The organism is Parabacteroides acidifaciens (genome assembly GCF_003363715.1).
Taxonomy (GTDB): Bacteria; Bacteroidota; Bacteroidia; order Bacteroidales; family Tannerellaceae; genus Parabacteroides; species Parabacteroides acidifaciens.
This window is the reverse complement of the sequence record NZ_QREV01000015.1, coordinates 6,071-63,741: the sequence shown is the minus strand read 5'-3', so window position 1 is coordinate 63,741 and position 57,671 is coordinate 6,071. Positions and strand designations below refer to the sequence as shown.

Genomic DNA, 57,671 nt, shown 5'->3' with positions numbered 1-57,671 from the left:
TATATGTTTATGGCACAGCGTCCGGCAGTGAAGAACGATCAGCTTGCCGGAAGCGGTCCGATGGTCTATATCGCACACGAGATGACGCCGTTCTCAGGTAAGGATGTGACGGTTTATTCGAACTGTGACGAGGTGCGGCTTACGTTCAATAAAGATGGAAAGACCTATACTTATAAGAAAGACAAAAACCGTCAGGGAATGCCGTCTCCGGTCATAACTTTCCCCGATGTCTATGATTTTATGGTAGACAAAGCTCTTTCCAGAGCAAGAAAGCAGGACGATGTATATCTGCTTGCCGAAGGACTGATAGACGGAAAAGTCGTTGCTACGCATAAGGTCGTTCCTGCCCGTCGTCCGGAAAAAATCCTGTTATGGGTAGATAACGAAGGGACAGAGCTGAAAGCCGATGGCTCCGACTTCGTTACGGTAGTGGCTGCTGTTGCGGATAAGCAGGGAAACATCAAGCGTTTGAACAATTATAATATCCGTTTCTCTATAGAAGGGGAAGGGCGTATCTTAGGTGGTCCGGATGTTTTGGCTAATCCCGCTCCTGTCAAATGGGGAACGGCCCCTATTCTGGTTCAGTCTACCTTGAAGCCAGGTAAGATACGGATCACTGCCAGTGTCTTGTTTGAAGGTTCGCAGATGCCGGTAAGCGGTGAACTGGTGCTTGAATCGAAACCGGCCGCATTCCCGCTGGTCTATAACACCGAAGACGCATCCCGTACCTCAATGAGCAGTGTTTCCGCCGGACAATCGGCCACATCGAAAACCGATGCCGAACGAGAAGTGGAACGCCTGCGCAAGGAATTGAATACCTTAAAGTTGAAAGAGGTGGAACGGCAACAGTCGGATTTTGGAGAATAAGAAATAATGACGTAAATATGAATATCCGACAGCTCGGTTATATTCGTGAAACATAGCACGCAGAGGACGCATCCTTTTTTATTCTGTCATCTGTGTGCTGTGTATTGAAAAATGTTACCTTTGTGAAAATTGATATTTGTATGAGGTATCTTTTGATTATATGGATGATGGCATTTTTGTGTGGCTGTGCCGGTAAGAGCACGGATAACGAAGTCTTGCAAATTGACCTCAATGCGGAACATTCATCCATTCGATTAAATTTAAAGGATATTGCAGATGTTACATATATAAAACTTGCAAGCAATACCGATTTATTAGTTAGATCAAGAGCTTTGGTTTGCAATGAAAATTATATACTGACCAAAGGGGGTGAAACTGGTGAGATTCTGATGTTTGATAGGGAAGGACAGCCGGTCCGTAAGTTTTCTCATTATGGGAATGGCCCTCACGAATATAATTATATCACCAATTTGCGTATGGATGAAAAGAGAGGGGAGATTTATGTCCATGATGTTTTTTCCCGGAAGATCGTTGTTTATGATCTGAATGGCGAATATATCAGGGAATTTGCTTCTGGGGATGCGCGTTTCATTTACAATTTTAATGATGATGCTTTTCTCGTTTACAATACGGAAACGAATCGGGTAAACTCTGATCTGAAACCTTATTTCTCGATTCTGGCTAAGAATGACGGGGAAATCCTGAAGAAAATAGAAGTTCCTTTTTCTTCTGGTAAGAAATATGATTTGACGGTGACTAAAGAAGGTGATGGCGGTCGTTTTTCATATACAGCCATGCATCTTCCTGTTGTAAGAAATTCGGAAGGTTATATTTTGAACGAACTTTCGTCGGATACCATCTATCAGTATTCATACGATGGGGTTTTGACTCCGGTTATATTGAGAACACCTGCAATTAGCTCCATGAGTGCCCCTGTTTTTTTACAGTATGGAATTGAAACAAGTAAATATGTGTTCTTGACTCGGATTTCTGTAGATGAAAGCAATGAACGGGATATGTTTCCTGAAACCAACTGGGTTTACAACAAAGAAAATGGAGATATAAATGAGTATGAGATAAGGAATGATGATTATCCGGATGCAAAAATAGTTTTGAGCTCTCATCTTGTGAATTGTGATATGCAATCCGGTTATGGCATATCCCGGTTTAATGCCGATGAATTATTAGAGGCTTATCAGGAAGGGAAATTGTATGGAGAATTAAAAGATTTGGCATCCTCTTTAAAAGACGAAGATAATGATGTCCTGATATTGTATAAATTCAAATAACGGCGTAATGAAACAAGGATTATTTGCATTAGGGCTGTCAATCGCCCTGTCGCTAATGGCAGGTTGCCAGCCACAGAAAAACGGGTGGAAGTTGGTATGGGAGGAGAACTTCGACCAGACGGAGCATTTTGATGAGGCTTCGTGGAGTAAGATTCCACGCGGGACATCGGATTGGAATAACTATATGTCCGATTTCGATTCTTGTTATGGGATGCGCGACGGTAACCTGGTCTTACGCGGATTAGTTAATTACAGTTTGCCGGCGGATACGGCTCCTTTTATCACTGGTGGTGTTTATTCAAGAGGAAAAGTCGGCTTTTCCGACGGGCGCCTGGATATCCGTGCAAAGCTCTACGGGGCAACCGGAGCCTGGCCGGCGTTCTGGCTGCTGCCGGAAAACGAAGGCTGGCCGGAAGGCGGGGAGATCGATATCATGGAGCGTTTGAATAATGATACCATCGCTTATCAGACCGTTCATTCTGCCTATACGCATATATTGGGTATAAAGGATAATCCGAAGCAGGGTGGGATTGGGCCGATAAACCGTGACGATTATAATGTCTACAGTGTAGAGATGTATCGCGACAGTCTTGTTTTCTTTATCAACGACACCCGGACTTTTGCTTATCCCCGTATCGAGACAGACAAAGAAGGGCAGTTCCCGTTTACCGATAAGAAGTTCTATCTGCTGCTTGATATGCAGTTGGGTGGGAGCTGGGTTGGCGCAGTCGAACCTGCTGATCTGCCTGTCGAGATGGAGATCGATTGGGTGCGTTTCTACCAGAAAGAGAAGTAGATATAAGTATTTATCAGATATTAAAAAAGCTTTTCGTTTCTTACGGGAGGCTTTTTTATGTGCTGCAATTGATCGTTTACCTGATAAACATAGTATCTTTGACGCTTGTTATTAAGTTAAATAGATACAGTTATGTTAGATATACAGTCTATCCGGAAGGATTTCCCTATCCTGGATCATAAGATATACGATAAGCCGCTTATTTATTTCGACAATGGCGCGACGACTCAGAAGCCCCGCTGTGTGGTGGAGAAGATAGAGAGCGGCTACTATAATGTGAATGCCAATATCCATCGCGGTGTCCATTTCCTGAGCCAGGCGGCTACGGAAGCACATGAAGATGCACGTCGGACTGTGCAGCAGTTCCTGAATGCCCGTTCTTCCAACGAGATCATCTTTACGCGTGGGACGACAGAGGCGATCAATCTGATTGCTTCCAGTTTTACCGACGAATGTATGTCGGCAGGCGACGAGGTGATCGTTTCCGTGATGGAGCACCATTCCAATATCGTCCCCTGGCAGATACAGGCGGCCCGCAAAGGTATCGCGCTAAAAGTGATTCCGATGAATGAGAAAGGCGAACTCTGTATGGATACATTCCGCAGCCTGTTTTCGGAAAGGACGAAGTTGGTTTCCGTTACGCATGTTTCCAATGTGCTCGGTACGGTCAATCCGGTAAAGGAGATTATAGAAGAAGCGCACAACCACGATGTACCGGTGCTGATCGACGGTGCACAGGCCGTTCCCCATCTGAAGGTGGACGTGCAGAACCTGGATGCCGAGTTCTATGTCTTTTCCGGGCATAAGATATATGGTCCGACCGGTATCGGTGTCCTATATGGTAAGGAAGAATGGCTGGACAAATTGCCGCCGTATCAGGGAGGAGGAGAGATGATTGCTTCTGTCTCTTTCGAGAAGACGACTTTCAACGAACTGCCTTTCAAGTTTGAAGCCGGAACGCCGGACTATATCGGTAGCACGGCGTTGGCAGAAGCCTTGCGTTATGTAGGTCGTTTGGGAATGGATAATATAGCAGCGTATGAAGATGAACTGCTCCGTTACGCAACCGAAAAATTGAATGCAATTGATGGTATGCGTATCTTCGGACAGGCAGCCCATAAAGGGGCGGTTCTCTCTTTCCTGGTCGGCAATATCCATCATTATGATATGGGCATGTTGTTGGACCGTCTGGGCATTGCAGTCCGTACGGGACACCATTGTGCCCAGCCGCTGATGCAGGATTTAGGGATCGAGGGGACTGTTCGCGCCTCTTTCTCGTTCTATAATACAAAAGAAGAGATTGACGTTTTTGCCGCCGGTATCGAACGGGTACGGAAAATGTTTTAATAGAGGGAATCGTTTTTATGGTGTTGTATTATCTGAAGAAATATCCGGTCTCGCTCACGATCGTTGCAGTTGTGATCTATCTCTCTTTCTTTAAGCCGCCTTCGTTAGAGGTTAGTAAGGTTGTGGGGATAGACAAAATCGCACATATCTGTATGTATGCAGGCTTGTCCGGTGTATTGTGGCTCGAGTTCCTGCGCAATCACCGTAAATACGACGATGTGTTGTGGCATGCCTGGATTGGGGCGGTCTTATGTCCGATCCTGATGAGCGGTGCGATCGAACTCTTGCAGGAATACTGCACTACATACCGTGGGGGCGACTGGTTCGACTTCCTTGCCAATATCTGCGGTGTTACGCTCGCCACACTGTTTTCCTACTTCGTCCTTCGTCCCTGGATGATGAAAAGAAAGATCGGGACTCGTTAGCTTATATCATAAAAGTATGTTACATTTGTATTGTATCTAAACATGGAGGTTTTATGACTGTATTAGAATTACAAAAACGGAAAAGTTGGGCGTTGGAAGTGTTGCAGACTTGCAATAGCGAGGAGGCCGTTTCCTATATGGAAGCCCTTGCCTGTAAACTGATCAGAATGGAAAAGCAGGAACTGAAACGTCCGAATTGTTTTACTTTGGAAGAGGTGAAGGAGATGTTGAAGGAAACTAACCGGGATAAAGAAAATGGCATTTTTGTCTCAGAACAGGAAATGCGTGATTTCTTTCAATCTTTTCGCTAATGGAGATTCGGTCGAGTAGGCTTTTTAAGCAACAAGTAGCAGATTTGCTTTATTACTTGAAAGCAACTTATGGAAGACGTGTAACTCTTCGTGTCAGAGATGAGATTGAAAATAAGATCTTTCTTTTGAAATCATTCCCGGATATGGGTACTGTTGAATTACTTTTGGAAAAAGAGCCCCTGAACTATCGTTATCTTGTGATTAAGCATAATAAGATTATTTATACTGTTGAAGATAATTATATTTTTATCCATCTCCTATGGGATTGTAGACAAGATCCTCAACATTTAATAGATTTGATAAAAGCAGTTGATTAACTATGTTACTACCCTACTTAGAAGCAAATCGTATAGAAGCCGGATGTGATGAGGCCGGTCGTGGATGTCTGGCGGGTTCGGTGTTTGCAGCAGCAGTGATCCTTCCTCCTGATTTTCATAATGAAGAGCTGAATGACAGCAAGCAGTTGAGTGAGAAGAAACGTTATGCACTCCGTCCTGTTATTGAGCAGGAGGCGATTGCTTGGGCTGTCGGTATTGTTACCCCCGAAGAGATTGACAAGATCAATATACTGAAAGCCTCTTTTCTGGCTATGCACCGGGCGATCGAACAACTGAAGGTCAAGCCTGAACACCTGCTGATCGATGGAAACCGCTTCACGCCCTATCCCGAGATCCAGCATACGACAGTTGTGAAAGGCGACGGCAAATACCTGAGTATCGCAGCCGCCTCTATCCTGGCAAAAACCTATCGTGACGATTATATGGACAGCCTCGACCTGGAATATCCCGCTTACCACTGGAAAGAGAATAAAGGCTATCCGACGAAAGCCCATCGCGAAGCCATTCGGGAATGCGGGATTACTCCGTATCACCGCAAGACATTCACCTTACTGCCGGAACAACTTACACTGCAATTCTGAACCGGAACAGTAATTTAATTCTTCCGGAGCAAACCCTTCAATCGTTTGTTTATTCCGCATAAGCATTGAATTGTATGTTATAAAGAGTATGAGAGGTTTGGGCTCACCCGATAATCATTGGGGATAACCACAAGGATGAGGCAAATTATACAATAACCCTCTTTTTGGGCGTTTTTCTATTTCGTCCGAAAAGTTGATCGATTTTAGATTGACTCTTTTCACGGTTTTAATCTTCTTTACTGACAACAGATGGAGTGAGGTGCGCAAGTTATCTGAAAAAGCGTACAATTTGATTACCAAAAACAGAAAATATCAGCAAAGTGATAAAGCTTAACTCCTGGAGAATCGAATATTTGAAAATAAAACGGACGGCGTTCCAAATATCTCAAGGAAATTTAGGGCCTTTTTTGCCCTAAAGATGGTCCTCTTTCCAATTACGACCGTCCTAATCGTCATTACGACCGTCCTAATCTTCGCGAGGTGCCGAGTGCACTACACATTAGCACGGTCGTAATGGCAAAGAGGACGGTCATAATGACTAAAAACACTCAAAAAAGGAGAAAAAGTCCCTTTTTGAGATCAAAAAAGCGGATTAACATTTGTTTTATTTCGGATGTCTTTCGAACCGGAAAAATACGTTTTTTACAATAAGCCCCCTCTGCCGCAGGCTCTCTTTTGCCAAATAATGAATTTATTTATCCCCAATGATTATCGGGTGAGCCCTTGTTTGTCTCCGCCGCATCCCGCCATAGCGAACAATAGCATGATTAAAATTGGATTTACGTTTTTCATATCTCATGGATTTAAGAAGTTTATTTTTGCTTATACTTGATCAACATGATTACAGGATTGTCATCCTCTTTCATTGTAGAAGCAATTTCTTTCAGTCGACCTTTCAACCACCCTTTCTGATAATCATTAACCAATTTTGAAGCATCTAAGGATTGGCAAGAGGGGATTTCCCTATTTAATGGTTTTGACTTAAAAGATACTTCTTCATTCTTTGTATAATCTTTGTTATATACTTGATATTGAAAACAGGTATTCTCGTACTTGTCGTACATTACATCCTGATAACCACTTCCCTTTATGAATATTGCCAAAAAGCAATAACGCTCAGTTAACATAAGTGGGAAAAGAAAACCTTCCGGATTCATGGATTGAATAGACGGTGTCCGTACTATGAACGGTTTCATTGTAGATAAAGATGAATATTTGTATAATGTATCTGCTGATGCTTCCAACAATACATAATCGTCAAGATAAGGGACTATAGGATAAAAAGTATTGGGCTGGAATACATAAGTCATGCCACTTTCATCCGTAAATCGTGTTACAACTGATTTTTTCTCTTTAAATGGAATCTGAATTTCTTTTGTAATATAGCCTTCTTGCTTGGATATTAACATAAATGACTGTCCTGTATAAAGATCGGCAGTCGTGTTTTCATTAAAAGAATCATGCACGATCAGATGTTCTTGGTCAAAATCATATACATTATAAAATATCTTATTTTTGTCGGTTGCCAACCTACGTTTGAAATTCCCCTCCAAATCATATATCAAAATAGTATGTGAATATGAATCACAAACAAACAATTCATTGCGATTCTCATCCAAAGTAATGCTCGATATACTATTGTATTCTTCTCCACCTTGTCCTCTACGATTAATGATTCTCAAAGCTTTCCCGTTTCGATCATAAATAAAAATATCTCCATCGTTTTTCTTGTTTGTAATAATCAACAAATTATTACTTACTGCTCGTACAATACCTTGGCAGACAAATTCATCCGTTGTTTCCAACGGAATATATTCCACATCCATAAAGTCCTGTAGAACCAGTTCTTTCTTCGGATAGTTTGCTGTGACATCCACCGTGATGAGATCCTCTGTCGGTGGTTTACTGTCTCCGCATCCTGCCAGTGCGAACAGGGTGGCGATTAGGAGGCTGTTTATTTTTTTCATAACATTGTAGATTTAAGACGTTGAATAATAAATTACTATTTTTACGCAAATCTACTTTAATTAAGTAGAAGCATGGCGTTTCTCTGGTTAAACGTTGTTAATGGACGAAAGATTGGGAGCGCGGGATTACTCTTGTTTATACTTGACCAACATGATTACGGCATTTGCTTCCTCATCCAATCCGGCGGCAATTTCTTTCAACCGGCCTTTCAGTTGGCCTTTATCGTTGGCCTCGATCAGATCTGCCGCTTCTAAAGATTGGCAGGTTGCGATCTCTTGATTGACAATGCCATTGAAGTTTAGTCCCAATGATACTTGCTGCTTGTTCGAATAATCAGCATTGCATAAAGTATATTGGAACAGGGCGTTTTCCTGTTTATCATATACCAAGTCGGTACTCGGGAATCCTTTAAACGTTTTGAAGTCCACTTCTTTCTTCATGGTTCGCATGAAATAATAGCGGTCGGTAATGACGGTGGGGAAGAGAAAGACTTTCGTTTCCATCGCGTGTATGGAAGGAGTCCGTGCGATCAAGGGCTTTATGTTGCCATCCGGAAAATAGCGGTAGATGGTATCGGACGATGTGTTTACAAGTGACCAATCCGTATGGTTGGGGAATGTTAGATGGAATTCAGGTGCGATAACGAATTCATCCTTTGTCACGACCGGCGTTTCCATTTCTTTAGACGGAATCTGGATTTCACGGGCGATGCTACCGTCTTGCTTGGAAATGAGGATATGGCATGCCTGCTCGCTTTCTTTCGGTGTCCAATATTTCTTATAACTGATCAAATGGTCCTTGTCATAATTGAACAGATCGTCATAATGGCTGGTGTCTGCATATTTGAAACTTCTCTTAAAGTTCCCGGACAGGTCGTACACCAATATTTTCTTTGTTCCATAGTCTGCGACAAACATTTCCCCTTTATCTTCATCCAGGGCGATGTAGGTGGCGAATGAATACTCTTCGCCGCCTTGCCCCATACGGTTGATCTTTTTCAAACCTTTACCGGTCTTTCTGTCAAAAACAAAAATATTCCCGTCATTTTGGTTCGTTACCAATAAGATATCCTTACCGATCGCTTTCACAACCCCTTTAGTTACAAATTCATCCGTTGTTTCCAAAGGAACATATTCCACATCCATAATATCCTGTAGAACCAGTTCTTTTTCCGGATAATTAGCTGTAACGTCAACAGTAATTAGGTCGTCCGCCGCTTGCTTGCCACCGCTGCATCCCGCCATTGCGAACAGGGTGGCTATTAAAAGAATGTTTGCTTTCTTCATCACTTTATTTTTAGTTTATATTTTCTGTTCCGTATGTTATTTCTTTTGCTTTACCAACATAATCACCGGATTGTCTTCTTCATCCAACCTTGAGGCGATTTCTTTCAATTTGCCATCTTTCAGTTGGCCTTTCTTGTAAATCTCGACAAGCTGGGATGCATTTAAGCTGGCGACGTTTTCGACGTCGCGATTAATTGGTTTCGCTGTCATGGCTACAGGTCTTTTTTCTGCATAGTCACCATTGCATACGGTAACTTGATAGATGGCTTTTTCTTCCTTGTCGTACATCAGTACATCCGCAAAGAATCCGTTACCCTTTTCGAAGTTAAATACATTTTTAACGGCTTCCATAAAGTCATAGCGGTCGGTATAAATACCCATATAAAGAAAAACTTCAGGTGTCATGGCCTGTGCAGAAGGCGTTCTTACAATAAAGGGACTTAATGTTCCATCCGGTGCATAGTTATACAAAGTATCGGCTGATGTTTCAATAAGTGTACATTTGCCGTGGCTCAGGCGTATTTGGTAAGAATAATTTGCTACAAATCCATCCCCATTAGTCACAATCGGTGTGTTGATCGTTTTAAAAGGAATAAAGATTTCCCGGGTGATACTTCCATCCTGTTTTGATATAATGACATGGTACGATTTGCTTCTATCTTTTCCTTTATTATGATAATCCGACATATCGTAGCCAATCAAATTAGATTTGTCATAATCAAAAACAGATAACACTTCCCGATCAAGATTCAAACACCGTTTGAATTGTCCGTAAAGATCGTACACTAAGATTTTATTCCCCATCGATATTACGAATATTTCACTATTACTTTCATCGAGAATCATCCCATTAATCCTTGTATATTCTTCCACCCCTTGTCCTTGCCGGTTTATCTTCCTTACTCCTTTACCGGTTTTTCTGTCAAAAATAAAGATATCCCCGTCATTATTTCTGTTTTTCACCAATAAGTATTCTTTTCCTACATCCTGTACTGCCCCTTGTGTAAGAAACTCGTCATTGGTTTCCAGCGGAATATATTCCACATCCATAAAATCTTGAAGAATCAGTTCTTTTTTAGGATAGCTTTTCGAAACGTCAATGGTAATCAGGCTGTCTGCCGATTGCTTGCCATCACTGCATCCCGCTAATGTGAGCAGGAGGGCGATTAAAAGGATGCTTGTTTTCTTCATGGTATTATCAAATTGAATAGATTACGATGTTTTCGCAAATCTATCCAAATAAATAAGATACGAATACTTTGCAGCGGTTAAATATCATTAATGTACGGAAAGATTCCGAGTGTCAGCCGTTGGAAGTCAATTGTCTTATAGTTGGACCTCAATTTTAAGCTTACCGCCTAATCCACGCTCAACTATATCATAGAGTGTTTTGAGGGTAATATTACCGCCATCGTTCTCGACTTTTGAAATAAAAGAACGCTTTTTCTCTACACGTTCAGCAAGTTCAGCTTGTGTCATTGCTTGTTTTTCACGTGCGGCCCTGATCTTTACACCAATGCGAAGAGATTCCAAATCCCTTTCAAGTTGATTGCGTTCCGGAGTTCCCACTTCGCCATAATAACGATCCTTTATCTGATCTAATGATGTTGTATTCATATTTTATTCTCCTTCTCTTTTTCGTTATAATATTCATTCTTTAAGCGTACAGCTTTGTTAATTTCGTCAGCTGGTGTCTTTTGTGTTTTCTTTTGAAAGCCACTTAAAAGAACGACCAATTTGTTGCCATCAAAAAAGCAAAAGATACGGAATATATTATTTCCTAACTGTACTCGAATTTCAAACAAGCCGTCAGTACCTTCAATATACTTTAAGTAAGTGATAGGGATACGGTCTATCTGCTCAATAATATCTAATACTTTAATGATTTTAGTTCTGACCTTAGGAGATTGTTCTCTAAAGAAATCATCAAAGTAAGATTTGTATGTAATGACTTCTCTTGCTTTTTTCATTGAGCAAAGGTAATTTATAAATGACATTTAAGCAAATGAAATGAGTATTATTTAGAGCAAAACCCTTCACCCGCTCCTGCCACATATAAATTAATGTTTATGCAGGAAAAGGTGAAGGGTTGAACAGTTGGGATATCTAAATAATGTTTTTGTTTATGCCTGTTCCTTTGTCCGGAAAGCCAAAGCGTACATGCGCATTTGTTTGACCATGGCTACCAAGCCGTTCGAGCGGGTGGGGCTGAGGTGTTCTTTGAGGCCGATCTTTTCAATGAAATAGAGGTCTGCATCCAGTATTTCCTGCGGAGTATGGTCGGAAATAATGTTGATTAACAGGGAGACGATCCCTTTTACGATCACCGCATCACTCTCGCCTTTGAACAGGATTTTGCCGTCAACGTAATCTGCCTGCAACCAAACGCGGCTCTGGCAACCTTCTATCAGGTTGCTTTCGGTTTTGTACTTTTCCTCCAAAGGGGGAAGCGAGTTACCAAGGTCTATCAGTAACGCATACTTGTCCATCCAGTCGTCGAAGTCTGAAAACTCTTCGATTACCTGGTCCTGAAGTTCATTGATTGTCATCTTACTATCTAACTTTTAATTTTCAACTTTCACCTGTTATACACTACTTCGAGCACTGTCTGGCCGACAGCTTTCAGTACGTTTTTGTCTATATTGCCCATGTTGTCGTTCTGCGTATGCCAATGGTCGCGGAAACCTTTATCCGACTGCGGGTCATAATTGATAATGTCTAAACAAGGGATGCCGGTTTCTTCGATTACCGCTTCATGGTCGTCGGTTACGCCGCCACCGCTTGCATTGATAAAGTATTTGCCGTAACCGAGATTACGAGCCGCTTCCCATACTTCGTCCACATAGCGGGCGGCATAGCGCATGGAGATATATTCTTTATAGAACACTGCGTCTTTGGCCCCGACCATGTCGAGCAGAATGCCGAATTCGGCTTTGTAGTTCGGCTTATGCGGGTTCTTGCCCCAGAAGCGGCTGCCGAGGCACCAAGTATCACTGGTATCGTTGTATTTTTCTTTTGCAAATTCGGGCGTTCCGTAGTCTTCCGCATCGAAAAAGATGATGTCCACGCCAATGTTTGGTGCTTTCATACTGAATTGGCGGGCAATTTCCAGCAGGACGCCTACACCGCTCGCCCCGTCGTCTGCTCCGTCGAGCGGCTTACGGTGGTTGGCCGGATCGGGATCATGATCTGAATAAGGACGTGTGTCCCAATGGGCGAAAAGGATCATGCGCTTGTCGCTGTCCGGGTTATAGGCGCCGATAATGTTACGCGCCTCCAACGGAGTCCCGTCGTAGGCGGTGAGTGTCATTTCCTGTTCGTAGACCTGTGCGCCGAAACGTTTCAGTTCGGATACTAAATAGTCTCCGCAAGCCTTGTGTGCCGGCGTGTTAGGAACCCGGTGGCCGAATGAGACCTGTTTATCCACATACGAATAAGCACTGTCGGCATCAAAAGAAGGTGCCGATGCCGCCGTCGTTTTCTTTACTTCCGTCGCGGGTTCCGTCGTCTCACCGGAACCTTTCTGACCGCATGCAAACAGGGCCATCGTGCATAATAATAAAATTAGTTTAGTCATATCTTGTCGTTTATATCTTATTGTTAGAGGCGGATTGCGCTTTGTTCATGATACGCAACAGGTTGCCTCCCCATATTTTGGCAATATCGTTTTCCGTATAGCCTTCTTTGATCAGGCGGACAGTGATGTTTATCAACTCGTTGCTGGCGCGGCATCCGATCAGTTCGCCGTCTCCGTCGAAGTCTGAACCGATGCCTACATGGTGGATTCCGATCAGGTCGACAATGTGGGTGATGTGGCGGATAGCATCGCTCAGGGATGCCTTTTCGGCGTCTTCATTGATAAATCCTTTGTAGAGGCATACTTGTACCACGCCGCCTTGTGCCGCTAATGCTTTCAACTGTTCGTCCGTCAGGTTGCGGGGATGGTTGCAGAGTGCACGGGCGGAAGAATGGGAGGCGATAATCGGGTAGGCACTGGTTTCCAACGCATCGTAGAACGTGCTTTCTGCGGCATGCGAAATATCGACCAGTATGCCGAGTTCATTCATTTTGCGGATCACATCTTTCCCGAAAGGACTCAGTCCGTTCCATTCCGCTTCGCCCCGTGCCGAGTCGCAGATATCATTGTTCCCGTTGTGGCAAAGGGTTATGTAAGAAACGCCCATGTCGCGGAAGCGGGTGATGTTTTCGAGGTCTTTGCCGATGGCGTATCCGTTTTCCAGGCCCAGCATGATTGCTTTCTTGCCGGCTGCTTTCAGAACGTGTACTTCCTGAGGCGTATAGGCGATACACATACGGGGACGGTTTATATCCATCTGCCGGTGTATTTCCTGCAGGCGGTTTATCGCGTAGTCGGTTGCTTTCTGCAACGATGCGGTGTCTCTCGGCCCTTGCGGGATGTAAGCGACCATGATGGCTGCATCTATCAATCCCTCTTCCATAAGGGGAAGATTTACTTTGCCGCCTTCTTTATGGCCGATGTTGAACTCGCCCGGGAAAATCATCGGGGTGTCGGTATGCGAATCGAGCGTCACGTTCCGGTGATGGATGCGTTTGGCTTCTTTGAACAGGCGGGACGATTCGACGTGATGCCTGAATAGTTTCAACATCTGTTCGTCATCGTTAGCCGCCATTGCTTCGGGATGCCATTGTACGCTGAATATCTCCTTTTCAGGATGTTCCATTGCCTCGTTGATGCCGTCGGGAGCTGTTGCCGTCGCGATAAATTCGGACGCAGGCTCTTTGATGGCCTGATGGTGGAAAGAGTTGACCAAGAGTTCCGGCGCTCCGTCCAATATAGTGCTGAGCTTGGAAGTGCTGTCGCTAAGCGTGACGGAATGGGATGCCTGCTCACGGGGAAGCGTCTGGCTGTGCTTCAGCAGTTTTAGCTCGTGTTGGGAGTGGATATCCTGATAGACGTCGCCGCCGAATGCTACGTTCAGTATCTGGTGGCCGCGACATATTCCCATAACGGGCAGTTGGTGGTTCGTAGCCAGACGGAGTAGAATCAGGTCGTATTCGTCCCGGTAGCTGTCCACATCCTGCAGAGCCGGGATCGGTTCTTCCTGCATGTAAAGCGGGTTGATGTCGCCGCCACCGCTCATGACCAATCCGTCCAGTCCGTTAATGATAGCCGTCAATGCTTCGATATCCGTGATTACGGGAACTAAAACCGGAGCGCCTCCGGCTTTCAAGACTGCCTGTACATACGTTTCGGCTATACATGAAAGTCCGTCTTTCCGGTTAGCGGATATTCCTATGCGGGGAGGTTGAAGACGTTCTTTTTTCGGTATATAATTATCAACTTCCCTGTAGAGGGCCTCTAAATTCGGACGGCGGACTTTCATAGAATTATGAGTTATGAATTATGAATTATGAAGAAATAGTCGGATGGGCATGCAATTTTAGTTTCATGCCCATCCAACTGAAATTGCATGCCCATGGGATTCTTTACGCATCAATATTCGCATACGTAGCATTCTCTTCGATAAACTCGCGGCGTGGACCAACATCTTCACCCATCAGCATGGAGAATATCTGGTCTGCTTCGGCTGCGCTGTCGATTGTGATCTGCTTCAGCGTACGGTTTTCCGGGTTCATGGTCGTGTCCCACAACTGGTGGTCGTTCATTTCTCCCAAACCTTTGTAGCGCTGTGTATGAATCTGGTTCTCATTACCTCCGCCATATTTGTCGATAAATACCTGGCGTTGCTGGTCTGTCCAGCAATACTCTTCGATCTTACCTTTCTTACACAAGTAGAGGGGAGGAGTAGCCAGATAAACATATCCGTTTTCGATCAACGCACGCATGCGGCGGAAGAAGAAGGTCAGGATCAGAGTGGCAATGTGGCTTCCGTCCACATCGGCATCGGTCATGATGATCACCTTGTGGTAGCGCAGTTTGCTCAGGTTCAGTTCCTTTGGGTCGTCTTCGGTTCCGATGGTCACACCCATTGCGCGGAAGATGTTCTGGATTTCTTCGCTTTCGAAGATCTTGTGGTCCATTGCTTTTTCCACATTCAGGATCTTACCGCGAAGCGGCAGGATTGCCTGGAAGTTACGGTCGCGTCCCTGCTTGGCTGTACCGCCTGCAGAGTCCCCTTCGACGAGGAACAACTCGCAAAGGGCGGCGTCTTTGGACGAACAGTCTGCCAACTTGCCGGGAAGACCGCCGCCTGTCATCGGTGACTTGCGCTGTACCAGTTCGCGTGCCTTACGGGCAGCCTGGCGTGCCTGGGCAGCCAGGATTACCTTGTCGACAATAACCTTGGCTTCTTTCGGATGTTCTTCCAGGTAATAGCCTAATGCTTCGCCGATAGCCTGGTCTACCGCGCCGGTCACTTCGTTGTTCCCTAATTTCGTCTTGGTCTGCCCTTCAAACTGGGGTTCCGCTACCTTGATCGAGATAACGGCTGTCAGACCTTCGCGGAAGTCGTCACCGGAGATTTCAACCTTTGCCTTTTCCAGCAGTTTGGAGTCGTCCGCATACTTTTTCAGTGTACGGGTCAAACCGCGGCGGAAACCGGACAGGTGCGTACCTCCTTCTATGGTGTTGATATCGTTTACATACGAGAATACGCTTTCGTTAAACGAGGTGTTATACGTCATGGCCACTTCTACCGGAATACCCTGTTTTTCCGTTGTGATGTGGATCACGTCCGGGATCAGCTGTTCTTTGGAACGGTCTACGTAACGGACAAATTCTTTCAAACCTTCATCGGAATGGAATGTGTCGGATTTATAGCTGCCGTCCTCTTTCGTGACGCGTTTGTCTGTCAGGGTAAGCGTGATACCTGCATTCAGGAAGGCGAGCTCACGTAGGCGGGTGGCCAGAATCTCATATTTATATTCTGTTACGGTAAAGATGCTTCCGTCCGGCTTAAACATGATCTTTGTTCCTGTCGTGTCGGTTTCGCCGATAACTTCGACGGGATGGAGCGGCTTGCCGCAAGCAAATTCCTGCATGTGGATTTTTCCGTCGCGGCGGACTTCTGCTCTCAGGTAAGTGGAAAGTGCGTTTACACAGGATACACCTACGCCATGCAAACCTCCGGATACCTTGTAAGAGCCTTTGTCAAACTTACCTCCTGCATGGAGAACGGTCAATACAACTTCAAGCGCAGAGACGCCTTCTTTCTCATGAATATCTACCGGGATACCACGGCCGTCGTCTGTTACCGAGATGGAATTGTCTTCGTTTATCACTACTTCTATTCGGGAACAGTATCCGGCTAATGCTTCATCAATAGAGTTGTCAACAACTTCGTATACCAAATGGTGCAGGCCTCTTTCGCTGGTATCGCCAATATACATGGACGGTCTTTTACGCACTGCCTCTAACCCTTCAAGCACCTGAATACTGTCCGCAGAGTACTCTGTAGAAGTATTCTTAATTTCTTCACTCATGAGTCTTTATCGTTTAAAATCTGTAATTATCTGTCTGTCTAAAAAAGCTAACAAATATAGTGAAAATAATTGACTTAGAAGGTATGGATAGTGTGAAAATAGTCAAATGTGGAGATATAACAAAAAAAGAGACAAAGTTCAACTTTGTCTCTTTCTAAAAGGTAGCCCGTGGGGGAATCGAACCCCCCTTTCAAGAATGAAAATCTTGCGTCCTAACCGATAGACGAACGGGCCGGCGGTTTAAAAAAGCCGGGCTGATTAATTAGTCCGGCTTTATACTATATAAAGTATAATACCTTTATTATGCCAGTCCGTTAACGTGTTTTGCCAATTTGGATTTCAAGTTGCCGGCCTTATTCTTGTGAATAATGTGTTTTTTAGCAAGCTTGTCCAACATAGAGCACACCTTCGGATACAGAGCCTGAGCTTCGTTCTTGTCTTCAGTAGCACGCAAAACCTTCATTGCATTTCTTGCAGTCTTTGCATAATATCTGTTATGCAGACGCTTTGCGTTGGTCTGTCTGATTCTCTTAATAGATGACTTGTGATTTGCCATTGTTAGCTATTCTCTTTATTTATTCTTTAATCCTGTTTATTGTAGCCCGTGGGGGAATCGAACCCCCCTTTCAAGAATGAAAATCTTGCGTCCTAACCGATAGACGAACGGGCCATCCTGTCAAAGTTCTCACTTTCAGCTCTCTGGGATTGTTGATTTCCCGATTGCGAGTGCAAAGATAGATGTTCTCTTTAAACTGGCAAAATATTTGAAGGGAAAATATATAGAATCTTTCGCATTTAACATCTATTTCGAACTCATGTCCTGCAGGTGAATTTCCAATGCGTTGACTGAAATGTTTATTTCCCAGATACATACGCATAGTGAGGCGGCCAATAGCAAGAGTCCGACTCCGAATATCCAAGCTGCGATGATTTGCCAGGAGATGTAGATGAAAAACATCGATATCACGCAAAAGAGCAGGCTGAGCAGTCCTAATATTTGCATGGAACGCGTCAGATACAACCGTTTCCGGAGGTTGGCAATCTGTGCGACATTTTTCGGATCGTGTGTCTGCTGGTGCTTTTCTTTTAACGTACGCACGAGGCTCGCATACGAAATGAACCGGTTTGTATAAGCCAGAAGGATAAGCGAGACTGCCGAGAAGAGCAACGACGGAGTGGTAAGCGTAAGTTCCTGCATATTATATGTACTTTATAATTTAGTAGTTTGTTATGTAATAAAACAAAGCGGAAAAGGAAAATGTTGTAACTTTGCTATCCAAATAACGGTGATATGTTGTGTAAAACGCGTGGGATTGTCCTGCATTCCATTCCATATAACGATAAGTACTCTATTATATATATGTACACGGAGGCTTTCGGACGTGCTTCCTATCTGGTTGCCCGCAGCCGGGGAAAGAAGTCGTCTGTCTCGAAAGCGCTCTTTATGCCTCTTTCGGTTGTGGAAATGGAAGTCGAGCATCTGAATAAGCGTGATTTGCACCGCATTCGTGAAACGAAACTTTGCTATCCGCTTACGGAGTTGTTTTGTAATCCGGTCAAGAATGTACTTGCGCTTTTCCTGTCCGAAGTCCTTTTCCGGGTGGTGAAGGAGACAGAACCGGATTCGCGGCTTTTTGAATATCTGTATGAGTCGATACAACTGTTGGAGCTGTCGGATAAAGGGGTGGCGAATTTCCATCTGGTGTTCTTGCTGCGGCTTTTATATTATATGGGGATCTATCCGAATGCGGATTCGTATGTGGCAGGTTCCTGTTTTGATATGCTGAACGGTGTGTTTGTCGAGCATATTCCGATGCACCGCCATTATCTGAACCGGGAGGAAAGCGTGGTCTTTGCCCGGTTGCTGAAGATTAGTTTTGAAAATATGTCCTTATATTCTTTTTCCCGTCAGGACCGCGTGAACGTCATCAGCCGTATTCTTGAATATTATCGTTTGCACCTGCCGGATTTCCCCGAAATAAAGTCCCTATCGGTCATGCAAAGTCTGTTTGATTAACAGATTGCTCCTCCAAATACTTGCCAGTTTGCGGAAAAGGTTATACTTTTGCCCGCACTTACAACAAAAAGGGCTCTGTAGTTCAACGGATAGAATAGAAGTTTCCTAAACTTTAGATCCGAGTTCGATTCTCGGCGGAGCTACAAAAAAGGCAATCATTTTCTGATTGCCTTTTTTGTTACCAGTAGAATGGTTCGAATGTAACCCGATCTCCATTGAGGAGGCATTTTAAATATCTGTCGCTAATTCGGACATCCTCGTAATAATCAGTCCCATTTGCATACTCTACATAGAAAGAATCAAAAAAGTTGTCTTCCCAATCCCAGTAAAAACTTGTTTTCAGTTCGTCGGTCATACCATTGGGATAATAGATAATTGTAAAATCCTTTCCTGTATGGTCATCATAGAAATCAAGCCGTTGCTCGCATTCGTATCCATCATTATTTGTATAAAAATCAACCCAAGTATTATTGCATAAAGCATCGGTTGCCCAACCGTAGTCATCGTAATACGGATCATCCTCACAACTGTTGAATAAACAGAATACTGACAGCAATAACAAAAAACCGAGTATATTTTTCTTAATCATAGTCCCATACATTTATATTCAAGAGACAAAGATATGAATAAAAACTATATGCTACTCATTCCGGCAACTCCTCTTCTTTTTCCTCTCCCCATTCCCCATTATTGAAAATGCTGATCTGGAAGGTGTCGTCGGATTCTGAACGGCTGTAGAGGCGGCCTTTGTAGCGGATGATTTTGTTTTGTTCCGGTAGGATATTGTCGATTTGCCGCTCACGGATCAGTTCATCGCTTTGGGCGATGGCGGAGAGGTGGACGGATATTTTGTTGTCGGTCGCTGGAATGAAGGTGTAGAAAGAATGTGTTTTATTTACTATCCCAATATCTTCGCTCTTGAATATATATGAAAGGGTTTGTTTTTTCAATGTCTTGATCCCCAGGCCGGTTGTGATGTCCAGCTGATTGGCTACCCCGTCGATCTCCATATCGAATTGTTTGAGCTCGTCGGAAACCGAGTCGGTAGCCATAAATTCGATGCGGCTGACAATGCGTTCCAGAGTAATGTCTTCATTGATTTCATCGGTAGCTCCTATTTTTAGGGGCAGTGCTCCATAGAATGTATCGGAAACGTTATCGAAAGAGAAAATGGAATTGGATAATGTTGCCGTTTTTGAGTTATGTGCCAGGAAATAAAATGTATAATCCCCTTGCGGCAGGCTGTCGTAGACAATACCGAAGTCGATATCTTTGTCTGAGGCATCGCAAACGAATTGTTTGTTTTTGACATAAACGGGCGCATCCGCTTCTTCCGTCTTTTGATATACAGCATATTCAATAGTAGTACATAACTCCTTCAATTCTTTATCTCCCTCTGCTTTTGACACCGATGGTTCCGGTATTGTATTATCGGGCATACTGCGGGTGGCGGGAAAAGACACGACTTCTTTTTCCATTTGAATACTGAATTGGACGGGATAAATTTCTTTTTCCGGATTAACGACTTCCTCGAGTGAGGGATTGTTACTACAGCCTGTCAGGTAAAGCACACAGGCAAGTGCATATAACACTTCTCTTTTCATAGCTAAGCTTTTTGTTGTTTCTAACGGAAGCAAAGGAAACATAAAACTTTAGAAATAAAAAATATTTGCAGATAAATTTAAAAAGAAATTTTATATTTGTCGAATAGACACAATGTAGTAACCTTAAAAATAAAGAGAAACATGGCACGTCCTGTAACATTATGTACGCTGCAGTGGGGAGATCTCCCGCTGGAAGTTGTTTGTGAAAAAGCAAAATCATTTGGTTTTGATGGTGTAGAGTTGGGTTTGCCTTCCCATTTGGATGTTCGGAGGACAGATCCCGAGTATTATCAGGGTATCAAGGCTATGCTTGATAAACATGGTTTGAAACTGTTTTGTATCTCTAACCATCTGATCGGCCAGGCTATTTGCGATAATATAGACCAGCGCCATAAATCGATATTGCCCGATTGTATTTGGGGAGACGGTGATCCCGAAGGTATTCGCCAGCGTGCAGCCGAATATATGATCCAGGCTGCCCGTGCCGCTAAAATGTTAGGTTTGAATATCGTAGCCGGTTTTACCGGCAGTTCGATCTGGCAATGGCTTTATTCTTTTCCGCCTGTTTCCGATGAAATGATAAATGAAGGATATGCTGATTTTGCACGGCGTTTCATACCGGTTCTGGATGCGTTCCAGGAGTTGGGAGTTCGTTTTGCTCTTGAGGTCCATCCTTCCGAGATTGCATTTGATACCTATTCTGCCCGGAAAGCGCTTGAGGTAGTCAATTACCATCCGGCTTTCGGTTTCAATTATGACCCGAGCCATCTGGGATACCAGAGTGTTGATTATGTTGATTTCATCAACCAGTTTTCCGACCGTATTTTCCACGTTCACATGAAAGATGTGTATTGGAGCGATACGCCTAAGCAGATCGGTGTTTTCGGTGGTCATTCGACGTTTGGCGATGCTCGCCGCTTTTGGAATTTCCGCAGTCTGGGACGTGGCAAAATCCAGTTCGAGGAGATTATCCGTGCCTTGAACGATATCGGCTACCAGGGACCGCTTTCAGTCGAGTGGGAAGACAGCCGCATGGATCGTGAGCATGGCGCTCGCGAATCCTGTGCTTTTGTGAAGCAGGTCGATTTCGAACCGTCGGCCCATGCTTTTGATGCCTGTTTTGAGAAATAAGAAGTGGTGTTCAGAAAAGAAAATAAATGCGATTCTTGCCGATACCGGTAAGAATCGCTGTCTTTAAAGCGGTTTTTGGCGTAAAACTTGCCGATAGCATAGTGTATCGTGGCTTACTGCGCAAGATAACTATAAAGCAATTTTGGATTACTTTCAAGTCCGGTATGCATAGCTTTTGTTAATTGTTAAATGATACAATAACCCCCTTTTCCGGTCATTTTTCTATTTCGTCCGAAAAGTTGATCCATTTTTGATTGACTTTTTTCACCGTTTCACCTCTCTTTTTTGACAACAGGCGGAGTGAGATGCCGGGGGCATTACAAAAAGCGTGCAGTTTGTTTGCTGAAAGGCGCAAATACTGACAAAGTGATAAACCTTAACTCCCGGAGAATCGCTTGTAGCAAAATAAAACGGACCGCGCTTCAAATATCCAAAGGAAATTTTGGTGGTTTTTTGCCCTGAAAACGGTCCTCTTTTCAATTACGACCGTCCAAATCTCAATTACGACCGTCTAAATCTTTGCGGGCTGCCGAGTGCACTACCTATTGGGACGGTCATAATGGCGAAGAGGACGGTCGCAATGGCAAAGAACTCCCGAAAAAGAGGAAAAAGTCCCTTTTTGAGGCTGAAAAACATGATTAACATTTGTTTGCTTTCGGGGGCGTTTTGGGGCTTTGAAAAGAAATTTTGTACAATAAGGTCATTGGAAAATTAAAGAATACCATTCTAAGGTTGAAAGAGAATTTTCTAATATGAATTTGAATAAAAGTGATGTAGTTCGTATATGAATATTTTGAGAAAAATCAATCAGGTGAGTGGAAGCTTAAAATATTATCAAGGTAAGCAAAATCGAATGTCCTTATATGTACAGATAGATTTGAAAAATAGGTATCTTTGTCGTTAAACGAAATATAAGTAGCGATGATTTTATGTTTTTTGTTTTAATTAGTATGATGTGTATGATTATGGAAGACTGTAAAATTCAATTATTATTATCAATTATGAGTAAATTGCCATCTCAAAGTTTATTGTATGTTGGTGATTATATTAATAATGCATTTAATGATGGTTGTATTCTTGATATTAAAAGATATTTGTCAGATATAGGCGTGTATAAAAATCAATATGACTATTGTTTTAAACTGTCTTCTGATTGTATACTTTATTTAGAACAGAAACTAATAAAAGACGATAGTCTTATCGATTATTTTTGTCATTATGCTATTTTGCATGATAATCGAATATTGCTAAAGGTATATGATGGACACATCTTTTCTATAGATAAGTCATTAAATATTTCATGTGATTTGTTAGATGAATGTGAAAATGGTGGTTTGACTATATATGAAGAAGAGTTTAATGTAAATGTGATATAGCATGAAATATCTATTTTATGATTATTTTTATCATGATGTAGTGATAAAAAGTTTATTATGTAATTTTGCTGATGTCGAAAATAGTAATTCAATTCAGTTTGTATTAAATATTTGTGATGCTGATGTTGAGGATGATAACTTGTTGGATTTTGAAACGCAAGTAAAGTGTGTTTTTAGAAATGTGCATCGTTCTTATATTGATTTACATCATAATATAGTAGGTGATTATTATATATCATCTTCCGAAATAAATGATAAAGATCCGATCTTGATAGAATATAAAGAGGAAATGAAGAATTATATTTCAATGGAAAGATTGTGTAAATTGAAATGTTATTCTATTTTTACTAATGGAGGATGTGTTAAAATAATATCAGAAAATGATGTTGAAATAGTAAATAATAGTTTGTGATTAAAAAAGTACGGATCATAATGAAATTGGAAAATTAGAATGATTAAGGATTAATTTATATAAGTATATATGGAAATTTCTATTAATTGCTCTGTGCTTTCTGTTGAGTTTGACAAAACATCAAAGCGTGAAGATTTGGATATTCTGGATCAAAAGATGAAAGAATTTTTCTTTAAAAAAGAATATCTTGAAAGTGTTGCTCAATATGATATTAGCTTGATCTGTGTTAGTCCTGGATTTCAAAATTTTTTTAACCCCAGAAGACCTAAATATTATAAAGATAAATGTATGAAGGGTCTCACTGTGGAAGAAGTGCGATTAACAAAACTGTTTTCTTGTGAATTAGTGTTGAATTATGATGCTTTTATTGTGTCTGATAGAAAAGAGGGGTATAATATTATTGCAAATACAGTGATGCGGTTTCTTGAAGAGCTAAAGTATCCAATAGCGATAAAGAAATTCGACAAGAAAAGATTTAATGAAGATATGAAAGCATTTTTTATCCAGATGGGGTGTAATATTTAGTTTGCGGAATGAAATACGGTCTAAATTCTGGAAATAGTATGGAATAAAGAAATAAAGATATGAAAGATGAAAGAAGAAAGCGAATAGTAACAAAGATAGGGGATGTTTTTTGCTCAGAAATTGATGGCCGATATAAAAGATATTTCCAGTATATCGTTAGTGATATGGAACAACTGAATAGCTCTGTTATCCGTGTGTTTAAGACACATTATCCAATGGATAATAAGCCGGAAATAGATGATATAGTGAAGGATGAAGTTGAGTTTTACGCCCATACAGTGTTAAAATCTGGAGTTGTGTATAATGCCTGGTATAAGGTGGGGAAATCAAAAGATACAGGCAGTGAAGAATATAAAAAAATTTTGTTTGGAACTGCGCAAGAATGCATAGTTCATTCTCCGACAGAAATAGAATGGGTAGATCCTGCTGAAAATTGGTATGTCTGGCATATAAATGAACCTCATATACGGATAGGAAAGCTTACTAAAGATATCCAACCTGTAGAGATCGGTTCTGTGATGTCCTATCTTGATATAATTGATCGTATGCAATATGGCCGATATACATTCAAATATAAAGGCTATAAAGATAAGTGATTATTTGTGATATTTTAAATCATTTATTAGGCACAGTCTGAAAATATAAAAGCGATTGCACTTTCTGTTATAGAAAAAGCGATTACTCCTGGAATATTAAAATGCTATTGATAATCAAGTAGGTAAATAGAAACATGAAAACTAAACAGTAAATAGTATGAACTTTTTTGATTATATGTATTGTCGATTATATTGGTGGAATACTAAGATGATAAAAGAGAAAAAAACTCCTACTTTTTATTCAATTGTAGGACTTTCTGTTTTTCAATCTTTTGGGATTATTCCTATTATGGATATATGTGGAATATCTATTGGAAATTCCACGTATATTAATGCAGTCTTATCTATTTCACATTTTTATTTGGTTTTAGGTATAATCGTATTAATTGTAGATTTGATTTATTATAATAAGAAAAAGCGCAAAAAATTATATACAACATTCGCTAACCTTACTGTTGATAAGAAGAAAAAACTGGATATACTTTGTCTGTCTTATATTCTAATTATCATTGTCTCAAATATATTGTTAAGTAATTATATGAGATTTAGATACGAAGGATGATAACTTAATTTTGTGAATGGACATAGGATATCGGGACAACTTTTTCCATTCACTTCGGCGTATAGTAGTTTGCTGTTCATGGCTCTCTCTTTTTGTTTCAAAGGACAAAATTGTAAAAATATGGCATATCAGGAATGTATATTATATCAACTCATTTGCCGATTCTCTGAAAACAAAGTTGAATTTTGTCATTGTTTATCATTTTATAGTCCCTATCTTTACAAAGAAACCATAAATAAGCAATGGCATGAAAAACATATTCCTATTGATTTTTCTGGTAGTCATCAATAATCCTTTGTGCTCCCAATTTGTGATGTCTAAAAGCACATCAGATAGAATAGAGGGAAAGCTGAAAAAAGAAATTCTGGATAAAGCGTCTCTCCGTTGCTGGTATGAATTTACCCAATATTGTTTGAATGAGGGGGTGAAAGAACAGGTGGTTGATACTTTTACTTTGGATATAGGACCGAAGTATTCTGTGTATTATGATCAGAACCGTATTATGCGGGATTCTCTGGATAGGGCTGAGGGTGAAAAGCTAAGACCTCGTGTCAAGTTGATTAGGCAACATATGACAAAAGGGGAAATCGATGCTTTACGTGGGCAAGGCGACGGGAATTATCGGGAACTGCTGAGCAAGGGAGAGACTGCCGTGTTGTATAAAGACAGAAAAAGGCAGAAAGCGACCATCATAGATGGTTCTATTACTGAAATGTATAAATGTATGGATGAGATACCTCTCCAATCATGGGAGTTGAAGGAAGATACAATGACCATTTTAGGCTATGTCTCCCAAAAGGCGGAAACTACTTTTCGAGGTAGGAGATATGTTGCCTGGTTCACACCGGATATCCCATTACAAGATGGTCCCTGGAAGTTGTATGGATTGCCGGGACTTATTCTAAAAGTTGTGGTTGACGATGGTCTATTTATCTTTCAGGCGATTGGGCTCCAAAAACTGGACTCTTTTCCTATTACGATGAACAAAGACCAATATGTGACGACCGACAGAAAACAAATAAGGAAGTTAGCGTTTAAGAAAAACAATAAACGACATTTTTTAGGTACTGACGGTACTTTCTCGATGAGTTTCGAAGCTGATAAACGTATATTTGACGAACTGGAGCGGGAATGAAGTCCCGGTGTGTACTATATTGCCTTTTTCTGGTATCTTCTTTATCTTCACAAACCCTGATCAGAGGAACTATTACGGATAAGAAAGCCGGACAAGCCGTAGATGCTGCGACTGTCAGTCTTTATGCGCTTAGGAGTAATCGGATTTTGGCTTATACCCAATCGGATGAAAAGGGGGAATATCAGATTGTTTATAATGGGAAACAGGATAGCCTCATTTTGGCGGTTGCGGGTTTTAACCTAAAGAAAGTGGTAAAAGATATTGCAAATGAAAGCCAGACGATTAATTTCGTGGTGGGGGATGAGGTGATTTCAATTAAGGAGGTCATTGTGGTTGCTCCAAAAATCAATGAGTCCGGAGATACACTGAATTATAATGTGGAACGATTTACGGACGAGACGGACCGGACGCTGAAAGATGTACTCCGGAAGATGCCGGGGATACAGGTCTTGGATAATGGGATGATTCTTTACCAGAATAATCCGATCAACCGTTTCTATATAGAGGATATGGATTTATTGAAAGACCGGTATGGGATTGCGACCAATAATCTGAATCCGAATGATATTGCGACTGTGCAAGTCCTGCAGAAACATCAGCCGGTCAAAGCACTGAAGGACTATGAGCCTTCATCTGATGCTGCTATAAATCTGAAATTAAAAAAGTCGGCCAAAGGTGTCGTTCTGGCTACCGCACAATTGGGGGCTGGGGCTTCACCGTTATTGCTAAGTAATGAACTGGTGGGCATGTATTTCTCTAAAAAGATACAGGATTTGGCTGTTTATAAGGGAGATAACTCCGGGAGGGACGTTACCGGCGAATTGAATAGCTTATATAGTTTGGAGCCGGAAGTCCGAAACTTGGATATTTTCCACGTTTTAAAGCCAGCGTTACCGGCAGTGAGTCAGCAGCGGTATCTTTTTAACGATGCGCATATTGGAACGGTGAATCATTTGCAGGCATTGAAAAACCATTATACTTTAAGTACGAATGTCCATTATGCTTATGACGAACCGAAGAGGGAGAACAGTACGGAAACTGATTATTACCTGCCGGGCGACAGTTGTTTGAAAATAAGGGAGTGTAACTTTTCCCGATTGTATCAGAACCGGATGGATGCCAATGTGGAACTGAACGCGAATACGGATGATTTCTATTTGAAAGACCGGATTAAGGCGGAAGGACGGTGGGATAAGGAAAACGGCCGTATTTTTACCGGTGACTCGATTCGTGAGCATCTGGATAATCCTATATATGGACTTAGTAATCAGTTTGAATGGGTGAAAACGAACGAGCAGCATATGTTTAAGGTAACGTCGTTTGCCGGTTATAAAGATATGTCGCAAACATTGGAGGTTTCTCCTGTTTTGTATGACGGAATATTGCCGCCTGCCACATCGGAGATGGCTTGGATGAAACAAAAAGCCCGGATGAAAGATTTTACTGCGGCCAACTCGTTTACGTATGGCCGGAAAGGGGCGGTGGTGCAAAATTATTCATTGGACTTTAATGTCCGTATCCAACATTTGAAGAGTAATCTGCTGCTTGTGGATAACACGGTGGAAACGGCTGGAGGAGACTCGCTCTCGAATGACCTGAAACGGGAATCGTATGAATGGAAACTTCATCTTGCGCATAGTTTTACATTAGGGTCTAACACGAATTTCCATCTGTTTTGTCCGGTTCGCTATCTGTTGGTCCGTGAGCGGGACAATATAGTCGGAGAGAAGACGCATGCTTCCCATTATCTTTTTGTGGAGCCGTTTCTGGTATTGGAACAACGGATTTCGGCTTATCTGTCTTCTTCCTTAAATTATTCGTTTTCTCAAGAGGTTTCGGGAATAGAAGAGGCTTATACCGGAAGTGTCATGACTTCGTACCGGGAGCTTTTGCGGAATGACGGGATACGCGACCGGCAGAAGCAACATACGCTTTGGTGGATATTGGATTATAAGAGTCCGTTTTCTTCTATGTTCGGTTCTTTCACGACTTATTATACGCATACGCGTTCTCGTTTGCTGAGCGAATATCTGTATGAAGGAATTTTGATGCGCAAGTCGACATTGCAGCATCCCAACAATATCCAGTCGCTTTTTTCTGACTTTGTGATAGGAAAAGACCTGGATGCGATAAAATCTTCGTTTTCGTTGAAGGCCGACTACCGTTATAATCGTTCTTTACAGATTTTGCAAGGGATGATTTCCGGTTATCGGTCTCATGCCGTTTCGTTGGGTGGTTCGTTTCATGCGAAATTGAATCGAAAAGTAATCTTTGATTATAAAATCCGGGGAACATGGAATAAAAGCCTGTTTCAGGAGAGCGAGTTGCCTGTTGCTCCTGTCTGTTTACTTTCCCAGCGGTTATCATTCAACTGGTTACCTGTTAAGGAATTGATCGCAGGCTTGTCGTGCGAGCATTTCTACAATGACGCGATTCGTTCCGGAAGCCGCAATATGTGGTTTGCCGATCTGAACCTGTCTTATACCTTGAAAACAGTGGAGTTCCGTTTGGATTATACGAACCTCTTTAATACCCGTCGGTATGTATCGACTGTCTTTAATGAGACGGGGCGCTATTATACCGAGTACGATTTACGTCCCGGAGAGATATTGCTCAGGGTACGTTTTAAGTTGCTGTAAACTTATACATTCTTTCGCATATCTCTATGCAAAGTATTATATTTTGTTATGATCAAATAATATCTTCCATTACCGCCGAAAGATATATGATTAACAAAATTGTCAGTTTTGATATTCTATCTCTGTTCAAGATTAGCATAATGAAAGAGTGAATGGATAGGATTTAAACAAAAACAACACGCTGCTCTTTTGTCAATCCCTTAATTATAACTACTTTTGTGGCTGAAGAAAAAGTAAAAACTAAAGTATGAAAAAGATTAGAGCTGCCATTGTTGGATATGGCAATATTGGGAAGTATGTATTAGAGGCCCTGGAAGCTGCTCCTGATTTTGAAGTAGCAGGTGTTGTACGTCGTAATCCGAATGATATTCCGGACGAATTGAAAGGGTACACTGTCACTGATAATATCACAAAACTGGATAAAGTGGACGTTGCTGTTTTGGCGACTCCGACCCGTAGCGTTGAAACGTATGCCAAAGAAATCCTTTCTTTAGGTATCAATACGGTGGATAGCTTCGATATTCACGGAAGTATTGTCGACTTGCGCCGTTCGCTGGACGCTGTGGCCAAGGCTCATAATACCGTGGCGGTAATCTCTGCCGGATGGGACCCGGGAAGCGACTCTATCGTTCGTGCGTTGTTGCAGGCTATCGTTCCGAAAGGCATTACATATACAAACTTCGGACCGGGTATGAGTATGGGACATACGGTTGCCGTTAAAGCGATCGAAGGCGTAAAGGCTGCCCTGTCTATGACAATCCCGATGGGAACAGGTGTTCACCGCCGTATGGTTTATATCGAAGTGAAAGAAGGATATGAATTCGATAAGGTTGCTGCTGCTATCAAGGCGGACGACTATTTTGTACACGACGAAACGCATGTGATCCAGGTCGATTGTGTGGATGACCTGAAAGATATGGGACATGGTGTAAACCTCGTTCGCAAAGGCGTTTCCGGTAAGACACAGAACCAGTTGATCGAGTTCGACATGAAGATCAACAACCCCGCTCTTACTGCACAGATTCTGGTTTGTGTGGCCCGCGCAAGCTTCAAGCAGCAGCCCGGCGCTTACACGATGATCGAATTGCCGGTGATCGATATGCTTTATGGCGACAGAGAAGACTTGATTAAACACCTTGTTTAACAATTAGAAAAGATTATGCTTGATTTTATTACCTGGACGGCTGACCCCGCCATCTTTTCCATTGGTTCGCGTGAAATACGCTGGTATGGATTGGCATTCGCCATCGGATTCCTGATCGGTTACAAGATTGTGGAGAAGATGTGGAAAAGAGAAAAACTCAATCCGGCATGGATCGACTCCCTGCTGATTTATACGATGTTAGGGACTGTCATTGGTGCCCGCCTGGGACATTGCCTGTTCTATGCTCCGGAATATTATCTTGCCCACCCGATCGAAATACTGAAGATATGGGAAGGAGGACTCGCCAGCCACGGGGGAACGTTGGGTATAATTATAGCTGTCTACTTTTATTCCAAGCGGGTCAGTCATCGCAGTATGCTTTGGACATTCGATAAGCTGGTTGTTCCGACCGGCCTTGTTGCGGCTATGATCCGTTTGGGTAATTTGATGAATCATGAAATATACGGACATCCCACCGACTTGCCGTGGGGTTTCCGCTTTATTGAGAATTTACACGCCTGGAAAAGAGGGGCGGAGCCTATCTTCACCGTTCCCAGCCATCCGACACAGCTTTATGAGGCGGGTGCTTATTTAGTGACGTTCGCTATCTGTATGTGGCTTTATTTCAAAAGGAATGCCTGGAAAAAGGAAGGACTTATCTTTGGCGTATTTATGATTTGTGTATTCGGTTCGCGCTTTTTCATCGAGTTCCTGAAAAACAATCAGGAAGAGTTTGAGGCTAATATGATGCTGAATATGGGGCAGTGGCTCAGTATTCCGTTTGTTTTAGCCGGGATCTACTTCGTATGGCGTGCACTGAAGAAAGGAGATGTGTCTCCCAAGTCTTAACTTTCAATTTTCAATTTTCAACTTTCAATTAACAAGATGTACAAATTAAAAGAAATAGCAGATAAAGTTTACTACGTAGGTGTAAACGACCGGCAGAAAGCTCTTTTTGAGAATATGTGGCCTTTGCCTTACGGTGTGTCTTATAATTCCTATCTGATCGTGGACGAAAAGACGGTCCTGGTCGATACGGTGGATGTATGTTATTCCGATATTTTCCTGAAAAAGATTGCGGATGCACTTGACGGACGTTCTTTGGACTATCTGATCGTGAACCATATGGAACCCGATCATGCGGGCAGTATCCGTTTGTTGCGCCAGCAATATCCGGATGTGCAGATCATCGGGAACAAGCAGACTTTCGGAATGTTGGCCGGCTATCATAACATTACAACCGGGTTGTATGAAGTGAAAGAAGGCGATACGTTGAGCATAGGCCGTCATCAGTTGTCATTCTATATGGCTCCGATGGTGCACTGGCCGGAGGTGATGGTCACTTATGATTCGACGGATAAAATCCTTTTTTCGGCAGATGCTTTCGGGACGTACGGGACATTGGACGGCGGTGTGATCGATTCGGAAATGAATGTGGAACATTATTGGGAGGAGATGATCCGCTATTATTCCAATATTGTCGGTAAATATGGAAATCCCGTGCAGCGTGCTTTGCAGAAACTGTCGGCGTTGGATATCCAGACGATCTGTTCGACTCATGGCCCGGTGTGGCGTGAATATGCGGCAAAAGCGATTGATATCTATGACCGCATGAGCCGTTATGAAGGTGAAGATGGTGTCGCGATCGTATATGGCAGTATGTATGGCAATACCGAGCAGATGGCAGAAGCGATTGCAGCATCTTTAGCTGCGAACGGTGTGAAGAACATCGTGATGCACAATGTCAGCAAAAGCCCCGCTTCTTATGTGTTGAAAGATATTTTCAAGTATAAAGGCCTGATCATCGGTAGTCCGACTTACAGCAACCGCCTGTTCCCAGAAATAGAATCGATCCTCGATAAGATCGAAACGCGCGAAGTGAAGAACCGTCTGTACGGATATTTCGGCTCTTTCACCTGGGCGGGTGCGGCAGTAAAGAATCTGGCTGCTTTCGGCGAGAAGATGAAATGGGAAGTTGTCGGTGTTCCGGTCGAGCAAAAGCAGGCTTTGAATGCTGATAAATATGCAGAGTGCTGGGCTTTGGGAGAAGCAATGGCTGAAAAATTGAAAAAAGAGAATTGAGAATTGAAAATTCTTGGTTGGAAAGAATAAAGATATTACTTTTAGGAACGAAAGAACTAAATTAAAAAAAGCATTATGAGACTAATTATTGAACCTGATTACGAGCAACTCTCAAAGTGGGCTGCCAATTATGTAGCTGCAAAGATTAAGAAAGCTAATCCAACAGCAGAGAAACCATTTGTATTGGGCTTGCCTACCGGCTCTTCTCCTTTAGGCATGTATAAGAACCTGATCGAACTGAACAAACAGGGAGTGATCTCTTTCCAGAATATCATCACTTTCAATATGGATGAGTATGTCGGCTTGCCGAAAGATCATCCTGAAAGCTATCATTCTTTCATGTGGAACAACTTCTTCAGCCATATCGATATCAAGCCGGAGAATGTCAATATCCTGAACGGTAACGCAGAAGATCTGGAAGCGGAATGTGCAGCTTATGAGGCCAAGATGAAAGCCGTAGGCGGTGTAGACCTGTTCCTGGGCGGCATTGGTCCTGACGGGCATATCGCTTTTAATGAACCGGGTTCTTCTCTGGTTTCACGTACTCGCGTTAAGTCTCTGACTACAGATACGATCATCGCTAACTCCCGTTTCTTCGACAACGACGTAAACAAGGTGCCGAAGACTTCCGTTACGGTTGGTGTGGGTACTGTGTTGGATGCAAAAGAAGTATTGATCATGGTAAACGGTCACAACAAGGCTCGTGCTTTGCAGCAGGCTGTGGAAGGCGCTGTCAACCAGATGTGGACAATCACCGCCTTGCAGATGCACCCGAAAGGCATCATCGTTGCCGACGAAGCTGCCTGTGCAGAAATTAAAGTCGGCACATACAATTACTTCAAAGACATCGAGAAAGACAATCTTTGTCCCTGTTCTTTGCTGAAATAAGATTTTTATTATACCATAATAAGTTTTGATTAAGAGTGAAAGGCTGTATCTGCGATAGATATGGCCTTTTTTACTGACTATTTATCTGATTCATATTTTAAATATCCCTTAACTCTGATTCGATCCAGTTTTGTTGTTTTAAGTTGTAACCTCAAATTTATGTCGGCGATGGATTTTATAATCTCTTCAAATAGCTGGTCATTAGTTTCCTGGTCTTTATTCAGACTTTCTATATCATCGTCCATTTCGGATTGTCGGGATAAAATAAGTTTTATCTGTTCTTTAAGCTGAAGCAATTCAGCTTGATTGATAGGTGAAGAGAAGGCATATTGTCTTACTTTTACGAAAGCGCGCATAATATTGATATTTACCTGTACGGCAATAGGAGAGCGTAGTATGCCGGATAACATTGCAACTCCCTGTTCGGTAAAAGCATACGGCATATATCGAGAGCCGCCCCAACTTGAGGTTCCAAAATGGAACCTCAAATGATTAAATTCCTCTTCGGTAAGCTGAAACATAAAATCCGGAGGAAATCTGTCAGGATTACGTTTGACTGCCTTGTTTAGATTTTTTGTTTCCACGGCATAGAGATCAGCCAAGTCTTTATCCAGCATTACACGCTGGCCGCGTATTTCATAAATCTTACTTTCGATAAGTGTAGGTTCCATAGTTTGATATTTATGGTTAAGAATAAATTTATTTGCAGGTAAAAGTATGCAAATAAATCCTTACAACCTATTCTTTCTTAAGCAAAATCAAAAAAAAATATTTTTACTGATTGAACATATCCTTATTGTAGAAGTTCATGATAGAGATCAGCTGATTGTGAGCGATTTGGGCGGGGCTGTCGGGGTTCAGGTCGATGGCGGTGAGATAGTTGTTGAGGGCCTGGCGGACATCGCCTTTCTTGCGGTAGGCATTGCCGCGCAAGTAGTAAGCTTCATCCGATAAAGCGTTTTTTTCTATGTATTCATCCAACAAACGAATGGCTTCATCTGTTTTACCATCGGTAATAAGTTGTTTAATAGTTTCCATCGTGTAACATTTATAACAAATAAGCAACAAAGATATATCAGATAGCCTTCTATACATTATAATACAGTTTAAAAAAACTGTTTTTTTGTGGCTGATGTACGGTTACGTTAATTATTTGTGTAAGTTTGCACCCGATTTCAAATAGATAAGACGTTATTATGCAAAAGAATCTGGTAATAGTGGAGTCACCCGCTAAGGCAAAAACCATTGAAAAGTTCCTCGGAAAAGATTACAAGGTCATGTCAAGTTACGGCCACATCCGCGATCTGAAGACGAAAGAGTTCAGTATTGATATCGAGCACGATTATGCTCCGCAGTATGTAGTGCCTGCCGACAAGAAGAAGCTGGTCAGTGAACTGAAGTCCGAAGCTAAGTCTGCTGAACAGGTATGGCTCGCATCCGATGAGGACCGTGAGGGGGAAGCGATCTCCTGGCACCTGTATGAAGTATTGGGCTTGAAGCCGGAGAAAACGAAACGTATCGTCTTTCATGAAATTACCAAGAATGCTATTTTGCATGCTATTGAAACACCGCGCGATATTGATATTAATCTGGTGAACGCCCAGCAGGCACGCCGTGTGCTGGACCGTATCGTGGGTTTTGAGCTTTCGCCGATCCTTTGGCGCAAGGTGAAGCCCGCCCTGTCTGCCGGACGTGTGCAGTCGGTGGCTGTCCGCCTGATTGTGGAACGTGAGCGCGAGATTAACGATTTTGTCAGCGAAGCCGCTTACCGTGTGATTGCCAATTTTATCCTGCCCGACGGGACAACGGTACTGAAAGCCGAACTGAACCGCCGTTTGAAGGATAAGAAAGAGGTGGAAGTTTTCCTGGAATCCTGCAAGAGCGCTTCGTTTACCATTGACGATATTACTACCAAACCAGTAAAGAAATCGCCTGCGCCTCCTTTTACCACTTCAACCTTGCAACAGGAGGCTGCCCGTAAATTAGGATATTCCGTTTCGCAGACCATGATGATCGCGCAGCGTTTATATGAATCCGGATTGATCACTTATATGCGTACCGACTCGGTAAACCTGAGTGACTTGGCATTGGGAACTGCGAAAGAAGCTATTTTAGATACATACGGCGAGAAATATTACAAATTCCGCCAATACCATACGAAGAGCAAAGGTGCACAGGAGGCGCACGAAGCAATCCGTCCGACCTATATCAGTAACGTGGAAGCCGGCAACTCCCCGCAGGAAAAGAAACTGTACGAGTTGATCCGCAAGCGCACGATTGCCTGCCAGATGGCGGATGCCGAACTGGAACGCACGACTATTTCGGTCGGAATCAGCGGACAGACGGAACGTTTTGTCGCTGTTGGCGAAGTGATCAGCTTCGAAGGTTTCCTTCAGGTATATATGGAAAGCAACGACGATGATGTGGAAAAGGATAAAGAACAGGACAACGGCCTGCTCCCTCCGGTAAAACTGCATGAAGTCCTGTCGTTGAAAGATATTGTGGCAACGGAACGTTTCACACAGCGTCCGCCGCGTTACACGGAAGCCAGCCTGGTCCGCCGTCTGGAAGAACTCGGTATCGGACGTCCTTCTACCTATGCCCCGACTATCCAGACCATCCAGAACCGCGAATATGTGGTGAAAGGAGATAAGGAAGGTACGGAACGCGCCTATACGGTTATTACGCTGTCAAAAGGAAAGATCAAGGAGGCAGAAAAGACAGAGATTGTCGGTGCGGATCGCAATAAATTGATGCCGACCGATATCGGTACAGTGGTAAACGACTTCCTGATGGAGTATTTCCCGGATGTGTTGGATTATAACTTTACCGCCAGCGTAGAAAAGGAATTTGACTCAGTGGCAGACGGCGAGTTGGTTTGGACAAAAGCGATTGACAAGTTTTATAAGATATTCCATCCGATCGTGGAAGCTACGGCTGCTGTTAAGACGGAACATAAGGTCGGGGAACGTCAGTTGGGTATTGATCCGAAGAGCGGTAATCCGGTATTTGTGAAGATCGGCCGTTATGGTCCTGTTGTTCAGATCGGCGTTGCCCATACGGAGGATAAGGAAGCTCCAAAACCTCAGTTCGCCTCTTTGCTGAAAGGACAGTCTATCGATACGATTACGTTGGAAGAGGCTCTGAAGCTTTTCGACCTGCCCCGTACGATCGGTGAATACGAAGGAAAAGTGATGGTTGCGGCTATCGGTCGCTTCGGTCCGTTTATCCGCCATGACGGCAAGTTTGTTTCCATTCCGAAAGACCTGAATCCGTTGACGATCACTCCCGAAGAGGCGATCACTTTGATCGACGAGAAGCGGAAGAAAGACGAACAGCGTTTCATCAAGAAATTTGAAGAAGATCCGGAAATGGAAATCCTGAACGGTCGTTTCGGTCCCTATATCTCTTATCAGAAAGCGAACTATCGCATTCCTAAGACGGTTACAGACCCGACTGCCCTGACATTGGACGATTGTAAAAAGATCATCGCTGATGCTGCTGAGAAACCGGCGACTGGTAAGAAGACAACACGTAAAAAGAAAGCGTAATAATAAAGATCATAATTAAGCCCTTCAGCCTTCAGACATTCACACACTGTGAGTTGTCCTGAAGGCTGAAGGGCTTTTCTTTTTTGGGGAGTCTGTAAATGATGATTTATGCTTCTATCCCTGTAAATACCTTTAGTGCATATCCGATTAGGAAGCTGAGTGCTGCAACGCTGAAACTCAATACGGCCATTTCGGTAAACCGCTTGCGGAAGCTTTCGCTTCTGGCTACGGAATAGTAATAATTGAACAGGGCGATAATCAACAAGGCGGAAACCAGCATAACGCCTAAAGCCACCAATACATTACTGATAAAGATGAACGGTGCCACCAACGCTATAACCGTGAAAATATATGCGATCCCGGTATAGATCGAGGCCTTTACAGGACGTTTTCCATCCCCGCCTTCCGATTTTGTAGAGAGATATTCGGACGAAGCCATCGAGAGGGCGGCGGCAATTCCTGTAATACTTCCGGTCAGGGCGATTAGTTTCGAATCGCTTAATGCCAGCGTAAAACCGGCCAGTGCACCGGTAAATTCCACCAATGCATCGTTCAGCCCCAACACGACGGACCCCATATATTCGAGCCGCTCCTCATTGATCAGGGCAATAAGTTTTTCTTCGTGCTCGTCTTCATCCTTTGCTATCTGCAGTAATTCCGGATAATCTTTATAGGCGGCATAGCCGTCTCTGGACTCTTCCTCGCTTCCTTCCATCAGCTTGATGGCGAAAGTAATGCCTAAGATACGGGCCAGAAGATAGTACTTTAGGATTTTCCATTTGAAAGGCGCCACATCCTGTCCGGTATATTTCTTCAGGACGGCGTAATGCCCTTTTTCATCGGCAGAGATGCGGAGCAATACATCCCGGTTTGCCGGATTTTTCTCGACGGCAGCTAACTTCGTATAAACAATGCTCTCCGTGATTTCATTCCGCTGAAACCGAAGGAGAGCATCGTATGTTTGTTGATCTATATTCATACTATTGTTTTATACAATCAATGATTTCTGCATCGAATGCATCGGATAGGCATTCTTTCTCAATAAACTCCGGTGAAAGTTGTTTCACATAGTCTATAATGTTGGCTTTTAGCCCGTAAGATCCTAAGATTTCCGTGATGTCGCGTCCGTAAACCCGGCAAGTCGCTTCATCTCCGTAGACCTCCTGCAATTCCTTTTTGGAGAGATGGCCGAGTTCACGGGTGGTGTCGCCCTCGATGGTATCTACAATCAAGGCTCTGCCTCCGGGACGCAGTACCCGGTGTATCTCCTGCATGGCTTTCCGGTCTTCCGGCACGCAATACAGAATGTGGGAACAGATAATCAGGTCGAACGAATTATCTTCGTAAGGAATCTGTGTGATGTCGACTTGATAAGTCGCCACATTCGGATTGAGGTCTGCATCCCGGTAATCGCCCACGTAAGGTGATTGTCTCAGAAAGTCCTTCAAGCCTTTCACCGGAGCGAAATGGAGAACTTTCAGTGGTTTCTCCGTATCCTTGAAGACTTCGTTCCGGATGTACATACAAAGAATGCGGGTCCGTTCCAGAGAAAGGCAATGCGGGCATTTGATGTTCCGGCGCAATCCCAGATTGCCGTGAGAGAGGAAACGGCGGGATGATTTGCCGCAACAGCAACATTCGTACCGGTCCCCTTTCAGTAATACCGCTTCTATTTTATATAGAGCGTAATGGAGGGCGATCCGCTGTCTCTCGCTCACTAACTTTCTGTATAAGCTTTTAATCATTGCTGTCGTCTGCGTATTACATTCTTTCCGGAACCTCGATACCTAACAGCGACATGGCCGACTTAACGACCTTCGCTACGTTAGCGGAGAGGACAAGGCGGAATTTCTTCACTTCCTCGTTTTCTTCGCGCAGGATGGAGAAGTCGTGGTAGAACTGGTTGTATTCTTTTACCAGGTCGTACGTATAGTTGGCGATAAGGGCCGGGCTGTATTCCTTTCCGGCTTCGCGTACGGTTGCTGCATAGTCGGCAGTCATCTGGATCAGGTTTTCTTCCTTTTCGGAGATGTTTGTCGTTGTCGGCAACTGTGCGGGCAGTTCGATACCCTGTTCGGCAGCCTTGCGCAGCACGGAACGGATACGGGCGTAGGTGTACTGGATGAACGGACCTGTGTTGCCGTTGAAGTCAATCGATTCTTTCGGATTGAAAGTCATGTTCTTGCGCGGGTCGACTTTCAGAATGAAATATTTCAGGGAACCGAGTCCGACGATGCGGGCGATGTTTTCGGCTTCTTCCGGTGTCATTTCGTCCAGCTTGCCCAACTCCTGCGAGATTTCGCGGGCCGTACCCACCATTTCCGCCATCAGGTCGTCTGCGTCTACAACCGTTCCTTCGCGGCTCTTCATCTTTCCTTCCGGCAGTTCGACCATACCGTAGGAGAAGTGCACGAGCCCTTTGCCGAACTCGAATCCCAACTTGTCTAACAGGATGGACAACACCTGGAAGTGATAGTTCTGCTCGTTGCCGACAACATAAATCATCTTATTGATCGGGTAGTCGTCGAAACGCAGTTTGGCAGTACCGATATCCTGTGTCATGTAGACGGAAGTTCCGTCGGCGCGAAGCAGAAGCTTTTCGTCCAAACCGTCTTTCGTCAGGTCGGCCCATACCGAACCGTCTTCACGGCGGTAGAAGACGCCTTTATCGAGTCCTTCCAGCACTTTGCCTTTGCCTTCTAAGTAGGTTTGCGATTCGTAATAGATCTTATCGAAGTTAACACCCATCATCTTGTAAGTTTCGTCGAAACCGGCATACACCCAGTTGTTCATCATCTCCCAGAGGGCGCGTACTTCCTTGTCGCCGGCTTCCCATTTGCGAAGCATCTCGCGTGCTTCGGCCATCAGGGGAGAAGCGGCTTCCGCTTCCTCTTTCGTCATGCCGCCTGCTTCGAGGGCGGCTGTCTCTTCTTTCAACTTATTGCTGAACAGAACGTAGAAATCGCCGATCAGGTGGTCGCCTTTCTTGCCGGCTGTTTCGGGAGTGACGCCGTTGCCCCATTTCTGCCAGGCCAGCATGGACTTACAGATGTGGATACCGCGGTCATTGACGATATTGGTCTTGACCACCTTGTTTCCGTTTGCCTTCATGATTTCGGACAGGCTGTAGCCCAACAGGTTGTTGCGCACGTGTCCTAAATGGAGCGGTTTGTTGGTGTTGGGAGAGGAGTATTCGATCATCACTAACGGAGACTGTTCCGTTACAGGCACGATACCGTATGTCGGTTGGCTGTTAATATCATTCAGCAGATCGATCCAGCAGGCGCAGGCGACTGTCAGGTTCAGGAATCCTTTTATCACATTAAATTCGGCAACGGCCGGTTCATGCCCGATGAGGTATTCGCCGATTTCCTGCGCTGTCTGTTCCGGTGATTTCTTCGACATGCGGAGAAACGGAAATACAACTAAGGTCAGATGCCCTTTAAACTCTTTCTTCGTTTTTTGCAGTTGTACCTGGCTGGCGGCAACATCTGCGCCATACAGTTCTTTTATGCCGGCAATGATTGCACCGGTAATCTGTTGTTCGATAACCATATTCGTTCAGTATATGTTCGGATTTATTTTGCCCGCAAAGGTACGGGTTTATTTACAAATAAAAAAGGCATCCTTATGGAGGGTGCCTTTTCCTTTTCGTAAAAATGTAAGACTAACTTACTTAATGAGGTCTGCCAGTTCTGCACCTGCTTTAAATTTAACAGATTTGCGTGCCGGGATTTCAATTGGTTGTTTAGTCTTCGGGTTAACTCCTTTACGTGCGGATTTTTCAGCAACAGAAAAAGATCCGAAACCTAAAAGGGCAACTTTTCCACCTTCCTTTAATTCACTGGATACTGTTTCAACGAAAGCTTCAACAGCTTTTTTAGCATCAACTTTGCTCAAACCGGATTTTTCCGATACAGCACTGATAAATTCTGTTTTGTTCATGATGGTTTGAAAATTAATATATTAAACAAGTTTATTGATAGCCTGAAAAGTTGGTGTCAAATGTAATTCTATTTTAATATATCGCAAAGAAAAAAAGAGTTTTTTTTATTGATTTACTATGTTTTAGTGTTGTTTTGCCAGAAAACTACCAAAATATATTTACCTTTGTCCGTAAATTGATAAATATATGATGAATCAAAATAGCTCGGGATTTCTGAGTAGCATCCCGATGGTTACGAAAAACCTTATCATTATTAACTTGCTTTTTTGGGTAGCGAGTCTTGTTTTACCAAAGGTCGGAATCGACCTGGTCCAGCTGTTCGGACTGCACTTTCCGGGTGTGACGGATTTCTATCCGTTCCAGTTTATCACCTATATGTTCATGCATGATACCCACTCGTTTGCACACGTGTTTTTCAATATGTTCGGTGTGTATATGTTCGGGCGTGTACTGGAGAATGTCTGGGGACCGAAGCGTTTCCTTATCTTTTATATGGTGACAGGTATCGGTGCGGGGATTGCGCAGGAATTGGTTTGGCTCTATTCCGTTCACTCATTCGCAAGCGCCAACGGCCTTACGCTGGCGCAGTTGGTTGCCGGTGATCCTTCGTTGAATTATCTGATTACGATCGGGGCTTCCGGTTCGGTGTTCGGTATTTTGCTGGCTTTTGCCATGCTGTTCCCGAATGTGCCGCTTTATCTGATGTTTATCCCGATTCCTATCAAAGCTAAATACTTCGTGATTTTTTACGGATTGGCCGAGTTGTTTATGGGCGTAGCCAATAATGGCGGCGACTCTGTTGCACATTTCGCACACTTAGGCGGTATGTTCTTCGGTTATTTCCTGGTTCGGTATTGGAAAAAGAATGACTTTAACAATGGGCGATATTTTTAATCTCAAGCAGACCTTCAATTCCGGGAATATCCTGGCGAAGCTGATCTATATCAACGTCGGCCTGTTCGTCGTGATACGGTTGACGAGTGTGATCCTGATGCTGTTCAATCTGGGCGGATTCCCGTTTTTGCAATATTTGCAGATGCCGTCGTCTCCTGACCTGTTGTTGTACAGGCCCTGGACGATCTTTACCTATATGTTCACGCACTTCGACTTCCTGCATATCCTGTTCAATATGCTTTGGTTGTACTGGTTCGGCGGACTGTTCCTGAATTTCTTCAGTGAACGCCAGTTAGGCGGCCTGTATTTGCTGGGCGGTATTGCCGGCGCGGTGTTGTTCCTGTTGGCTTACAATATATTCCCTTATTTCCGCAGTGTCGCCGCCTATAGCTATTTGATGGGGGCTTCGGCTTCGGTGATGGCGATTGTTTTTGCCGTATCCTTCTATCGGAAGGACTTGGAGATCGGCCTGTTCCTGATCGGAAGGGTCAAACTGATTTATCTGGCTCTGTTCACCTTCGTGATCGACCTGTTGGCCATTACTTCTACGAATGCCGGCGGCCATATCGCCCATATCGGAGGTGCCCTGTTCGGCATCTGGTTTGCCATGCGGATTAAGGAAGGAAAAGACCTGACAGCTCCGATGAACCGCCTGATCGACTGGGTGGTGAATCTGGGAAAACGAAAACCGAAGATGCGTGTGACTTATAAACGTGCGGAGACCGATTATGAATATAATGCCCGTAAGAACCGCGAAACAGCAGATCTGGATGCAATATTGGACAAATTGAAACGTTCTGGTTACGAAAGCCTCTCGGCCGAAGAAAAGAAAAAACTATTTGATGCCAGCAAGAAATGAGCGAGCGGTTTAAAGCGATCAAGATCCTGTTTAAGTCTGTAGTCGGAACAGCCAATGTGATAGTCATCCTGCTGTTCATCGCTTCGGCTTTCTCTGACAGGGTTTCACCGGACAGGAGTGTGTTTTTCTCTTATCTGGGCTTGGGATTTCCTGTGCTTTGCATCTTGAACCTGTGCTTTGTCATTTATTGGCTGTTTCTTTGGGAATGGCGTTTCGTGTTGATCGGGCTTTGTTCGTTTCTGATCTGTAAAGGGCCTGTCACCCATTATTTCCCGTTTCATAATAAAGTGGAGGATGTCCCGAAAGAAAACGTGCTGAAGGTCTTGACATATAATGTGATGGCTTTCGGATATAAAGATCACTCCGAAGATTCGCCGAACCCCATATTAAGGTATATCGCCAACTCGGGAGCGGATATTGTCTGCTTGCAGGAATACGCAGTCGGGACTTCCGACCGGTTCCTGACAAACCGGAAAGTAGCCAATGCCCTGAAGATGTACCGCTACCGCTCGATTTTACCCGTCGGGAGATCCGGAACGCTTACCTTTAATATTGCCGTGTTTTCCAAATATCCGATATCCAAGTCCCGCAAGATCAAGTATGAAAGCTCGTTCAACGGTTCTTCCATCCATGAACTGGACATAAACGGGAAGAAGCTGACCTTGATCAACAATCATTTAGAGTCGTTTAAACTGACGACGGAGGACAGAAGTCATTATTCCGCTTTCATCAAGAATATGAATTCGGAAACACTCGACGGCCTGAAAAACTCCATCGAGCAGAAGCTTGGCCCGGCTTTCCGGATACGCGCCCGCCAGGCAAGAGCTGTGGCCGAAGAGATTAAAAAGATCGATACGGATTACGTATTGGTTTGCGGCGACTTCAACGATACGCCGATTTCTTATGCACACCGTGTGATTCAAGGTCCGTTGACGGATGCTTATGCAGCTTCCGGTCGTGGCGCCGGAATTACTTATAATGAAAACTTCTTTTGGTTCCGGATTGACAATATCCTGCATTCTGCCAATATAAAACCGATTAACTGTACAGTCGATAAGGTGCACTATTCCGACCACTATCCGTTGTGGTGCCTTTTACAATTGAAAATTGAGAATTGAGAATTTGTTAGATTTGCCATCAGGATATTCATAGAAAAGCGTATCTTTGTCTGTAAGGTGATTCAATTAAAATCCGTTATCATGAGCAACAAGATTTACCCTATCGGCGTCCAGAACTTCGAGAAGATTCGGAGAGACGGTTATTTTTATGTAGACAAGACTGCCCACGTCTACCAACTGGCAAAAAGCGGAAGTTACTATTTCCTGAGCCGCCCGCGCCGTTTTGGAAAGAGCCTGTTGCTGTCTACTTTGGAAGCCTATTTCGAGGGGAAGAAAGAGCTCTTTGCCGGACTGGCCATCGAGCGGTTGGAAAAAGATTGGAATCGCTACCCGGTTCTGCATCTTGATTTGAATGCCCGCCAATATGAAAATATAGGATCGCTTTTGGAAGAATTGAATAAATACCTTGAAATTTGGGAGCAGGCATATGACAGCCCATTCGGAGACCGTAAGCCGGAGGAACGTTTCTTTCAGGTGATTCGCCGGGCTTATGAGAAAACCGGACAACGCGTTGTGGTTTTGATAGACGAATATGACAAACCCTTGTTGCAGGCAATCGGGAAACCGGAATTGCAGGAAGCCTATCGCAGTTTGTTGAAAGCTTTCTATGGCGTGATGAAAAGCGCGGACGGTTATATCCGTTTTGCGATGCTGACAGGTGTGACCAAGTTCAGCAAAGTGAGCGTGTTCAGTGACCTGAATAACTTGAAAGACATATCGATGCACAGGGAGTTTGTTGATGTATGTGGCATTACGGAAAAAGAGTTGCATGAAAACTTGGAATCGGAATTGCATGAATTGAGCGACTCTCTGAATATGGATTACAACAAAGTTTGCCAAGAGATGAAACGGCGCTACGATGGCTACCACTTCGCGGCAGATACGGTCGGGCTTTATAACCCGTTTAGCCTGTTGAATACTTTTGATGCGGAGCAATTTGGCAGCTATTGGTTTGCGACCGGTACGCCATCCTATTTAGTGGAACTCCTGAAACGCAACCATTACGATTTGGATCGTTTGGCGCATGAAGAGACCGATGCTGAAACGCTCGACGGCGTGGATTCGGTCGACTCTGATCCGATCCCGGTAATCTATCAGAGTGGCTATCTGACGATCAAGGGGTATGACGCGGAATTTGGTATGTATCGGCTGGGTTTTCCTAATTTAGAAGTCGAAGAGGGGTTTGTCAAATATCTATTGCCCTTTTATACAAATGTCAGCGCTTCAAAAACACCATTTGAAATCAGCCGTTTTATTCGGGAAATCCGTTCCGGTGATTACGATGCTTTCTTCCGTCGTTTGCAAGGTTTCTTTGCCGACACCCCTTACGAAACGGTTACCGGTTTGAAGCCTGAGCGTGATACGGAACTGCATTATCAAAACGTCCTGTTTATCGTCTTCCGTCTGATAGGACTATATACAAAGGTGGAGTACCATACGAACCGGGGACGTATCGACTTGGTCTTGCAAACGGATCGTTATATCTATGTGATGGAGTTCAAGTTGAATGGAACGGCAGAGGAGGCATTGCATCAAATCAACGAAAAACAATACGGCCAAGCTTTTGCCGCCGATGGCCGGCAGATCATCAAAATCGGTGTGAATTTTTCATCCGAAACCCGTAATATCGAAAAGTGGGTAGTTTCCTAATTTAATTCAAGCAATCATGACAAGCACAATCTTTCTTACAGTAGCCATTGTTGCTACGGCAATCTTTCTGATCCAGTTTATAGTCTCCATCTTTTTTGGCGATATCGATACGGATGTCGATGTCGATGCAGACCTTGGCAGTATCTTGTCCTTTAAGGGATTGACACATTTCTGCATCGGAATGGGCTGGTATATGTATATCTCGCAAGGAACGGATATCACGTCGTATGCCATCGGTATTCTGGTCGGCCTTATCTTTGTTCTGGTTCTTTGGTATCTGTATAAAAAGGCCTGGCAATTGCAGAAAGAGAACAAGCCGGAGAAGTTGGAAGCCTTGCAGGGACGCGAATGTACGATCTATGCACACGACGGTGAACGTTATGTCGTGCAGGTCGCTGTCAACGGCGCCTTGCGTGAAATGGATGTCCGTTCGCTCGAGGACAGGAAATATCAGACCGGCGACCGGACTATGATTGTCAAGGTGGAATCAGGAATTATGTATATTCAATAAATAACAAATCTATTAGAATTATGACACAGGAGATGTTAATCATGGTTGCCATACTGGTTGTGGTGGTCATTATTTCGTTTATCGGTATCCTATCCCGTTATCGGAAATGTAAGAGTGATGAGGTGTTGGTCGTCTATGGTAAGACCTCCGGGGAAAAGTCAGCCAAGCTTTATCATGGTGGCGCCGCCTTTGTATGGCCGATTATCCAGGGATATGAATTCCTTTCCATGAAACCGTTGCAGATCGACTGTAAGTTGACCGGAGCCTTGTCCGCCCAGAATATCCGCGTGGATGTGCCGACAACTATTACGGTTGCGATCAGTACCGATCCCGAAGTTATGCAGAACGCTGCCGAACGTCTGCTCGGATTGCAGTCGGAAGATAAGCAGAATCTGATTACGGATGTCGTTTACGGACAGATGCGTCTGGTGATTGCCGATATGACGATTGAAGAATTGAACTCCGACCGCGATAAGTTCCTGTCCAAAGTGCGTGAGAATATCGATACGGAACTCCGGAAGTTCGGTCTTTACCTGATGAATATCAATATCAGTGATATTCGCGACGCAGCCAACTACATCGTCAACCTCGGTAAAGAAGCCGAAAGTAAAGCGTTGAACGAGGCGCAGGCAAACATCGAAGAACAGGAAAAGTTAGGAGCGATCAAGATCGCCAACCAGATAAAGGAACGCGAGACAAAGGTCGCCGAAACCCGCAAGGACCAGGATATCGCCATTGCGGAAACCAAGAAGCAGCAGGAAATATCGGTGGCGAATGCCGACAAAGACCGTATTTCGCAGGTCGCTATTGCCAATGCCGAAAAGGAATCGCAGGTAGCCAAGGCGGAAGCCGAGAAGAACATCAATATCGAGAAAGCCAATACCGAGAAGGAAAGCCGCATTGCCGAACTGAATTCCGATATGGAGATCAAGAAAGCCGATGCCGGGAAGAAAGCCGCCATCGGACGTAACGAAGCCGGCAAAGATATCGCCCTCTCCAATTCGGAACTTGCCGTCACACAGGCGGATGCCGATAAGAAAGCCGGTGAAGCCGCTGCCCGTTCGGAAGCCTCGGTTCAGGCTGCCCGCGAAATAGCCCAGAAAGAAGTGGAAGAAGCAAAGGCTAAAAAGGTCGAATCTGCTTTGAAAGCCCAAAAGATCGTTCCTGCCGAAATCGCTAAACAGGAAGCGATCCTCCAGGCGGATGCCGTAGCCGAAAAGACAATCCGCGAGGCTGAAGCGCGTGCAAAAGCCCTGTTGGCGCAAGCCGAAGCCGAAGCTGCTGCCATCCGCATGAAGCTGGAAGCCGAAGCCGACGGTAAGAAGAAGTCATTGCTGGCCGAAGCCGATGGTTTCAAGGCGATGGTCGAAGCGGCCGAATCCAACCCGGCCATTGCGATCCAGTATAAGATGGTCGACCAGTGGAAAGAGATTGCCGGCGAGCAAGTGAAAGCATTCGAACACATCAACCTCGGAAACATCACCGTCTTTGACGGCGGAAACGGTGCTACCGGCAACTTCCTGAACCAATTGGTCAAGACTGTCGCCCCAAGCCTCGGTGTCTTGGACAAACTGCCGATCGGCGAAACCGTCAAGAACATCATCAACCCGGAAGAGAAAGGCAAGGACGAAAAGACAGCCGGTAAATGATGATTTTCGGTGAGATAACTGTAGAGATGCACGGCTGTGCATCTCTCATTTCCATGCCCATGCATTTCCGATTCCATGCCCATGCATTTCCGATTCCATGCCCATGGAAAATAAAATCCATGCCTATGTATTTATACGCGTGTGAACATTATAAGGAAAAGTGATGTTTGCAGACGAATATAGCCCTTATTGATATGTTAACAAAGTGTAAAGAATGGGGCGTTTTCTATTTTTTACTTGACAAACGCTTTTTCAGGGCTTATATTTGTATTGTAATCATAACCGAATAATCGACTATGAAAACAGATATTAACTGAATTAATTAACTGCAAATCCAACATTTTACAACAATGAATTTTAATATCATGAACACAAAAAACAACGCTTTTCCTTATGCCGCAGGCTCTCTTTTGCCGTTGATTTTAATCAACGGATGAATGAATTTCCGGCTCTTGTTCCCGCGCTTGACGCGGGATCGCAGAAGAACATCTCTTATCAATCATCGCAATTCATAATTCAAAATTCATAATTAATCATGGCACGTCCAATTAAAAAAGGTTTAGATTATTTCCCTGTAGATACGAATATATTAAGAGATTTAAAGATCCGTCGTGTAAAACGAGAATATGGTGCGGAATCATTTCTTTTATATATGACAATTCTTTGTGATATTTATGCGAATGGTTACTATCTGGCGGCAAATGACGATTATTTATTCGATCTGTCGGAACAAGTCCAGATACCGGAAAGCAGGGTATTGGATATCTTGTTGTTAATGGTCGATGTCGGGTTGTTCGACTCTGCTTTATTCGTGGAAAAGCGGGTTTTGACTTCTCTGTCTGTCCAGAAGCGTTATTTTCTGGCAAAGACCAAAAAGCCGGAAATGTTCGACAGCAAGGAGCGTTCATATTTATTAATGGGGGTTAATGAGCTGATAACCCCGGTTATCTCCCCCAAAACCCCGGTTATTTGCCCGGAAACTCCCCAAAAAGAGGGTTTAAGTACACAAAGTAAAGTAAAGGAAAATAAAATAAAAATAAATACAAATCAAACTACACTCACTCCGTTCGTTCCGCAGGCGAGTGGGCGCGAGCAATGGGAGATTTGGAAAAATGAATTATTGGAAGATGAAGATTGGCGGGCATCCGCTGTCAGGCAATCAGGAGAAGGTATCGGGTTTAACGAGATGCTTCCCGGCAAGTTGAATGAGTTTTGCGATTTTATTGTTTCGAGCGGAGAACAAGATACTGTCGGACACAAAAAAGATTTTACCCGCCGTTTCCATTACTGGCAGTCGAATCATGGAACGAAGAAAAAATTTGCGCGGGCGGCTCAACCTGAAAGAAAGTCGAAAATACAAGAGGCTATCGAATTGGGAGATGCCGTTGTCGAGAATGCTAAAAGACTCGGGCTTATATGAATGCCGATGGACGAGGAAACACGCCAGCATTTCGTTAAACGGAGGCAATGACGGGACCGCTTAAGCGTTTTCTGACAAACTAAGAGCTATTAATGTACAGAAACTACACGTTATGCGACATAAATCAACTCCGCTTCCGGAGGCTGTTGTAACTTTGTGGCATGAAATTGAAAAGCAACAGCCTCCATGAAGGTCATTATTCCGCTTCGTTCACCGCATCCAGGATGTCGGCGAACAGATTCTCTACGAAGAAAAACGTTGCGTTGCAGAAGAGCTTCGGATCTTTGATCAGGGCGACCGTATTGCTTTTCCCGTTGTTGGCAATTACGCTTTCTGCCGAATAGGTCTTGAACTTCTTATTGTTCTCCGGATCGTACTGGTAGACAATGTTGCCGACTTCCGCCGAATAGCTGTTGTCGTGGCAGGAGATCTTCATCTTGTATTTGATGATCGTTTTGTCCGTATCGTTCAACAGTAATTCGACTTTGGAAGAAACGTTGATGATCCCTTTGGACTTCTTGGAGTTGACATTCGACAGGAATACGTCTTTGCCGTAATTCTTTTTCGCCCACTTTTCGATGACGTCGAATATCTGGACCTGGTTCATATCTTTTACATGGACGGTGTCGCGATAGCATACTTTCCCGTCTTTCATCGGGGCGCATTCTTCGACTTCGCCCTTATGTCCCTGTGCCATAGTTAGCACAGGGAACATAATCAATATAAGGATAATCAGCTTTTTCATATAATCCGAATTATTTCATCCATACATTAATAATCTCTCCAATGACAGTCATCTGCTGTCCTTCGGCTGTTTCGCCCTGCTTGCGGCAGTCGATGATCAACCAAGCGTCTCCGTTCTCGCCTTTCTTGAAGAAAGAGAGGCTGTAGGTGTCGTTGTCTCCTATTTCCTTATAAACAGGGCTGTCTTTGCCGATTGCGATGGAAGCAATCGATTTGCCGAACATATTGCCTGTGCCTTTCCAGACGGCAGATGTCTCTTTCGTATCCGGTTTGCCGGCCGGTGCAACCTGCATATCGCTTTCGGGCAACATTTGTAAGATGGTAGACGGAACTTTGTCGGCAGCAAAGGCTACATAACCTTCTTTTACCGGAGCCGGAGCAACAGGAGTGGCCGCCGGAGCTGTTACCGGTGCTACTGGCGTTACGGTCCGTGCCGGAGCAACCGGTGCGGCCGGAACTGTCTGGATGCCAAAGGCTGCCGATGCGGAGGCAAACATCTCGTCGACGAAATCGACTGTTTTGGTACGGAACTTGCCGTTGCCGCGGTTCAACTTGGTTTTATCCTTATTCAAGCAATATTTGTCTGTAATCCATTCTTCGGCTGTATATTTTTCCGGTTCGCGCTGGTATGATACATTATATTCATAGCGGATACCGGCAACTTTCATGATCGCCTTTCCGTTTTCGCATTCCATTGTGACGCGATAGTTCATTATGGAACGGTCCAGCGACAGGGCTGTGTTCTGGAACACCAGGTAAACCTGTCCTACGGCAGCGATATCTCCTTTCGAACGGTCGGAATAGACGACGCGGTTGCCGTCTTCGCTGAAAAATCCGTTGGCCCAATCCAACATTCTGTTATATACTTCATCCTTAGAAAAAGAGGAGGCGTTTATCTCTTGAGTAAATACGACTTTACCATTCTCAACGGGAACGGCTCCGGCCAAATACTTGGAATCATCCTGAGCCCAGAGAAGGCTTGGGATAAATAGTGCTAATAATAAAAGATGCTTCATGGTCATTATTTCTATGTTTTTTACGGGCAAAGATATATAATTGTGGCTGAAATAAACTAAGAGTGTGACAAATAAATTAATCTAATTACTGTTGGACAAAGAAAAAAAGGCTATATTTGCACCCTGTGAAAAAACGAATAATAACATAAACATAAGATTCAAATGCAAAACAAAGGATTTGTAAAGGTCTTTGCGGTGTTACTTACGCTTGTCTGTCTGTTTTATCTGTCATTCTCGTTTGTGACAAGACACTACAACAGTAAAGCCGCTGAGTATGCAGGTGGAGATCCGGTGAAAGAGAGTTCTTATTTGGACTCGTTATCTACTCAGAAGGTGTGGCTGGGCTATACGCTCAAGCAGTGCCGTGAAATGGAAATCAGTTTAGGACTTGACTTGAAGGGCGGTATGAACGTCGTTCTGGAGTTGAATGTGGCCGATGTCATTCGCTCGCTTTCAAACAACAACCAGGATGAGAACTTCAACAAAGCATTGGATTTGGCCTATGCGCACCAGGCAACAAGTCAGAAGGACTTCATTGATCTGTTTGCAGAAGAGTATAAGAAGTTAGATAATGGCGCCCGTTTATCCGCCATATTCAGTACTTTCGAATTGAAAGATAAAATCACTCCCCAGAGTACGGATGCGCAGGTTGTCTCTGTGTTGAAGGACGAACTGAAGAGCGCTATCGATAATTCATTTAACGTATTGCGTACCCGTATCGACCGTTTCGGTGTTGTATCTCCGAACATCCAGCGTCTGGAAACAGCCGGTCGTATTCTGGTTGAACTTCCGGGTGTGAAAGAACCGGAACGTGTACGTAAATTGTTACAGGGTAGTGCAAACCTGGAATTCTGGGAAACATATAACTTGCCGGAAATCTACCAGCAGTTGGTTGCTGCCGATAACGTATTGGCAACTGTTCTGAAATCAGAAGATTCTGCTGCTGCTACGGAAAGCACAGACGCTGTCGTTGCTGAAACAACGGAAACAACAACAGCCGCCCCTGCTGAAACAACTAACGACGCAGACTCTTTGTTGGCTAAGATTGGTGAAGATAAACCTGAAACACAAGCTGCCTTGAGCCGGGAGGAATTTGCAAAACAGCATCCGTTGTTCGCACTTTTGCAGATCAACCAGTATAACGGTCAGTTGGCTTCTGGTCCGGTTGTCGGTATCGCTGACAAGAAGGATATTGCCAAGATCAATGAATACCTGAACATGAAGCAGGTAAAAGATATCCTGCCGCGTAACCTTTCTTTGAAATGGGGTGTTAAGGCGCTTGACGAAAAAGAACAGTATTTCTACTTATATGCTATCAAGATGACTAACCGTGACGGAACGCCTGCCTTAGGTGGTGACGTTGTTACGGATGCCAACGCCGACTTCGTTCAGCAGGCAGGTCGTTCGGAACAGCAGGTTAGTATGACGATGAACGCAGAAGGTGCCAAAGCATGGGCCCGTCTGACGAAAGAAAATATCGGCAAGGCTGTCGCTATCGTTCTGGATGATATGGTTTATTCTGCTCCGAACGTACAGGTGGAAATCACCGGCGGACGTTCTCAGATTACCGGTCACTTTACTCCGGAAGAAGCGAAGGACTTGGCAAACGTATTGAAGTCTGGTAAGATGGCTGCTTCCGTACAGATCGTACAGGAAGACGTTGTCGGTCCGTCTTTGGGTCAGGAAGCTATTAACGCCGGTGTGATTTCATTTGCATTGGCTTTGATCCTGTTGATGATTTATATGTGCGCATTCTACGGAATCATTCCGGGTCTGATTGCCGACGGCGCTCTGGTGTTGAACATTTTCTTCACGATGGGTATCCTTGCATCTTTCCAGGCTGTTCTTACTCTGCCGGGTATCGCCGGTATGGTGTTGACGTTAGGTATGGCGGTCGATGCTAACGTGTTGATTTACGAACGTACAAAAGAAGAACTTCGTGCCGGTAAGTCATTGGGCAAAGCTATTGCCGATGGTTACGGTAACGCCTTCTCCGCTATCTTCGACTCAAACTTGACATCCATTATCACAGGTATTGTATTGTTCTACTTCGGTACAGGTCCTATCCGCGGTTTCGCTACGACAATGATTATCGGTTTGGTTGCTTCTTTCTTGACAGCAGTCTTCCTGACTCGTATCGTTTACGAAGCGCTGTTGGCTAAAGACAAACTGAAGAACGTGACATTTACGACTTCTATCACAAAAGACCTGTTGACGAATCCGAAGATCAACTTCCTGGCAGCTCGCAAGGTGGGTTATCTGATTCCTGCCGGTATCATCGTTTTAGGGGCTATCTCCATGTCGACAATCGGTTTGAACAACGGTATTGACTTCACGGGTGGACGTAACTATGTAGTTCGTTTCGACCAGGATGTGAAGACGGACGAGGTTCGTGATATGCTGGATGCACAGTTAGACGGTTCCGTTAGCGTTATCCAGATCGGTACTCCGGACCAGGTTCGTGTTTCTACCAACTATAAGATTGATGACAGCGACCCGTCGGTTGACCAGGAAATCGAAACAAAATTGTTCGAAGGCGTTAAGTCACTGCTTCCGGCAGGAACGACACTGGATCAGTTCACCGGCCAGTATATCCAGAGTTCTCAGAAAGTAGGACCGAGCATGGCTGACGATATTAAGAATGCAGCTATCCTGGCAGTTATCTTTGCCATGATCTGTATGGCTGCTTATATCCTGCTTCGTTTCCGCGACATCTCTTTCTCTGTAGGTGCATTCGCTTCCGTAGCTGTAACAACTTTGTGTATCATTTCATTCTACACATTGCTCTGGAAGGTATTACCGTTCTCTATGGAGGTTGACCAGACGTTTATCGCGGCTATCCTGACGATTATCGGTTACTCTATCAACGATACCGTGGTTGTATTCGACCGTATCCGTGAAACGATCGGTCTGTATCCGAAACGTGACCGCTACCAGGTGATCAACGACGCTTTGAACTCTACCCTGTGTCGTACGTTCAATACATCATTGACAACGTTGGTGGTTGTGTTGTGTATCTTCATCCTCGGTGGTGCTACAATCCGTAGCTTTACGTTTGCCATCTTGTTGGGTATCATTATCGGTACATATTCGACTCTGTTCGTAGCAACTCCTATCGCTTACGAATTGCAGAAGAAAAAGATCAATAAGAAAGCGGCTGCTGAAGCTGGTAAATAAGAAATTGTTGTGATTCGATATAAAAAGGCTGTTCCTTTCGGGGAACGGCCTTTTTTTGTGCTTCTAAACATAAGACGTCCGGTTGGCAAGATGAAAGAGAATGATTATCTTGTAGGCCTCTTACATTGATAATTGCTTACATATTGTAAGCAACACCTTAAAAGATTATGTTATGGAAGTACGCCTGAGTAACCAATTGCCGGATTATCCTTCTTTTATCGCCGGTATTCGCCGCGCCCCCGATCGCGGCTATTCACTTACGCCTGCACAGACAGAGACTGCTTTGAAGAATGCACTCCGTTACATTCCGGAAGAGTTGCATGAAACGCTGGCTCCCGAGTTTATGGAAGAATTGCTGACCCGTGGCCGAATCTACGGATACCGTTACCGGCCGCAAGGCGACCTGAAAGCAAAAACCATAGATCAATACAAAGGAAATTGCCTGGAAGGGAAAGCCTTTCAGGTGATGATCGACAATAATCTCTGTTTCGACATCGCCCTTTATCCGTATGAACTGGTTACGTATGGCGAGACGGGACAGGTCTGCCAGAACTGGATGCAGTACCGCCTGATCAAACAATATCTTGAAATACTGACGACTGAACAGACGCTTGTGATCGAGTCCGGGCATCCGTTGGGATTGTTCCGTTCGCGGCCGGACGCTCCGCGTGTCATCATCACTAACTCGATGATGGTCGGTATGTTCGACAACCAGAAAGACTGGCATGTCGCCGCCCAGATGGGAGTCGCCAACTACGGACAGATGACGGCGGGCGGTTGGATGTATATCGGTCCGCAGGGAATCGTACACGGCACATTCAATACGCTGTTGAATGCCGGACGTAAGAAGTTAGGCATTCCGCAGGATCAGGATTTGCGCGGACATCTCTTTGTCTCTTCCGGCCTTGGCGGCATGAGTGGCGCACAACCGAAAGCGGCTGTCATTGCCGGCGTTGCCAGTATCATTGCAGAAGTAGACAGTTCCCGCATAGAAACCCGCCATTCGCAAGGCTGGGTGCAGCATGTAACCGCCGATAAAGCGGAAGCCTTCCGCATGGCGCAAGAGGCGATGCAGGCGAAAGAACCGATATCCGTTGCCTATCATGGCAATATCGTAGACCTGTTGGAATATGCCGAGGCGCAGTCTATCAGGATCGACCTGCTGAGTGACCAGACTTCCTGCCATGCCGTTTACGAAGGCGGCTATTGCCCTGCCGGAATCTCTTTTGGCGAGCGTACGGAATTGCTTTCACGCGATCCGGATAAGTTCTGCTCGCTGGTCGACGCTTCCCTCCGCCGCCATTTCGAGGTGATCCGGAAGCTTGTGGCCCGCGGCACTTATTTCTTCGACTACGGCAACTCGTTTATGAAAGCGATTTACGATGCCGGAGTGACGGAAATCTCCCGCAACGGTGTGGACGAGAAGGACGGCTTTATCTGGCCTTCATACGTCGAGGATATTATGGGACCGGAACTGTTCGACTACGGTTACGGGCCTTTCCGCTGGGTTTGCCTGAGCGGAAAGCATGAGGATCTGGTGAAGACCGACCATGCCGCAATGGATTGTATCGACCCGACCCGGCGCGGACAGGATCTGGACAACTACAACTGGATCCGCGATGCCGAGAAGAACCGCTTGGTTGTCGGCACCCAGGCACGCATTCTTTACCAGGATGCCGAGGGAAGACTGAATATCGCCCTCCGCTTCAACCGCATGGTGCGCGATGGGGAAGTAGGGCCGATTATGCTCGGACGCGACCATCATGATGTGAGCGGGACGGATTCGCCTTTCCGGGAAACATCCAATATATACGATGGCAGCAACGTCATGGCCGATATGGCTGTACAATGCTTTGCCGGGAATGCGGCGCGGGGCATGAGCCTTGTCGCCCTCCATAACGGCGGCGGGGTTGGCATCGGAAAGGCGATAAACGGCGGCTTCGGCATGGTGCTCGACGGAAGCGAGCGGGTGGATGAAATACTCCGTTCTGCCATGATCTGGGATGTGATGGGAGGCGTGGCACGCCGTTCGTGGGCGCGTAATCCGAATGCCCTCTCCACCAGTGCCGCCTTTAATGAGAAGTATGACGGCGGTTATCATATCACCTTGCCTTTTATCCCGAAAGAAGATTTAATTCAACATATTGTACGTACCTCTTTAAAACACAAATCATGAGTACTTGGAGCAAAATAATGGAATGTGTCCCCAACTTCAGTGAGGGAAGAGATCTGGCGAAAATAGAGAAGATCGTAGACAAGTTTCGCGCCAAAGCCGGTGTAAAGCTATTGGATTATAGCAACGACGAAGACCACAACCGCTTGGTCGTGACAGTAGTCGGCGAACCGGAAGCCCTGAAGGATGCCCTGTTGGAAGCAGTCGGGCAGGCTGTGGAACTGATAGACCTGACGAAACATTCAGGGCAGCATCCCCGGATGGGAGCGGTCGATGTCGTTCCTTTCATCCCGATCCGGGGCTGTACGATGGACGAAGCGATTGCGCTCTCTAAGGAAGTCGGCGAGAAGGTTGCCGCCCTCTATCATGTTCCTGTCTTCCTCTATGAGAAATCCGCTTCGGCTCCCCATCGTGAGAACTTGGCGGCTATCCGTAAAGGAGAGTTCGAGGGAATGGAAGAGAAGATCAGGTTGCCGGAATGGAAACCCGATTTTGGTCCTGCCGAACGGCATCCGACAGCCGGAACAGTTGCGATCGGCGCCCGTATGCCGTTAGTGGCTTACAACGTCAATTTAGGTACGGCAAATTTAGAAATAGCAAGCAACATTGCAAAGAAGATACGCTTTATCGGTGGCGGCCTCCGCTATTGCAAGGCGATGGGAGTGGAGCTGAAGGAACGCGGCATCGTGCAGGTTTCGATCAACATGACCGACTATACCCGCACGGCTCTTTACCGCGCTTTTGAGCTGGTGCGCATCGAAGCCCGCCGTTACGGGGTTCCGGTTGTCGGAAGTGAGATTATCGGGCTGGTCCCGATGGAAGCGTTGATCGACACGGCTTCCTACTATTTGGGACTGGAAGACTTTTCAATGAATCAGGTGTTGGAAGCCAGAATAATGGAATAGGTATGGATGACGAAAAGATATTGATACGGAACGCCTCGCAGGTGGTGACCTGTTCCGGATTCGAGGCGAAGAAAGGCGCGGCCATGTCCGATGTCGGTGTGATTGAAGACGGGGCGGTAGCCGTTTCGGGTGGCCTGATTACGCATGTAGGGCCGACCGAAGAGGTAATGAAACAGATCGATGCGTCGGAGTATCTGGAGGTAGACGCTTCCGGACGTGCGTTGCTTCCCGGCTTTGTGGACAGCCATACGCATTTCGTCTTTGGCGGTTATCGTGAGGAAGAGTTCTCCTGGCGGATGAAAGGTGATAGCTATATGTCGATTATGGAACGGGGCGGCGGCATCGTCAATACGATGAACGCCACCAGGCAGGCCAGTTACGACGATCTCTTCGGGGATGCGTACGACCGTCTCGACACGATGATGGATATGGGTGTTACCACCGTCGAAGGGAAAAGCGGATACGGGCTGGACCTGGCGACTGAGCTTATCCAGCTCCGGATCATGAAGGAACTGAACGACGAACATCCGCTGGATGTTGTCTCTACTTTTTTAGGGGCGCATGCTATTCCTCCCGAATTTGCAGGACGCACGGATGCGTATGTCGATTACATAATAGAAGAAGTGTTGCCGCATATCCGCGAAGAACATTCCGTGACCTTCTGCGATGTCTTTTGCGAACAGGGCGTTTTCTCGATCGAGCAAAGCGAACGTCTGCTGAACGCAGCCCGTACACACCGTTTCAAACTGAAGCTCCATGCCGACGAGATCGTCTCTTTCGGAGGAGCCGAGCTGGCTGCCCGGTTGAAAGCCGTCAGTGCCGATCATCTGTTGCACATTTCTGATAACGGCATCAAGCGGTTGGCGCGTTCCGGCACGATTGCGACATTGTTGCCGCTTACCGCCTTCTCGCTGAACGAACCGTATGCCCCGGGACGGCAGATGATAGATGCCGGCTGTGCCGTTGCGTTGGCTTCCGACCTGAACCCCGGAAGCTGTTTCTCCTGTTCGATCCCGCTATTGTTCGCTCTGGCGTGTATCCAAATGAAGCTTTCTCCCGAAGAAGCTTTGACCGCACTTACGATTAACGGAGCGGCTGCTTTGGGACGGGCCAAGAAGATCGGTAGTATCGATGTGGGAAAGAAAGCAGATATGATTCTGCTGAAGTTCCCTTCTTATAAGTTTTTGCCTTATCATGTAGGCATGAACCTGGTAGATACAGTGATCAAAGACGGTGTTCTTTATATCGTATGATAGAATTGGTATTAAATTAAATATTGCGAGTAAATGAAGATTTATCAATGCGTAACAGAGA

At 44.6% G+C, this 57,671-nt stretch carries 53 protein-coding genes and 3 tRNA genes (1 of these 56 cut by a window edge); 33 read left to right on the top strand and 23 right to left on the bottom strand.

Going from position 1 to position 57,671, the window contains the following annotated elements; translation table 11 throughout:
* The 8 genes from DWU89_RS08655 to DWU89_RS08620 form a co-directional block, all read left to right on the top strand.
* On the top strand, positions 1–867 hold the end of the coding sequence (locus tag DWU89_RS08655; RefSeq protein ID WP_115499249.1) for a glycoside hydrolase family 2 protein. It extends 1,788 nt beyond the left edge of the window; the window shows 867 of its 2,655 coding nt (coding positions 1,789–2,655); its start codon lies off the left edge, out of view; the stop codon is at positions 865–867.
* A 122-nt stretch (positions 868–989) separates the two neighbouring features.
* Positions 990–2,156, top strand: a complete 1,167-nt coding sequence (locus tag DWU89_RS08650; protein ID WP_147292109.1) for a 6-bladed beta-propeller — start codon at positions 990–992, stop codon at positions 2,154–2,156.
* Positions 2,157–2,163: 7 nt separating this feature from the next.
* Positions 2,164–2,952 carry a glycoside hydrolase family 16 protein gene (locus DWU89_RS08645; RefSeq protein ID WP_115499247.1) on the top strand — a complete coding sequence of 263 codons (789 nt, stop codon included), beginning with the start codon at positions 2,164–2,166 and terminating at the stop codon, positions 2,950–2,952.
* Between the two features lie 132 nt (positions 2,953–3,084).
* Complete coding sequence (locus DWU89_RS08640; protein ID WP_115499246.1) at positions 3,085–4,299, top strand: aminotransferase class V-fold PLP-dependent enzyme; 1,215 nt, start codon at positions 3,085–3,087, stop codon at positions 4,297–4,299.
* Between the two features lie 20 nt (positions 4,300–4,319).
* Positions 4,320–4,724 carry a VanZ family protein gene (locus DWU89_RS08635; RefSeq protein ID WP_115499273.1) on the top strand — a complete coding sequence of 135 codons (405 nt, stop codon included), beginning with the start codon at positions 4,320–4,322 and terminating at the stop codon, positions 4,722–4,724.
* A 53-nt stretch (positions 4,725–4,777) separates the two neighbouring features.
* Positions 4,778–5,035, top strand: coding sequence for a hypothetical protein (locus DWU89_RS08630; RefSeq protein ID WP_115499245.1), 258 nt, complete (start codon positions 4,778–4,780; stop codon positions 5,033–5,035).
* Positions 5,035–5,352 (top strand): type II toxin-antitoxin system RelE/ParE family toxin, encoded by a 318-nt coding sequence (locus DWU89_RS08625; RefSeq protein WP_115499244.1) that lies wholly within the window; start codon positions 5,035–5,037, stop codon positions 5,350–5,352. The genes DWU89_RS08630 and DWU89_RS08625 overlap by 1 nt, the downstream gene beginning before the upstream one ends.
* Positions 5,353–5,354: 2 nt before the next feature.
* Positions 5,355–5,954 (top strand): ribonuclease HII, encoded by a 600-nt coding sequence (locus DWU89_RS08620; protein ID WP_115499243.1) that lies wholly within the window; start codon positions 5,355–5,357, stop codon positions 5,952–5,954.
* 812 nt (positions 5,955–6,766) lie between these two features.
* Here the strand turns inward: DWU89_RS08620 and DWU89_RS08610 are convergent.
* The 13 genes from DWU89_RS08610 to DWU89_RS08550 form a co-directional block, all read right to left on the bottom strand.
* A complete protein-coding gene (locus DWU89_RS08610; protein ID WP_115499241.1) occupies positions 6,767–7,921 on the bottom strand; it encodes a 6-bladed beta-propeller in 1,155 nt (384 codons plus the stop codon).
* 126 nt (positions 7,922–8,047) lie between these two features.
* Positions 8,048–9,208 carry a 6-bladed beta-propeller gene (locus tag DWU89_RS08605; RefSeq protein WP_115499240.1) on the bottom strand — a complete coding sequence of 387 codons (1,161 nt, stop codon included), beginning with the start codon at positions 9,206–9,208 and terminating at the stop codon, positions 8,048–8,050.
* 36 nt (positions 9,209–9,244) lie between these two features.
* Positions 9,245–10,399 (bottom strand): 6-bladed beta-propeller, encoded by a 1,155-nt coding sequence (locus DWU89_RS08600; RefSeq protein WP_115499239.1) that lies wholly within the window; start codon positions 10,397–10,399, stop codon positions 9,245–9,247.
* A gap of 135 nt (positions 10,400–10,534) precedes the next feature.
* A complete protein-coding gene (locus tag DWU89_RS08595) occupies positions 10,535–10,825 on the bottom strand; it encodes a helix-turn-helix domain-containing protein (RefSeq protein ID WP_115499238.1) in 291 nt (96 codons plus the stop codon).
* The gene (locus tag DWU89_RS08590) at positions 10,822–11,178 is read right to left on the bottom strand and encodes a type II toxin-antitoxin system RelE/ParE family toxin (RefSeq protein WP_115499272.1); all 357 of its coding nucleotides are present in this window, start codon (positions 11,176–11,178) and stop codon (positions 10,822–10,824) included. Before DWU89_RS08590 ends, DWU89_RS08595 begins: the two co-directional genes overlap by 4 nt.
* A 153-nt stretch (positions 11,179–11,331) precedes the next feature.
* Positions 11,332–11,757 (bottom strand): SufE family protein, encoded by a 426-nt coding sequence (locus tag DWU89_RS08585; protein ID WP_115499237.1) that lies wholly within the window; start codon positions 11,755–11,757, stop codon positions 11,332–11,334.
* 29 nt (positions 11,758–11,786) lie between these two features.
* Positions 11,787–12,785: a M28 family peptidase gene (locus DWU89_RS08580; protein ID WP_115499236.1), complete on the bottom strand. Its 999-nt coding sequence runs from the start codon at positions 12,783–12,785 to the stop codon at positions 11,787–11,789.
* A 10-nt stretch (positions 12,786–12,795) separates the two neighbouring features.
* Complete coding sequence (locus tag DWU89_RS08575) at positions 12,796–14,574, bottom strand: gamma-glutamyl-gamma-aminobutyrate hydrolase family protein (protein WP_115499235.1); 1,779 nt, start codon at positions 14,572–14,574, stop codon at positions 12,796–12,798.
* A gap of 103 nt (positions 14,575–14,677) precedes the next feature.
* On the bottom strand, positions 14,678–16,633 hold the full coding sequence (gene gyrB, locus DWU89_RS08570) for a DNA topoisomerase (ATP-hydrolyzing) subunit B (protein WP_115499234.1): 1,956 nt from the start codon (positions 16,631–16,633) through the stop codon (positions 14,678–14,680).
* Positions 16,634–16,795: 162 nt separating this feature from the next.
* Positions 16,796–16,867 (bottom strand) — tRNA-Glu (locus tag DWU89_RS08565).
* Between the two features lie 67 nt (positions 16,868–16,934).
* Entirely contained in the window at positions 16,935–17,189 is a 255-nt protein-coding gene (gene rpsT / locus DWU89_RS08560) for a 30S ribosomal protein S20 (RefSeq protein ID WP_115499233.1), read from the bottom strand.
* A 42-nt stretch (positions 17,190–17,231) separates the two neighbouring features.
* Positions 17,232–17,303, bottom strand: a tRNA-Glu gene (locus tag DWU89_RS08555).
* 132 nt (positions 17,304–17,435) lie between these two features.
* Entirely contained in the window at positions 17,436–17,831 is a 396-nt protein-coding gene (locus DWU89_RS08550) for a DUF2721 domain-containing protein (protein ID WP_115499232.1), read from the bottom strand.
* A gap of 93 nt (positions 17,832–17,924) precedes the next feature.
* Here DWU89_RS08550 and recO point away from each other — a divergent pair, with 93 nt between their 5' ends.
* Positions 17,925–18,650, top strand: a complete 726-nt coding sequence (gene recO, locus DWU89_RS08545; RefSeq protein ID WP_115499231.1) for a DNA repair protein RecO — start codon at positions 17,925–17,927, stop codon at positions 18,648–18,650.
* A 71-nt stretch (positions 18,651–18,721) separates the two neighbouring features.
* Positions 18,722–18,793, top strand: a tRNA-Arg gene (locus tag DWU89_RS08540).
* A 35-nt stretch (positions 18,794–18,828) separates the two neighbouring features.
* Here the strand turns inward: DWU89_RS08540 and DWU89_RS08535 are convergent.
* Both DWU89_RS08535 and DWU89_RS08530 read right to left on the bottom strand, forming a co-directional pair.
* A complete protein-coding gene (locus DWU89_RS08535; RefSeq protein WP_115499230.1) occupies positions 18,829–19,239 on the bottom strand; it encodes a hypothetical protein in 411 nt (136 codons plus the stop codon).
* A gap of 55 nt (positions 19,240–19,294) precedes the next feature.
* Positions 19,295–20,254 carry a FimB/Mfa2 family fimbrial subunit gene (locus DWU89_RS08530; RefSeq protein WP_115499229.1) on the bottom strand — a complete coding sequence of 320 codons (960 nt, stop codon included), beginning with the start codon at positions 20,252–20,254 and terminating at the stop codon, positions 19,295–19,297.
* Positions 20,255–20,395: 141 nt separating this feature from the next.
* Between DWU89_RS08530 and DWU89_RS08525 the strand changes: the two genes are divergently transcribed.
* From DWU89_RS08525 to nagB, 11 genes are all read left to right on the top strand, one after another.
* Complete coding sequence (locus DWU89_RS08525; RefSeq protein WP_115499228.1) at positions 20,396–21,385, top strand: sugar phosphate isomerase/epimerase family protein; 990 nt, start codon at positions 20,396–20,398, stop codon at positions 21,383–21,385.
* A gap of 965 nt (positions 21,386–22,350) precedes the next feature.
* The gene (locus DWU89_RS08515) at positions 22,351–22,761 is read left to right on the top strand and encodes a hypothetical protein (protein WP_147292108.1); all 411 of its coding nucleotides are present in this window, start codon (positions 22,351–22,353) and stop codon (positions 22,759–22,761) included.
* Between the two features lies 1 nt (position 22,762).
* The gene (locus tag DWU89_RS08510; RefSeq protein WP_115499225.1) at positions 22,763–23,173 is read left to right on the top strand and encodes a hypothetical protein; all 411 of its coding nucleotides are present in this window, start codon (positions 22,763–22,765) and stop codon (positions 23,171–23,173) included.
* 69 nt (positions 23,174–23,242) lie between these two features.
* Positions 23,243–23,698 (top strand): hypothetical protein, encoded by a 456-nt coding sequence (locus DWU89_RS08505; protein ID WP_115499224.1) that lies wholly within the window; start codon positions 23,243–23,245, stop codon positions 23,696–23,698.
* A gap of 59 nt (positions 23,699–23,757) precedes the next feature.
* Positions 23,758–24,294, top strand: coding sequence for a hypothetical protein (locus DWU89_RS08500; protein ID WP_115499223.1), 537 nt, complete (start codon positions 23,758–23,760; stop codon positions 24,292–24,294).
* Between the two features lie 809 nt (positions 24,295–25,103).
* On the top strand, positions 25,104–25,991 hold the full coding sequence (locus DWU89_RS08490; RefSeq protein ID WP_115499221.1) for a GLPGLI family protein: 888 nt from the start codon (positions 25,104–25,106) through the stop codon (positions 25,989–25,991).
* Positions 25,988–28,630 (top strand): peptidase associated/transthyretin-like domain-containing protein, encoded by a 2,643-nt coding sequence (locus DWU89_RS08485; RefSeq protein ID WP_115499220.1) that lies wholly within the window; start codon positions 25,988–25,990, stop codon positions 28,628–28,630. Before DWU89_RS08490 ends, DWU89_RS08485 begins: the two co-directional genes overlap by 4 nt.
* A gap of 247 nt (positions 28,631–28,877) precedes the next feature.
* Positions 28,878–29,774, top strand: coding sequence for a diaminopimelate dehydrogenase (locus DWU89_RS08480; RefSeq protein ID WP_115499219.1), 897 nt, complete (start codon positions 28,878–28,880; stop codon positions 29,772–29,774).
* A 15-nt stretch (positions 29,775–29,789) separates the two neighbouring features.
* Complete coding sequence (gene lgt / locus DWU89_RS08475; RefSeq protein ID WP_115499218.1) at positions 29,790–30,623, top strand: prolipoprotein diacylglyceryl transferase; 834 nt, start codon at positions 29,790–29,792, stop codon at positions 30,621–30,623.
* A 36-nt stretch (positions 30,624–30,659) separates the two neighbouring features.
* On the top strand, positions 30,660–31,856 hold the full coding sequence (locus DWU89_RS08470) for an FprA family A-type flavoprotein (RefSeq protein WP_115499217.1): 1,197 nt from the start codon (positions 30,660–30,662) through the stop codon (positions 31,854–31,856).
* 75 nt (positions 31,857–31,931) lie between these two features.
* Complete coding sequence (gene nagB, locus DWU89_RS08465) at positions 31,932–32,744, top strand: glucosamine-6-phosphate deaminase (RefSeq protein WP_115499216.1); 813 nt, start codon at positions 31,932–31,934, stop codon at positions 32,742–32,744.
* Positions 32,745–32,821: 77 nt separating this feature from the next.
* Here nagB and DWU89_RS08460 read toward each other — a convergent pair whose 3' ends face one another.
* Together DWU89_RS08460 and DWU89_RS08455 are read right to left on the bottom strand one after the other, a co-directional pair.
* A complete protein-coding gene (locus tag DWU89_RS08460; protein ID WP_115499215.1) occupies positions 32,822–33,415 on the bottom strand; it encodes an ORF6N domain-containing protein in 594 nt (197 codons plus the stop codon).
* Positions 33,416–33,518: 103 nt separating this feature from the next.
* Entirely contained in the window at positions 33,519–33,782 is a 264-nt protein-coding gene (locus DWU89_RS08455) for a tetratricopeptide repeat protein (protein WP_115499214.1), read from the bottom strand.
* A 158-nt stretch (positions 33,783–33,940) separates the two neighbouring features.
* Between DWU89_RS08455 and topA the strand changes: the two genes are divergently transcribed.
* A complete protein-coding gene (gene topA / locus DWU89_RS08450) occupies positions 33,941–36,295 on the top strand; it encodes a type I DNA topoisomerase (protein WP_115499213.1) in 2,355 nt (784 codons plus the stop codon).
* 106 nt (positions 36,296–36,401) lie between these two features.
* Here topA and DWU89_RS08445 read toward each other — a convergent pair whose 3' ends face one another.
* The 4 genes from DWU89_RS08445 to DWU89_RS08430 all read right to left on the bottom strand — a co-directional run bounded on the left by DWU89_RS08445 (position 36,402) and on the right by DWU89_RS08430 (position 40,240).
* Positions 36,402–37,274 carry a VIT1/CCC1 transporter family protein gene (locus tag DWU89_RS08445; protein WP_115499212.1) on the bottom strand — a complete coding sequence of 291 codons (873 nt, stop codon included), beginning with the start codon at positions 37,272–37,274 and terminating at the stop codon, positions 36,402–36,404.
* Between the two features lies 1 nt (position 37,275).
* Entirely contained in the window at positions 37,276–38,013 is a 738-nt protein-coding gene (locus DWU89_RS08440) for a class I SAM-dependent methyltransferase (protein WP_158543357.1), read from the bottom strand.
* A gap of 43 nt (positions 38,014–38,056) precedes the next feature.
* Positions 38,057–39,850 (bottom strand): arginine--tRNA ligase, encoded by a 1,794-nt coding sequence (argS, locus tag DWU89_RS08435; RefSeq protein WP_115499210.1) that lies wholly within the window; start codon positions 39,848–39,850, stop codon positions 38,057–38,059.
* Between the two features lie 117 nt (positions 39,851–39,967).
* Positions 39,968–40,240 carry an HU family DNA-binding protein gene (locus DWU89_RS08430; protein WP_115499209.1) on the bottom strand — a complete coding sequence of 91 codons (273 nt, stop codon included), beginning with the start codon at positions 40,238–40,240 and terminating at the stop codon, positions 39,968–39,970.
* A 187-nt stretch (positions 40,241–40,427) separates the two neighbouring features.
* Here DWU89_RS08430 and DWU89_RS08425 point away from each other — a divergent pair, with 187 nt between their 5' ends.
* From DWU89_RS08425 to DWU89_RS08395, 7 genes are all read left to right on the top strand, one after another.
* Complete coding sequence (locus tag DWU89_RS08425) at positions 40,428–41,135, top strand: rhomboid family intramembrane serine protease (protein ID WP_115499208.1); 708 nt, start codon at positions 40,428–40,430, stop codon at positions 41,133–41,135.
* Positions 41,119–41,994 (top strand): rhomboid family intramembrane serine protease, encoded by an 876-nt coding sequence (locus tag DWU89_RS08420; RefSeq protein ID WP_115499207.1) that lies wholly within the window; start codon positions 41,119–41,121, stop codon positions 41,992–41,994. The genes DWU89_RS08425 and DWU89_RS08420 overlap by 17 nt, the downstream gene beginning before the upstream one ends.
* Entirely contained in the window at positions 41,991–43,112 is a 1,122-nt protein-coding gene (locus tag DWU89_RS08415) for an endonuclease/exonuclease/phosphatase family protein (RefSeq protein ID WP_115499206.1), read from the top strand. The genes DWU89_RS08420 and DWU89_RS08415 overlap by 4 nt, the downstream gene beginning before the upstream one ends.
* An 81-nt stretch (positions 43,113–43,193) precedes the next feature.
* Positions 43,194–44,762 (top strand): ATP-binding protein, encoded by a 1,569-nt coding sequence (locus tag DWU89_RS08410; protein WP_115499205.1) that lies wholly within the window; start codon positions 43,194–43,196, stop codon positions 44,760–44,762.
* Positions 44,763–44,778: 16 nt separating this feature from the next.
* Complete coding sequence (locus DWU89_RS08405; protein WP_115499204.1) at positions 44,779–45,273, top strand: hypothetical protein; 495 nt, start codon at positions 44,779–44,781, stop codon at positions 45,271–45,273.
* Between the two features lie 20 nt (positions 45,274–45,293).
* Positions 45,294–46,922 carry a flotillin family protein gene (locus tag DWU89_RS08400; RefSeq protein ID WP_115499203.1) on the top strand — a complete coding sequence of 543 codons (1,629 nt, stop codon included), beginning with the start codon at positions 45,294–45,296 and terminating at the stop codon, positions 46,920–46,922.
* 535 nt (positions 46,923–47,457) lie between these two features.
* Positions 47,458–48,342: a DUF4373 domain-containing protein gene (locus DWU89_RS08395; protein WP_115499202.1), complete on the top strand. Its 885-nt coding sequence runs from the start codon at positions 47,458–47,460 to the stop codon at positions 48,340–48,342.
* A gap of 196 nt (positions 48,343–48,538) precedes the next feature.
* Here the strand turns inward: DWU89_RS08395 and DWU89_RS08390 are convergent, their stop codons facing one another.
* On the bottom strand, positions 48,539–49,087 hold the full coding sequence (locus DWU89_RS08390; RefSeq protein WP_115499201.1) for a DUF4468 domain-containing protein: 549 nt from the start codon (positions 49,085–49,087) through the stop codon (positions 48,539–48,541).
* A 10-nt stretch (positions 49,088–49,097) separates the two neighbouring features.
* Positions 49,098–50,102, bottom strand: a complete 1,005-nt coding sequence (locus DWU89_RS08385; protein WP_115499271.1) for a DUF4468 domain-containing protein — start codon at positions 50,100–50,102, stop codon at positions 49,098–49,100.
* Between the two features lie 162 nt (positions 50,103–50,264).
* Between DWU89_RS08385 and secDF the strand changes: the two genes are divergently transcribed.
* The 4 genes from secDF (at position 50,265) to hutI (ending at position 57,610) form a co-directional block, all read left to right on the top strand.
* Positions 50,265–53,279, top strand: a complete 3,015-nt coding sequence (gene secDF / locus DWU89_RS08380) for a protein translocase subunit SecDF (protein ID WP_115499200.1) — start codon at positions 50,265–50,267, stop codon at positions 53,277–53,279.
* Positions 53,280–53,451: 172 nt separating this feature from the next.
* Entirely contained in the window at positions 53,452–55,455 is a 2,004-nt protein-coding gene (locus DWU89_RS08375; protein WP_115499199.1) for a urocanate hydratase, read from the top strand.
* The gene (gene ftcD, locus DWU89_RS08370; RefSeq protein ID WP_115499198.1) at positions 55,452–56,357 is read left to right on the top strand and encodes a glutamate formimidoyltransferase; all 906 of its coding nucleotides are present in this window, start codon (positions 55,452–55,454) and stop codon (positions 56,355–56,357) included. Before DWU89_RS08375 ends, ftcD begins: the two co-directional genes overlap by 4 nt.
* A 2-nt stretch (positions 56,358–56,359) precedes the next feature.
* The gene (hutI, locus tag DWU89_RS08365; RefSeq protein ID WP_115499197.1) at positions 56,360–57,610 is read left to right on the top strand and encodes an imidazolonepropionase; all 1,251 of its coding nucleotides are present in this window, start codon (positions 56,360–56,362) and stop codon (positions 57,608–57,610) included.
* Positions 57,611–57,671: the final 61 nt, after the last annotated feature.

Excerpts from the sequence above, each read along its gene's own strand:
- DWU89_RS08645 (WP_115499247.1), top strand. The coding sequence starts at position 2,164 with ATGAAACAAGGATTATTTGCATTAGGGCTGTCAATCGCCCTGTCGCTA.
- DWU89_RS08640 (WP_115499246.1), top strand. The coding sequence starts at position 3,085 with ATGTTAGATATACAGTCTATCCGGAAGGATTTCCCTATCCTGGATCAT.
- DWU89_RS08630 (WP_115499245.1), top strand. The coding sequence starts at position 4,778 with ATGACTGTATTAGAATTACAAAAACGGAAAAGTTGGGCGTTGGAAGTG.
- DWU89_RS08625 (WP_115499244.1), top strand. The coding sequence starts at position 5,035 with ATGGAGATTCGGTCGAGTAGGCTTTTTAAGCAACAAGTAGCAGATTTG.
- DWU89_RS08620 (WP_115499243.1), top strand. The coding sequence starts at position 5,355 with ATGTTACTACCCTACTTAGAAGCAAATCGTATAGAAGCCGGATGTGAT.
- DWU89_RS08610 (WP_115499241.1), bottom strand. The coding sequence starts at position 7,921 with ATGAAAAAAATAAACAGCCTCCTAATCGCCACCCTGTTCGCACTGGCA.
- DWU89_RS08605 (WP_115499240.1), bottom strand. The coding sequence starts at position 9,208 with ATGAAGAAAGCAAACATTCTTTTAATAGCCACCCTGTTCGCAATGGCG.
- DWU89_RS08600 (WP_115499239.1), bottom strand. The coding sequence starts at position 10,399 with ATGAAGAAAACAAGCATCCTTTTAATCGCCCTCCTGCTCACATTAGCG.
- DWU89_RS08595 (WP_115499238.1), bottom strand. The coding sequence starts at position 10,825 with ATGAATACAACATCATTAGATCAGATAAAGGATCGTTATTATGGCGAA.
- DWU89_RS08590 (WP_115499272.1), bottom strand. The coding sequence starts at position 11,178 with ATGAAAAAAGCAAGAGAAGTCATTACATACAAATCTTACTTTGATGAT.
- DWU89_RS08585 (WP_115499237.1), bottom strand. The coding sequence starts at position 11,757 with ATGACAATCAATGAACTTCAGGACCAGGTAATCGAAGAGTTTTCAGAC.
- DWU89_RS08580 (WP_115499236.1), bottom strand. The coding sequence starts at position 12,785 with ATGACTAAACTAATTTTATTATTATGCACGATGGCCCTGTTTGCATGC.
- DWU89_RS08575 (WP_115499235.1), bottom strand. The coding sequence starts at position 14,574 with ATGAAAGTCCGCCGTCCGAATTTAGAGGCCCTCTACAGGGAAGTTGAT.
- gyrB (WP_115499234.1), bottom strand. The coding sequence starts at position 16,633 with ATGAGTGAAGAAATTAAGAATACTTCTACAGAGTACTCTGCGGACAGT.
- rpsT (WP_115499233.1), bottom strand. The coding sequence starts at position 17,189 with ATGGCAAATCACAAGTCATCTATTAAGAGAATCAGACAGACCAACGCA.
- DWU89_RS08550 (WP_115499232.1), bottom strand. The coding sequence starts at position 17,831 with ATGCAGGAACTTACGCTTACCACTCCGTCGTTGCTCTTCTCGGCAGTC.
- recO (WP_115499231.1), top strand. The coding sequence starts at position 17,925 with ATGTTGTGTAAAACGCGTGGGATTGTCCTGCATTCCATTCCATATAAC.
- DWU89_RS08535 (WP_115499230.1), bottom strand. The coding sequence starts at position 19,239 with ATGATTAAGAAAAATATACTCGGTTTTTTGTTATTGCTGTCAGTATTC.
- DWU89_RS08530 (WP_115499229.1), bottom strand. The coding sequence starts at position 20,254 with ATGAAAAGAGAAGTGTTATATGCACTTGCCTGTGTGCTTTACCTGACA.
- DWU89_RS08525 (WP_115499228.1), top strand. The coding sequence starts at position 20,396 with ATGGCACGTCCTGTAACATTATGTACGCTGCAGTGGGGAGATCTCCCG.
- DWU89_RS08515 (WP_147292108.1), top strand. The coding sequence starts at position 22,351 with ATGGAAGACTGTAAAATTCAATTATTATTATCAATTATGAGTAAATTG.
- DWU89_RS08510 (WP_115499225.1), top strand. The coding sequence starts at position 22,763 with ATGAAATATCTATTTTATGATTATTTTTATCATGATGTAGTGATAAAA.
- DWU89_RS08505 (WP_115499224.1), top strand. The coding sequence starts at position 23,243 with ATGGAAATTTCTATTAATTGCTCTGTGCTTTCTGTTGAGTTTGACAAA.
- DWU89_RS08500 (WP_115499223.1), top strand. The coding sequence starts at position 23,758 with ATGAAAGATGAAAGAAGAAAGCGAATAGTAACAAAGATAGGGGATGTT.
- DWU89_RS08490 (WP_115499221.1), top strand. The coding sequence starts at position 25,104 with ATGAAAAACATATTCCTATTGATTTTTCTGGTAGTCATCAATAATCCT.
- DWU89_RS08485 (WP_115499220.1), top strand. The coding sequence starts at position 25,988 with ATGAAGTCCCGGTGTGTACTATATTGCCTTTTTCTGGTATCTTCTTTA.
- DWU89_RS08480 (WP_115499219.1), top strand. The coding sequence starts at position 28,878 with ATGAAAAAGATTAGAGCTGCCATTGTTGGATATGGCAATATTGGGAAG.
- lgt (WP_115499218.1), top strand. The coding sequence starts at position 29,790 with ATGCTTGATTTTATTACCTGGACGGCTGACCCCGCCATCTTTTCCATT.
- DWU89_RS08470 (WP_115499217.1), top strand. The coding sequence starts at position 30,660 with ATGTACAAATTAAAAGAAATAGCAGATAAAGTTTACTACGTAGGTGTA.
- nagB (WP_115499216.1), top strand. The coding sequence starts at position 31,932 with ATGAGACTAATTATTGAACCTGATTACGAGCAACTCTCAAAGTGGGCT.
- DWU89_RS08460 (WP_115499215.1), bottom strand. The coding sequence starts at position 33,415 with ATGGAACCTACACTTATCGAAAGTAAGATTTATGAAATACGCGGCCAG.
- DWU89_RS08455 (WP_115499214.1), bottom strand. The coding sequence starts at position 33,782 with ATGGAAACTATTAAACAACTTATTACCGATGGTAAAACAGATGAAGCC.
- topA (WP_115499213.1), top strand. The coding sequence starts at position 33,941 with ATGCAAAAGAATCTGGTAATAGTGGAGTCACCCGCTAAGGCAAAAACC.
- DWU89_RS08445 (WP_115499212.1), bottom strand. The coding sequence starts at position 37,274 with ATGAATATAGATCAACAAACATACGATGCTCTCCTTCGGTTTCAGCGG.
- argS (WP_115499210.1), bottom strand. The coding sequence starts at position 39,850 with ATGGTTATCGAACAACAGATTACCGGTGCAATCATTGCCGGCATAAAA.
- DWU89_RS08430 (WP_115499209.1), bottom strand. The coding sequence starts at position 40,240 with ATGAACAAAACAGAATTTATCAGTGCTGTATCGGAAAAATCCGGTTTG.
- DWU89_RS08425 (WP_115499208.1), top strand. The coding sequence starts at position 40,428 with ATGATGAATCAAAATAGCTCGGGATTTCTGAGTAGCATCCCGATGGTT.
- DWU89_RS08420 (WP_115499207.1), top strand. The coding sequence starts at position 41,119 with ATGGGCGATATTTTTAATCTCAAGCAGACCTTCAATTCCGGGAATATC.
- DWU89_RS08415 (WP_115499206.1), top strand. The coding sequence starts at position 41,991 with ATGAGCGAGCGGTTTAAAGCGATCAAGATCCTGTTTAAGTCTGTAGTC.
- DWU89_RS08410 (WP_115499205.1), top strand. The coding sequence starts at position 43,194 with ATGAGCAACAAGATTTACCCTATCGGCGTCCAGAACTTCGAGAAGATT.
- DWU89_RS08405 (WP_115499204.1), top strand. The coding sequence starts at position 44,779 with ATGACAAGCACAATCTTTCTTACAGTAGCCATTGTTGCTACGGCAATC.
- DWU89_RS08400 (WP_115499203.1), top strand. The coding sequence starts at position 45,294 with ATGACACAGGAGATGTTAATCATGGTTGCCATACTGGTTGTGGTGGTC.
- DWU89_RS08395 (WP_115499202.1), top strand. The coding sequence starts at position 47,458 with ATGGCACGTCCAATTAAAAAAGGTTTAGATTATTTCCCTGTAGATACG.
- DWU89_RS08390 (WP_115499201.1), bottom strand. The coding sequence starts at position 49,087 with ATGAAAAAGCTGATTATCCTTATATTGATTATGTTCCCTGTGCTAACT.
- DWU89_RS08385 (WP_115499271.1), bottom strand. The coding sequence starts at position 50,102 with ATGAAGCATCTTTTATTATTAGCACTATTTATCCCAAGCCTTCTCTGG.
- secDF (WP_115499200.1), top strand. The coding sequence starts at position 50,265 with ATGCAAAACAAAGGATTTGTAAAGGTCTTTGCGGTGTTACTTACGCTT.
- DWU89_RS08375 (WP_115499199.1), top strand. The coding sequence starts at position 53,452 with ATGGAAGTACGCCTGAGTAACCAATTGCCGGATTATCCTTCTTTTATC.
- ftcD (WP_115499198.1), top strand. The coding sequence starts at position 55,452 with ATGAGTACTTGGAGCAAAATAATGGAATGTGTCCCCAACTTCAGTGAG.
- hutI (WP_115499197.1), top strand. The coding sequence starts at position 56,360 with ATGGATGACGAAAAGATATTGATACGGAACGCCTCGCAGGTGGTGACC.